Origin of the sequence: Metabacillus sp. 22489 (genome assembly GCF_052044855.1) — a bacterium.
Lineage (GTDB): Bacteria > Bacillota > Bacilli > Bacillales > Bacillaceae > Metabacillus > Metabacillus niabensis.
This window is the reverse complement of sequence record NZ_JBQENT010000021.1, coordinates 1-57,671: the sequence shown is the minus strand read 5'-3', so window position 1 is coordinate 57,671 and position 57,671 is coordinate 1. Positions and strand designations below refer to the sequence as shown.

Sequence of the window (57,671 nt, the reverse complement as noted above, 5' to 3'; positions counted from 1 at the left end):
ACAAGAAGTGATGAAAAGTGGAGCGAAAATTATAGTTATTGATCCGATCTATAATGCGACAGCAAAAATAGCTCATAAGTATATTTCAATAAAGCCTGGTATGGACGGCTTATTAGCAATCGGCATTATGAAATATTTAATTAGTGAAAATATGCAAGACCTTTCCTTTATCGAAAATCATACGGTAGGCTTTGCTGATTTAATCGATTTACTTAACCAATTTTCTTTTGATGAAATCGTGACGAATACTGAAATCTCTTATGAAGACCTAAAGCAATTAGCTGAGGTCTACTATGATGGACCAACATCTACTTATATCGGCCTTGGTATGCAAAGATATGCGAATGGTGGAAATACGATTCGTCTAATTGATGCACTAGTTGCCGTGAGTGGAAATATTGGAATTCCCGGAGGTGGTGCTAACTTTGGGAATTTACAAGTAGGTCAAAAATTTGCGCATAGTGAATTAGCATCATTAGAACAAAACGCTGTTATAAGAGAGTTTACAATGATGGAACAAGGAGAAAAAATAATAAAGGCCAAAAATCCCGAAATTAAAATGATTTTTGTCACTTGCGGAAATCCACTTACTCAAGTCCCGAATACTAATAAAGTGAGACAAGCCTTTTCATCTGTAAATACTTTAGTTGTTGTTGATCATTTTTTAACAGATACAGCCAAAGTAGCAGATTATGTATTACCTACCACAACTGTCTTTGAAGAAGAGGATATTTATTATGCCTCTATGTACCATCACTATGTGAACTATGGAGCAAAATTGGTTGAACCACCAGGTGAGGCGAAATCAGATCTTTGGATTTGGACGCAGCTGGCAGAGCGCCTAGGCTTTGGGGAGGTATTTGATTATTCAATTGATGAGTTTTTAGAAATGGGATTATCGTTGTTAAAGGAGCATGGAATTACGTTAGAACGTCTGAAAAAGGAAAAAAGACTTCCACTTCCTGTCTACGATGTGCCTTGGAACTCAGGAGATTTTCTAACTCCAAGTGGTAAATTTGAATTTACATCCTCGTACGCGGAAGAAAAAGGGATGAATGGTAAGCCACAATATATTCTTCCAAAAGAATCAAAGCTTAGTAATCCTGCATTAGCAAGTAAGTACCCATATCAGCTTTTATCTATCCATCCTTTACGTTCAAATCATTCCCAGCATTATCATTTAATCGAAGGTTTACAGTCTGTAAAAATTGAACTTTCTGAGGATATTGCTAGTGAGAAGCGGATCGATGAAGGTGATGAGGTTATGATTTTCAATGATAGGGGAAAGCTCACAGGAACTGCAAAAATTATGAAAAAAGCACATCCTAAGACAATTAATGTGGATGAAGGCCAGTGGCAACAATTTGGTGGCTCAGTAAATCAACTTACCCCTGATGAAAATTCAGATAATGGTTTAGGCAGTGTTTTATATGATTGCTTAGTCAATATCGTAAAGGTAAACTAGAATGATGAGCTGCTTGTCTTTTATAGTATTTCTCTCTATAATTGTTGGAGATTAGATAGAAATCGTAAAAAAGCTTTTGCAATTATAATTCATTTATTTGTTGCAGTAGAATTAAATTGTTTTATTCCGTTAGTATAAGAATAATGATTTTTTATAGCAATTTGTGAGACATAAATCATCGGGACATCACGATTATTTATGTCCTAAAGACTTGTTGAATGTAACGGTCAATTTTAAACCCCTTCATATGTGAAGCGAGGTAAAGCCTGGTAATCGGGATAAATATAGAGGAGTGGGAATATGGCATTAACTGCAGGGATTGTAGGTCTTCCTAACGTTGGAAAATCAACATTATTTAACGCAATAACACAAGCTGGTGCAGAATCAGCAAACTATCCATTTTGTACAATTGATCCTAATGTAGGGATTGTTGAGGTACCGGATGAGAGACTTCAAAAGTTAACAGAGCTTGTTAAACCGAAAAAAACAGTACCAACTGCGTTTGAATTTACTGATATCGCTGGAATTGTAAAAGGTGCAAGCAAAGGGGAAGGTTTAGGAAACAAATTCCTTTCACATATTCGCCAAGTAGATGCAATTTGTCATGTTGTTCGTTGCTTTGCTGATGAGAATATTACACACGTATCAGGTCAGGTTGATCCAATTTCTGATATTGAAACGATTAATCTTGAGCTTATTTTAGCTGACTTAGAGACGGTCGATAAACGAATTGATCGTGTAGCAAAATTGGCAAAGCAAAAGGATAAAACTGCAGTTTTTGAGCATGAAGTTCTTGTAAAACTTAAAGAGGCATTTGAAAACGAAAAGCCTGCACGCTCACTTGAATTTACTGAAGAACAGCTTAAATATGTTAAACAATTGCATTTATTAACGATCAAACCAATTTTATATGTTGCAAATGTAAGTGAGGAAGAAGTAGCAGATCCTTCTGGTAATGAATATGTTCAACAGGTTCGGGAATTTGCAGCTGGTGAAAATGCAGAGGTTATCGTTGTATGTGCCAAAATAGAATCGGAAATTGCTGAGCTTGAAGGAGAAGAAAAGGAGATGTTCCTAGAAGAGCTAGGAATTGAAGAATCTGGTCTTGATCAACTAATTAAAGCATCATACCATCTTCTTGGTTTAGCAACTTACTTTACAGCAGGTGAGCAAGAAGTACGCGCTTGGACATTTAAAAAAGGAATGAAAGCACCTCAATGTGCGGGAATTATTCATACCGATTTTGAAAGAGGCTTTATCCGTGCTGAAACTGTATCCTATGAGGATTTATTAGCTGCAAAGACTATGGGAGCAGCACGTGAAGCAGGAAAAGTACGCCTCGAAGGTAAGGACTATGTAGTTCAAGATGGAGATGTTATTCACTTCCGTTTTAACGTTTAAGGATGTACCAAAAAGGATTGAAGAAAAAACTCTTCAATCCTTTTTATATCTAAGCTTCTCGGGTCTAATCAAGGTGCTTGCGCTTTTCGATGTTATTTGCTATAATTCCTAATTGTGAGTAATTTATTTTAATTGCTCCTTGCCCATTAGTGGGCCGTTTAGTCCAAAAGGAGGTGTAAGATGATGAGAAAGTACGAAATTATGTACATCATCCGTCCAAATATTGAAGATGAAGTTAAGAAGGCTTTAGTTGAGCGTTTCAACAGTGTTTTATCTGATAATGGTGCGGAATTAACTGAGGTTAAAGAGTGGGGAAAACGTCGTTTAGCTTATGAAATCAATGATTTCCGCGATGGTTACTACATGTTACTTCAAGTTAACGCTGAAGCTGCTGCGGTTCAAGAATTTGATCGTTTAGCAAAAATCAGTGAAGACATTATTCGCCACATCGTTGTTAAAAAAGAAGATTAATCATAATAAATGTTATAGATGATATATAAAAAAGGATGGTTCTGATGTTGAATCGAGTTGTACTAGTCGGAAGGCTAACAAAAGATCCAGATCTGCGTTACACACCAAGTGGAGTTGCTGTTGCTACATTTACATTAGCTGTAAACCGCACGTTTACAAACCAACAAGGTGAAAGAGAAGCTGACTTCCTTAACTGTGTAATTTGGCGTAAACAAGCTGAAAATGTTGCTAACTTTCTTAAAAAGGGAAGTTTAGCAGGTGTTGATGGTCGACTACAATCACGTAGTTATGAAGACCAAACAGGAAAACGTGTATATGTAACTGAGGTTGTTGCTGAAAGTGTTCAATTCCTTGAACCAAAAAGCGCGAGCGGTGGCAACAATAATAACTTTAACAACAATAACAACAACTTTGGTGGTGGCTACCCAGGTAACTCTGGTAATCAAAACCCATTCGGTTCAGATCAAAATCAACGTAATCAAGGTGGTCGTACAAGCTTTGATGACGATCCATTCGCAAATGATGGAAAACCTATTGATATATCTGATGATGACTTACCGTTTTAATAATAAAAAATTAACGTGAAGGGAGGAAATAGACAATGGCAGGCGGACGCAAAGGTGGACGTGCAAAACGTCGTAAGGTGTGTTTCTTCACATCAAATGGTATCACTCACATCGATTACAAAGATGTTGATTTATTAAAAAAATTCGTATCTGAGCGTGGTAAAATCTTACCTCGTCGTGTAACAGGTACTAGCGCAAAATACCAACGTAAATTGACTGTAGCAATTAAACGTGCTCGTCAAATGGCTTTATTACCATACGTTTCTGGTGAATAAGATTATATAAAGGCACAGTTAAAGGAAACATCCTTTCTGTGCTTTTTTATTTAAACTACATGCTATTCTCTTTTCTCCGACTACATCGCTTCAGAAAGTATTCAATTCAATTCAAATCACTCCAAAGGAAAGCGCATAAATGTACTTCAAGCCCATTTTCTAGAATTTTAGATTATAGCTTTGGTAAGATTATAAAGGGAGTTTTTTGGTTATAATGATTGAATTGAATCGTTATATTTGTTAATTGGAATGAAAGTATACATATTTGATCCGATCATTAATAAGATTGACAAGAAAGAGGTGATATTTTGAGAAGAGCTAATGTGATAACGGAGGGAGCTATTTTATTAGCACTTTTTTTAATCTTAATGCTCCTAGCACTATACATACCTTTTTTAGGGGCCATATTACTATTTGTTCTCCCATTACCTTTTATGATGTTTACAATGAGGCATGGACTCTCGCTCTCAATTTTTATATTAATAGCAGGTAGCTTACTTTCTATCTTTTTCGGTGCCGTTACAAATATATTAATTGCCTTTATGTTTGGACTAAGCGGTTTAGTTATGGGGTTATTTTATAGAAGGAAGCAAGTGATAGGTGCTATAATTGGGGGGAGTATTGCCTATACAGTTGGCTTTATTATTGTCTATGTAGGGAGCATTTATTTGTTAGAAATAGATATAGTAAAGGATTTCTTCCAACTGTTAAAGGACTCGATGGAGCAATCAAAGGCAATGGTTTCAGAAATTAATCCAAATCTAGATGTTGAAAAGCAATTCAAGGCATTTGAAGAAGCATTGACATTATTCATCACTCTTCTTCCTAGCTGTTTTGTCATGGGAGGTATTATTTTAGCGTTTATTACCCATCACATTTCGATGCCGATTTTAAAACGATTAAAATTTGAAATGCCAATTTTTTATTTTAAAGATATAAAATTTCCTACTAGTGTTATCTGGTACTTTTTATTGGTTTCTATTTTAATGATGATTCCAGGTAATCAAGAGGGCTTTTATTATACTGCAATCGTTAACTTGTATTACATTTTAATGTTTTTACTGATCATTCAAGGATACTCGTTTCTATTTTACTATGCCAACAAGAAAGGGCTTTCTAAAGGAATACCAGTGATCATATTAATTGTATCGTTTCTAATACCAATATTCCTTTATCTTGTGAGGATCTTAGGTATAATTGATTTATGCTTCCCTCTCCGTGACAAAATAACGAAAAAGTGAAATGAGGATTCACCGCTTGAGAGGAGTTGATGAGAACGAATGCCGATGTTTTATGAAAAGTCACAGATTCGCTATTCTCTTATTGCAATTATAGGCATTTTAATATTAACTGTTCTATTTCTTTTTGTCCTAAATTGGATTATAGGCATAATTGTAACAGTTTGTTTATGTATTGCACTTTTCTTTCTCAGAAAGTCAGTACTTGAATATCGTAAGGAAATGGATAGCTATATAAGTACTCTTTCTTATCGTCTAAAAAAAGTCGGTGAAGAGGCATTAATGGAAATGCCAATTGGAATTATGCTAATTGATGATGATTTCAAAATTGAATGGGCTAATCCATATATAACGTCTATTATGAACGAAGATACTTTAATTGGGAGGGATCTATTAGAGATTCATGACTCATTGCTCCCTTTATTTAAACAAGATGCTGAAACTGAAGCGGTCATCACATTAGACGATCAAAAGTTTAAGGTTATCATCAAGCGAGAAGAGCGGTTATTATATTTTGTTGATGTGACAGAACAAATTCAAATTGAAAAGCAATATGAGGATGAGCGAACGGCTTTAGCCTATATCTTTTTAGATAATTATGATGAAATTACTCAAGCGATGGACGATCAGACAAAAAGTGCGATAAATAGCAAAGTAACGGCCCTTCTTAATAAATGGGCAAAGGACTTTGGCGTATTTATTAAACGGGTATCATCAGAACGTTTTTTAGCGGTATTAAATGAACAAATTTTAACGAAACTTGAAAAATCAAAGTTTTCTATTCTAGATGAGGTTAGGGAAAAGACAACAATTGAAAATGTTTCATTAACCTTAAGTATCGGGATTGGTACAGGAGTATCATCTTTGCAGGAGCTTGGAGATTTAGCACAATCTGGGTTAGATTTGGCTCTTGGACGAGGTGGAGATCAAGTTGCCATTAAGCAAATAAATGGAAAAGTCCAATTTTATGGTGGCAAAACAAACCCGATGGAAAAAAGAACAAGAGTCCGAGCACGTGTCATCTCTCATGCACTTAAAGAAATTGTCACAGAAAGCGATAAAGTGATGATTATGGGGCATAAATTTCCCGATATGGATGCAATCGGCTCATCAATTGGAATATTAAAGGTAGCTCAAGCGAATGGGAAAGAGGGATTTATTGTTTTAGACGAAGAGGCCATTGATTCAGGAGTCATTCAGCTGTTGGAAGAAGTGAAACAACATTCTGAACTATGGTCTTGGTTTATAACACCCGATGAGGCTCTTGAGATAATGACAGATGAAACATTACTAATCATCCTCGATACGCATAAACCATCGTTAGTAATTGATGAAAGGCTATTATCGATAAGCGAGCATGTCATTGTTATTGACCACCATAGACGTGGAGAAGAGTTTATTAAGGACCCTATACTTGTTTATATGGAGCCGTACGCTTCCTCTACAGCTGAATTAGTTACCGAGCTGTTAGAATATCAACCAAAGCCGTTAAAGATGAATATGATTGAAGCTACAGCGTTATTAGCGGGGATTGTAGTTGATACGAAAAGCTTTACCTTACGTACTGGATCAAGAACATTTGACGCAGCCTCATACTTAAGGGGAAAAGGGGCAGACACGGTTCTTGTCCATAAGTTTATGAAAGAGGATATTGAAAATTATGTTAGAAGAGCATCTCTTATTCAAAATACAATGATCTATAAAAATGGCATTGCAATAGCAATCGCAAAGGATGATTCATATTTTGAACAAGTGACTCTTGCACAAACAGCTGATACACTTCTCACAATGAATAATGTGGTTGCATCCTTTGTCATTGCAAGAAGAAGTGAATCAAGCATTAGCATAAGTGCCCGATCATTAGGTGAAATTAATGTGCAGCTTATCATGGAGGCACTAAATGGCGGGGGACATCTAACAAACGCGGCAACACAATTGCAGGATATTACAATTGACGATGCAAGCGATATGTTAAAGAATGCTATTGATGAATATCTTGAAGGAGGAACCAAATCATGAAAGTTATATTTCTAAAAGATGTAAAAGGAAAAGGAAAAAAGGGAGAAGTAAAAAATGTTGCAGACGGATATGCACAGAACTTTCTTATTAAGCAAGGACTTGCAGTAGAGGCGACGAATGCAAATGTTAGCTCTTTAAATGCTCAAAAGAAAAAACAAGAAAAAGAAGCAATCGAAGAGCTAGAGCAAATGAAAAAACTTAAAACAGTTCTTGAAGAATTAACTGTTGAATTAAAAGCAAAATCCGGTGAAGGTGGACGTTTATTTGGTTCAATTACAAGTAAGCAAATTGCTGATGAATTGAAAAAAAGCCACAATATTAAGCTTGATAAGCGTAAAATTGAATTGCCTGATGCGATTCGCTCACTAGGATATACAAATGTACCTGTTAAACTACATCCAGAGGTTTCTGCGACAGTAAAGGTACATGTGACAGAACAGTAATAATATGGAAGCGGTTGTGGTTTTGTGGAAAGAGTAAATTTAGTCTTGAAGCTTGACCACTTTTTTTTTATTCTTAATACTTGAAGAGTTTTATATAATCATAGTTATAGGATAGTAATCTATTAGCAATAAATACACTAAAGGACGGTGATCATCATAAACGAGGTACTTGGTGATCGTATTCCACCACAAAATATTGAAGCAGAACAAGCTGTATTAGGTGCTATATTTTTACAGCCTTCCTCTTTAACGTTAGCTTCTGAGCTTTTAATTCCAGAAGATTTTTACCGAGCAGCACACCAAAGAATATATAATGCAATGCTAGAGTTATCAGACAAAGGTGAGCCTGTTGATTTAGTAACTGTCACAGCTGAATTAGCAGATGCGAATCTTTTGGAAGAGGTTGGCGGTGTTTCTTATTTAACAGACCTTGCTAACTCTGTTCCGACTGCGGCTAACATTGAATATTATGGGAAAATTGTTGAAGAGAAATCTATATTGCGTCGGTTAATACGTACAGCAACGACAATTGCACAAGATGGTTATACGCGTGAGGACGAGGTTGAGGTCCTTTTAAATGAAGCAGAGAAAACGATTATGGAGGTTGCACAACGTAAAAATGCGGGTGCCTTCCAAAATATTAAAGATGTTCTCGTACAAACATATGATAATATCGAGTTGCTACATGACCGTAAAGGAGATATTACTGGGATACCAACCGGATTTACTGAATTAGATAAGATGACAGCTGGTTTCCAACGAAATGATTTAATCATTGTAGCAGCCAGACCATCTGTTGGTAAAACAGCATTTGCCTTAAATATTGCACAAAATGTTGCAACAAAGACTGATGAAAATGTAGCAATCTTTAGTCTTGAGATGGGAGCAGACCAACTTGTAATGAGGATGTTATGTGCAGAGGGAAATATTGATGCACAAAGACTCAGAACAGGATCGTTGACCCCTGAGGATTGGGGAAAGCTTACAATGGCGATGGGAAGTCTCTCAAACTCTGGTATTTATATAGATGACACACCAGGTATCCGCGTTAGTGAAATTCGTGCTAAATGCAGACGATTGAAACAAGAGAGCGGACTTGGGATGGTTTTAATTGACTATTTACAATTAATTCAAGGTAGTGGCCGTACGGATAACCGTCAACAAGAGGTATCGGAAATTTCCCGTACGTTAAAAGAACTTGCACGTGAATTAAAGGTTCCTGTTATTGCGCTATCACAGCTATCTCGTGGTGTTGAGCAACGTCAAGATAAGCGTCCAATGATGTCTGATATTCGTGAATCTGGAAGTATTGAGCAGGATGCGGATATCGTTGCCTTTTTATACCGTGATGACTATTATGACAAGGAATCAGAGAATAAAAATATTATTGAAATTATCATAGCAAAACAACGTAATGGTCCAGTTGGTACTGTTTCTTTAGCCTTTGTTAAAGAATACAATAAGTTCGTAAACCTGGAACGGCGTTTTGATGATGCTGGAGTCCCAGCAGGCGCGTAAAGGAGACCGAAAAATGGTCTTCTTTTTTTTGAGAATTGAATAGGCAAGCAAGCTAAATAGAGCCTTGCTTTTAATATACGTTCTGTATATCAATGACAGACTAGTATATCGAATCTTGGTCATACTAATGACGAAGAAGAAGAGAAAAAAGAATAATTGCTGCTATAAGAGAAATCTCAAATTACGAACAAATTCAACAGCTTAATTTAAAATGTTCGTATTTTCATTGACTTTCGCAAAGCTCATTGATAAAATAAACATGTTTGAATAGTGCGAAATTACGGAGGTGCACGGAATGTCTTCAGTAGTAGTAGTAGGTACACAATGGGGAGATGAAGGGAAAGGGAAAATTACCGACTTCCTTTCAGAAAATGCAGAAGTAATAGCTCGTTATCAAGGTGGAAATAATGCAGGTCATACAATTAAATTTGGTGGAGAAACGTATAAGCTTCACTTAATTCCATCTGGTATTTTTTATAAAGATAAAATTAGTGTCATCGGTAATGGTATGGTTGTTGATCCGAAAGCTCTTGTAGCTGAATTAGCTTATTTACATGAGCGTGGCATTACAACAGATAATTTACGAATTAGCAATCGCGCACATGTTATTTTACCTTATCACCTAAAGTTAGATGAGGTAGAGGAAGAACGAAAAGGTGCAAATAAAATCGGGACGACGAAAAAGGGAATTGGTCCAGCATATATGGACAAAGCAGCACGTGTCGGAATCAGAATTTCCGATTTACTTGAGCGGGATGTATTTGAGGAGAAATTAACTCGAGCATTAGAAGAGAAAAACCGTCTTTTAGAAAAGTTTTATGAAGTAGAAGGATTTACTGTAGAAGAAATTTTAGATGAATATTATGAATATGGACAACAATTTAAGCAATATGTAGTTGATACATCAGTTGTGCTTAATGATGCGTTAGATGAAGGACGTCGCGTATTATTCGAAGGAGCACAGGGCGTTATGCTAGATATTGACCAAGGTACATATCCATTTGTTACATCTTCTAATCCTGTAGCAGGAGGAGTAACAATTGGTTCTGGAGTTGGACCGACAAAAATCAACCATGTTGTAGGTGTATCAAAGGCATATACAACACGTGTTGGCGATGGCCCATTCCCAACAGAATTAACGGATGAAATTGGTGACCAAATCCGTGAAGTAGGTCGTGAATATGGAACAACTACAGGCCGTCCACGTCGTGTCGGTTGGTTTGATAGTGTCGTTGTTCGCCATGCTAGAAGAGTAAGTGGCTTAACAGACCTTTCATTAAACTCAGTAGATGTCTTAACTGGTATCGAAACATTAAAGATTTGTGTAGCATATAAGCATAAGGGTGAAATTATTAATGAATATCCTGCAAGCTTAAAAGTACTTTCAGAGTGTGAGCCAGTTTATGAAGAGCTACCAGGCTGGACAGAGGATATTACAAATGTTAAAAGCTTAAATGAACTTCCAGAAAACGCTAGACACTATGTTGAACGTATTTCACAATTAACAGGAATTCCATTATCAATCTTCTCTGTAGGACCAGACAGAACGCAAACAAATGTCATCCGCAGTGTATATAGCTAATTAACAGAGTGAGCTAAAGAGGTTGTCACAAGATTTTTCCTAATATCTAGGGCAGCCTCTTTTTCTATTAAAAAAAATATAAAAAAGATATTGTTATTTTATGAATACCTATGTTATTATAGAAAACGTCCTGTTAAAACAATAGAAAAGTAGTTACTACTCATTTTTTAAACTGAGCTATTAGCTCAGTTCGGAGACAAGTGGTAAATTAAATAATACTACTCATTTTTTAAAAATGAGCCATTAGCTCAGTTGGTAGAGCATCTGACTTTTAATCAGAGGGTCGAAGGTTCGAGTCCTTCATGGCTCACCATTTTCATTAACATGTTACAATGGCCCGTTGGTCAAGCGGTTAAGACACCGCCCTTTCACGGCGGTAACACGGGTTCGAATCCCGTACGGGTCACTTTAAAATAAATTAGTAGGTCTGGTCCGGTAGTTCAGTTGGTTAGAATGCCTGCCTGTCACGCAGGAGGTCGCGGGTTCGAGTCCCGTCCGGACCGCCATAAATACATACTATAATTCATTTTAAAGTGCATATAAACGACTAAATCAAAGGTCTGGCTCAGTAGCTCAGTTGGTAGGGCACGCCCGAATAGGCTACGAAGCGTTACATGAGCGCACACATCGAGCAGCATCTTGAATCGTCCTTCTGAGATGTGGGCGATGGACTAGTTGTCAAAGAGTGAGTACATTCAAAGTAAGTAATAAATAATTAGTACGTGAGAAGTAAAACGAACTTTAGAAATAAACTACATTTTATAATATGGCTCGGTAGCTCAGTTGGTAGAGCACGCCCGAATAGGCTACGAAGCGTTACATCAGCGCACACATCGAGCAGCATCTTGAATCGTCCTTCTGAGATGTGGGCGATGGACTAGTTGTCAAAGAGAGAGTACATTCAAAGTAATAAATAATTAGTATGTGAGAAGTAAAACGAACTTTAGAAATAAACTACATTTTATAAATATGGCTCGGTAGCTCAGTTGGTAGAGCAATGGACTGAAAATCCATGTGTCGGCGGTTCGATTCCGTCCCGAGCCACTCTAAAAGCATGATCGATTAGGTCGTGCTTTTTATTTTTTGCCGCGTTTTTTGATAGCAGCCCCTTAAACTTCAGACAATCCTTTCAAAGATTACGAGGTTAACAATTAATAACAAATAAATCTAAAATATGTTAGATATAATACAATCCCATTACAAATAGGCAGATTATCGGGTAACGGTTTCGGTTCTATGGTAAATTAGTAGAGTTAAAGAAAATAAGATTATTTGTCGATTTATGAACTAACTCTCAAATGTAAGAAACTTAAATAAGTGTCTTGTATGAAAGAGTAGGAGGAAATACAATTGTTTATACAATCTCGAGGTGATAAAGGAGATGTATTACCCAGGAAGAAGTATTTAAAACCAATTATAGTAGGAGCTGCATTAGCAGTAGCTTTTACAATTGGAGCGGGTAATGTATCTGCAGAATCTTCTTTATCAACCGTTTATCACATCTATGTAAATGAAGAGTATATCGGTACTGTTAATAATAAAGAACAAATAGAAAAGCTTAAGAATGAGAAATTACAGGAAAGTAAAAGGGAGTATTCTAACCTGAATTTAACCCTTGAGAATATAGAAGTTATTCCTGAACAAATGTTTCGACCGGTTTTTAATAACGAAAGCACATTAGAAAAGCTTGATAAAGAGTTAGATGTAGTTGTTGAATCGACAGAATTAATCATTAATAATCAAGTCATAGCAAACTTTAATAGCCGCTCAGATGCAGAAGCTGTGTTAAATGCCTATAAGCGATCATTTGTATCCAATAGTGTATTAGAGGAACTTAAAATAAGAGAGCAAGCAAATATACAACCTAGTTCACTACAGGAAGGAAAGTCTCGAACATTAAATGTTACGTTTTCAGAAGATGTATCACTCGATGTAAAAAAGGTTTCACCTGATAAAATCCTAACTGTTGAACAAGGCATTAATTTATTAAAAACAGGAATCCCGAAAACAAAGATATATAAAGTACAGGAAGATGACGTATTAGGTAGTATCGCAAGTGATCATCAAATAACGTTAGAGCAATTGTTAACGTTAAATCCTGGATTAAATAAAGATTCAGTAATCAAGCCGGGAGATACTCTTAATGTCACAGTGTTAACACCAATTGTTCATGTGACGGAGAAAATTGAAGCTTTGCAGAAGGAAACAATATCTTTTGAAACAGAAGTGGTAGAAGACGCTACAATGCCGAAGGGTGAACAGAAAATCACTCAGGTTGGCCAAAATGGTGAGAAGCTAGTAAACTACTTAATCTATAAAGAAAATGGTACTGAAGTTAAACGAGAGATCACAAGCGAACAATCTGTTAAAGAGCCTGTAAAAGAAATTATCGTTAAGGGTACAAAGGTTATACCATCAAGAGGTACAGGAACGCTAAAATGGCCTGCAAATGGAGGTTATGTTTCTAGCGGATTAGGACAGAGATGGGGAAAGCTCCATAAAGGTATTGATATTGCAAGACCTAGCGATTTGACAATTAAGGCTGCAGACAACGGTAAGGTCGTATCGGCGGGGTATAGCGGTGGTTATGGAAATAAGGTTGTCATTGACCATAATAATGGATTGCAAACAGTCTATGCACATTTAGATTCAATTGCAGTATCTGCTGGTCAGGTTGTTTCCCAAGGTCAAAAATTAGGTGTCATGGGGAATACAGGGAATTCAACTGGAACTCATCTTCACTTTGAAGTTTATGAAAATGGTGCATTGAAAAACCCGATGGACTATTTAAATTAAGATTAGAGGTCTGACATTTTGTAGGAGTCAGACCTCTTTGCTATTATGAAATACTTTGCAGAGTAGATTTATACTAAAAGCATCCAATTTTAACAATCACTTTTTTGATAGATAACCGTTAATATTTGTAAAAGAGATGAATATCAATTGTGAAAATGGTACATTAAACATATAGAACAGTCGGAGATAAAGGGGCGAAAACAATGGATAAGAAAATTTTAGTTGTTGATGATGAAAAGCCAATCGCAGATATTTTAGAGTTTAATCTAAAGAAAGAAGGATATAACGTTTATTGCGCATATGATGGAAATCAAGCATTGGAAATGGTTGAGGAGATTAAGCCTGATCTTCTTTTATTAGATATTATGCTACCGAACCGTGATGGAATGGAGGTATGTCGTGAAATAAGGAAAAAATACGATATGCCAATCATTATGTTAACTGCAAAGGATTCAGAAATTGATAAGGTGTTAGGTCTTGAATTAGGTGCAGATGATTATGTTACAAAGCCATTTAGCACACGAGAGTTGCTTGCACGAGTAAAAGCTAATTTAAGAAGACAGCAAGCGAATGATAGTAATGAAACGAAAGCTTCAACTAATGAAATCAGTATTGGTTCACTTGTGATTCACCCTGATGCATATGTTGTATCAAAACGGGGTGAAACGATTGAATTAACTCATCGCGAATTTGAACTATTGCATTACTTAGCACAACATATCGGACAAGTTATGACAAGGGAACATCTTTTACAGACAGTGTGGGGATATGATTATTTCGGTGATGTTCGTACGGTTGATGTTACAGTGAGACGTCTACGAGAGAAAATAGAGGATAACCCTAGTCACCCAACATGGATTGTAACAAGACGTGGGGTTGGTTATTACTTACGTAACTCTGAGGAGTAGAGATATGAAGAAGGTTGGTTTTTTCCACTCGATTCATTTTAAGTTTGTATTAGTTTACGTCTTACTTATTATGATCGCCATGCAAATAATAGGAGTTTATTTTATTAGGGAATTGGAAAGCTCGTTAAAAACTAATTTTATTGATTCGATGTCAAAGCGAGTTAGCTTACTAGTTTATAATATTGGGCAGGAAATGAGCACTAAAGAATATGAAGATGAGGGAGTCTCGGGTACTGAAATTGACTCGATTATAAATGACTTTGCTGAGACAGGTGAGGTAAATGAAGTCCGAGTTATCGATGAGACACAAACTGTGATCGCAACTTCAAAGGCTGATAAAGATATTGTTGATAAGAAGACGAAAGAGGCGTTAGTACAGAGAGCACTTGTTTTCGGAAATCCGTTAATAGGCGATAAGCTTAGACTGGATAATGATAATCAGCGAGTCATTGAAATGGCATTTCCAATCAATTCGGAGAGCACGAATAGTGAATCTAATGGTGGTGCCGTATATATTGTTGCATCTATGGAAGAAGTTTATTCTCAGATGAAGATTATTAATAAAATCTTTGCGACTGGAACTGGCCTTTCCTTGTTTATTACTGCTGCATTAGGAATATTTTTAGCTAGAACGATAACTAGACCGATGACTGATATGAGAAAACAGGCAATTGAGTTAGCGAATGGTAATTATTCCCGCAAAGTTAAGGTGTATGGAGAAGATGAAATTGGACAGCTTGCGTATACGTTTAATTATTTAACTGAGAAGCTGGAGGATGCACAGGCTACAACCGAGGGTGAAAGGAAAAAACTTGCATCTGTTATTGCACATATGACAGATGGGGTTATTGCGACAAATCGCACAGGGAAGGTTATTTTAATCAATAATCCTGCACTTGAAATGTTAAATGTTTCACGTGGAACGATCAAAGATATCCATATTACGGAATTATTAGGTTTAGAGGATCATAATGGTTTTGAAAGCATGCTTGATGAGCAAGAATCACTTATTATAGAAACAGATACTAAGGAGCGCTCTTACATTCTCCGAGCGAGCTTTTCCGCCATACAGAAGGAATCGGGAGCAATTGATGGGGTAATTGTTGTTTTATATGACATAACCGAGCAGGAAAAAATTGAGCAGGAGAGAAGGGAATTTGTTGCGAATGTTTCCCATGAGTTACGTACACCTCTGACAACAATGCGAAGTTATTTAGAGGCGTTAGCTGATGGAGCATGGAAAGATGAGGAAATTGCTCCACAATTTTTAAGTGTAACTCAAACTGAAACAGAACGAATGATTCGTCTCGTTAATGATCTTTTACAGCTATCTAAGCTTGATCGGACAGACTATCGTTTAAATAAAGATTTGGTAAATTTCAGTGACTTTTTCAATAAAATAATTGATCGATTTGAAATGACAAAGGCACAGCATGTAGACTTTGTAAGGAAAATTCCTAATGAGGCTTTGTTTGTTGATATTGATACAGATAAGATTACTCAAGTTCTCGATAATATTATTTCGAATGCATTAAAGTATTCTCCAGAAGGAGGACAAATTACGTTCTCAATAGATGTACTACCAACAGAGCTACAAATCTATATTAGAGATCAAGGTGTTGGAATACCAAAAGGTAGTGAAAATAAGATTTTTGACCGGTTTTATCGGGTGGATAAAGCAAGATCTCGTAAATTAGGTGGTACAGGTTTAGGATTAGCGATTGCGAAGGAAATGGTCTATGCTCACGGAGGAGATATTTGGGCGAAAAGTAAGGAAGGGCATGGAACAACAGTTTACTTTACTTTACCGTATAACCCGGAACAAGAGGATGAGTGGGAATGAAAAAGGAATCAGTAAAAAGTGCCATCTTGACCGCGTTAATTATCATCAGTTTGCTACTAACCTGGAATATGTGGACATATCAACCTACATTATTTGATGCTAAGAAGGAAACTGATGTATATGAAGTTATGCCGATAACCAATACAATAAAAAAATATTATGAAGTTATAAAACCACAACAATTATTTATTCATGATGGTGAAAATCACTTTAGCACAATGGATGCTAGCCATTCAAATGATTTGTGGATGAAAATGCAGAGTTGGGAGTATAGTGATTTAGAAAGTGGAGTTGAAACCTTTTCTAGTGGTGAAAATTTGAAGGAAATTCAAAAGAATAGTATCGAGTTAAGATTTTTAAATGAAATACCAATGAAGACATTCCAGACGATGTTAGAATGGGATGCAGATACCGAGAATGTTCAGTTTGACAGAATTTATTTAAAAGCCGGTGAAACCGGTGGTATTCAAAGTGTCTATTTTGTTTCATATGATAAAATGAGGTATGTTGAATCATCTGTAAACAACAATAGTGAGGCTACTCAGAAAGTGAAGCAACTTTTTAATGATAGAAATAATTTAGAAAAATATTATTCCTTCAATATAAGTGAAGGAAAGGAAATCTTTTTACCTGTTAATGAACCCAAAATGGTGAAGCATCAATATAAAGTAGAAGAGATAGCAGGTTCAAGGTTTAGAGACGCTTTGTTCAGCAATAGTTCTGTTATCAAACAGGACTCGATTACTAGTAAAAATAGTTATACGGACGCTATTAGTTTGTTGGATATATATCCAGAACAGCATAGAGTTTATTATGTAAATCCAGCTGTTGATGATTCAGTTCCTCTTGAAGCCAGCACATTAGTTGATCAAAGTATTAAATTTTTAAATCAACATGGCGGTTGGACAGATGAATATATGTTATTTGATATAGATGATAAGGAAAATAAAATATCGTATATTATGCAGATTCATTCAATCCCTGTAATACCTTTTGATGAGTATCCTCAAACGATGATCATTCAAAAATGGGGTCAAAATGAAGCTGCTTCATATGAAAGACCTTCATACCGGATCGATTTTGAAATTAATAGTAATAATGAAATTATGTTAATGTCAGGAAAAAAAGTAGAAGAGCTCTTAAAAGCTAATAATGATATAGACAAAGAAGATATAAGTAATATCTATATTGCCTATCAACTAGAAAATGTAGAAAACCAAGGTATTGTAAACGTTACTCCAGTATGGTGTATTGAAATGAACAATGGTAAATTAAAGACATTTAAAGACGAAATCGTACAATCTGGAGGAAATGCAAATGGAATGGAGTAAAACGAAAACCATTTTTATTTTAGCTTTTCTCATATTAGATCTTTATTTAGCCTACTCCTTTTATGAAATGCGGAGCGACTCTATTGTAGAGCCAATGGTTGAAACAACGACAGAAGAGGATTTGCAACTAGCCGGAATTACTTATTCAAAGCTTCCAGAATCTCAGGAAAAGGGGTTTTATATTACGGCTAAAAGTAAGGAGTTTACAGCCGAAGAAATAGCTAAGCTTAAGGATCAAAGCCAAAGAAGCACAATAGGTGAAAGCTCCATTACAACACTATATATGGATTTAGACAAACCATTTCCATTACCTGATGTTAATGCTGAGGTCAAGGCGGATCAATTTGTGAAAAATAATGTATTGTACGGTGAGTTATATCATTACTGGTATTCAGATGAAAAATCAAATACAATGATTTATATTCAGGAATATAAGGACAACAAAATATTTCAAGAGCTAGATGAACATATTGCAATGGTCATATTAAATTTGAATGAAAAAAATGAGATCGTTTCGTATAATCAATCTATGCTAGAGGATATAAAAGAAGTACAAGAGAAGGAAGTTACTGTATCACCACTAGAAGCTATTGGTGTCCTTTATACAAAAAATCTATTGCAGATGAATAGCAAAATTGTTGAAGTAGATTATGGATATTACACAAATATTCCTTTATCAAATCAGCAAATTTTAGCTCCAACTTGGCATCTTATTGTAGAAACGGACCAAGGTGAGAGAAAAGACTATTATGTGAACGCGTTAGCGGGAGAAGTATTACAATCAGCAGAAAAATCGATTAGGAGTGAATAATATGGGCTTGCAATTTAGTGTACTTGCAAGCGGGAGTACGGGGAATGCTATTTTTGTAGAAACAGAAAATCAATCCTTTTTAGTTGATGCAGGATTGAGTGGTAAGCAAATGCAACAATTATTTGAGCAAATTGGAAAAGATATTAGTAAACTATCAGGAATTCTAGTTACACATGAGCATAGTGATCATATTAAAGGATTAGGAGTACTTGCTAGGAAATATAAGCTACCAATTTACGCAAATGAAAAAACATGGAATGCGATGGATGGGTTAATTGGAAAAATTGAAACAGGGCAAAAATTCATTTTTCAGACAGGCTCAGTTAAAACATTTGGATCATTGGATATTGAATCATTTGGAGTTTCACATGATGCAGCAGAACCGATGTTTTTTGTCTTTCATCATCAAGGGAAAAAACTAGCATTAATTACTGATACAGGTTATGTTAGCGATAGGATGAAGGGCACCATTCATAATGCAGATGCGTTTGTTTTTGAAAGCAATCATGACGTTTCAATGCTCCAAATGGGTCACTATCCTTGGAGCATAAAGCGACGCATATTAAGCGATGTAGGTCACGTCTCAAATGAGGATGCAGCAATTGCCATGTCTGATTGTATTGGCGATGCGACAAAACGAATCTATTTAGCTCACTTAAGTAAGGATAATAATATGAAGGATTTAGCTCGAATGTCCGTCCAACAAACCTTAGCAAGTAAGGGCTTTATAACTGGTGAGCAATTTGAGCTATACGATACAGATCCAACAACCCCGACACCACTTGTAGCAATTTAACAACGAGAAAAATATACTGTAGGGAAAACTCATGAAATGCTAGGTAATGAGTGTCATTTCATGAGGAACCTTAAGTACTCCATTTATCATTTCATCCCTAATACATATTAGATTTTCTATGGAATTTTATCATTTTCATTACATATAATCCATTTATTCACCTATCATAGAGGCATTGTTTTGGATAATTTTTTGCGATCAAGTGAATAATGGTGATTAGGACTATTCATAACTAGAGCAAAAGGAAGTGACTGTTATGGGCTATTATGATCAGGATTATGAAGAGTATCAACCTAAAAAACAAAAGGGAAATCGCGGGGGATGGTTTTTAGCAGGATTAGTTGGTGCAATACTTGGAGGATTGCTCGTCATTGTTGCCATTCCCACTTTATCAAATTTAGATTTTCTTCCCTATAAAATGGATATAACAGGTGAAGACGAACAGGAAGATACGGGTGAAACGACAACAGGTCCTGTTAAAAATGTCTCAGTTGAGGTAAATTCCGCAATTACTGGTATTGTTGACGAGGTATCAGATGCAGTTGTAGGTGTCGTAAATCTACAAGAAGCGGGCTTCTGGAACGAGACAGGTGAGGCTGGAACCGGATCAGGTGTCATTTATAAAAAGGAAGGTAAAAATGCCTTTATTGTAACGAACCACCATGTTATTGCAGGCGCCTCAGAAATTGAAATTAGCTTAAGTGATGGAACTAGAATTCCTGCTGAATTATTAGGTAGTGATGAGTTAACAGACTTAGCAGTATTACGTGTTAGCAGTGAACAGATAACGAAGGTTGCTGAGTTTGGTAATTCAGATAAAGTAAAACCAGGTGAGCCTGTCATCGCAATAGGAAATCCATTAGGGTTACAATTTTCAGGATCTGTAACACAAGGTATTATTTCAGGAACAGAGAGAGCAATACCAATTGATGAAAACGGTGATGGCCAAGTAGATTGGAATGCAGAGGTTTTACAAACAGATGCTGCAATAAACCCTGGTAACAGTGGCGGGGCGTTGATTAATATGGATGGCCAAGTAATTGGGATCAATTCAATGAAAATCGCTGAAGCTGCTGTTGAAGGGATTGGCTTATCTATTCCGTCTAATCACGCAATACCGATTATTAGTGATTTAGAGAAGTACAGTGAAGTAAGACGTCCGTATATGGGAATTGGGATGAGATCATTAAATGAAGTTTCTAGTTACCATGTGGAACAAACATTAAAGCTTCCGAAAGAGGTAGAGGCAGGAATCGTCGTTATGAGTGTTGATCCAATTTCCCCAGCAGGTCAAGCTGGATTGCAGGAGCTTGATGTGATTACAGAATTTGCTGGTAAAGAAATTAAAGATATTATTGAGTTAAGAAAAGTATTATATGAGCAAAAAATTGGTGATACAGTCAAATTTACCTTTTATCGGGAAGGTAAGAAGATGACAGGAGAAATGAAATTAGGAGAGCAACATTCGATTGGAGGCTAAAGGTTAGCCTCTTTTTTTTTTGCGTTTAGTAAATTACGAAATTTAATAAATGTAGAAAAGCGCTCGTCATCGGCCTCAAGCTTTCTTTGTGGATAAATGAAAAGAAATATATGGTTTGTGGATAAACAGAAAAAATGGTAAAACTAAATAATGAACATCCACATGTGGATAAGGAGGAGTTAAGCATGTATAGCTGTGAAGAACATATAGAATTAGCAATTGATATGTATGTAGACGAAAAAGAGTTAGCACCGGAGATTGAAAAATTAGATAATTCAAGAAAGTTATCCACAAGTTGTGATTTGTGTACAAACCCAGCAGTATATATAGTAGGGAACTAATATTCGGTGGATGGTGTGGATAAAACGAAGCTAAATGTGGATAACTTTTGATGGTGGAAATGGGGAACAAATATGAATATTTCAATCATAACGATAGGCAAGCTAAAAGAAAAATATTTAAAGCTTGGTATCGATGAATATTTAAAAAGACTTTCAACATACGCAAAGGTAGACGTTATTGAATTACCAGATGAAAAAGCACCAGAAAATCTTAGCGAAATTGAAATGGAGCAGGTAAAGGATAAAGAGGGAGAAAGAATATTAGCAAAGATAAACGACGACACACACGTTATAGCCCTTGCAATCGAAGGAAAGATGAAATCCTCCGAACAGCTTGCCAAAGACCTTGACCAGCTCGCTACATACGGAAAAAGTAAAATAGCCTTCATCATTGGCGGTTCACTAGGCCTTAGCAAACAAGTCATGAACCGCGCCAACGATACACTATCCTTCTCAAAAATGACCTTCCCACACCAACTAATGCGGCTTATATTATTAGAGCAGGTGTATCGGGCTTATCGGATTAATCGGGGTGAACCGTATCATAAATAAGTGAGGTATATGAAAAAAACCACTAAGAACGTTAATTCATAACGTTTTTTTAGTGGTTTTTCTTATATTAGTTACCAAGCTTGTACTATAAAACAAAACTAACGATGATACCTGAAAGTATGCTTACAAGTGTGGCGCCATATAACAGTTTCAATCCAAAACGCGCGACGGCATTTCCTTGCTTTTCATTCAGACTTTTAACAGCCCCAACAATAATGCCAATAGATGAGAAGTTGGCGAAGGAAACTAGGAATACAGAAAGAATTCCCATTGTTCGTTCACTAAAGTGATAATTGCCTCCGGATAAATCCAACATCGCCACAAATTCATTGGTCAATAGTTTAGTCGCCATAATTGATCCGGCACTAACTGCTTCCGAGAAAGGTATTCCCATAATGAAAGCAATTGGAGCGAATAGATAACCTAAAATCGTTTGGAAAGAAACATTAAATAATAACTCAAACACATGATTGAATCCCGCCATTAATGCAATGAACCCAATTAACATCGCCCCGACGATAATTGCCACCTTAAAACCATCAAGGATATACTCACCGAGCATTTCAAAAAACGATTGCTTTTCTGCCTGTATTTCTAATATATCTTCACTTGGGTCGACTTTGTACGGATTAATAATTGTAGCTATGATAAAACCGCCAAATAAATTTAAAACTAAAGCTGTGACAATATATTTTGGTTCCAGCATTGTCATATATGCACCAACTATGGACATTGATACAGTTGACATTGCCGAAGCACATAAAGTATACAAACGCTGGTTCGAAAGCAGGCCGAGTTGTTTTTTTAATGTGATAAAAACCTCTGACTGTCCGACCATCAATGAGGCAACTGCATTATATGATTCAAGTTTCCCCATCCCGTTCACTTTACTTAATAACAACCCAATTCCCTTCATAAGGAATGGTAGGATTTTCAGATGCTGTAGAATACCAATTAATGCAGAAATAAATACAATTGGAAGCAATACCGTTAAAAAGAATGGAGCCTCTCCCTCGTTCGCTATGCCGCCAAACACGAAAGTAATTCCTTCGCTTGCATATTCGAGAAGCTTGTTAAAAACAGCAGCAATTCCCTTGATGATGATTAAGCCAAATTCTGTATTTAACAGTAACAAGGATAAAAGAATTTGAATGATAATCATCGTAATAATTGGTATGAATTTTATTTCTTTACGATTGGAACTTGCCAACCAAGCTAAAAACAATACAACGAGAATACCTAAAATAGAAATAACGTATTGCACATGGAACCTCCTGATAAATTCAATAATTTGAGACTGCTTACATAAATTATCTCAGAATAATACCCTTTTTTACTTTTGATTGCAATAGATATTTTGTCCATATTTAATAAAAAAGAACCGGACATAGTTTATTTAAGGGAAAATATCGATTGTGAGTAAACTTCATCTTATCTTTAAAGCGTATAAGTTTCGTCTCTGTCCAAAAAAAAAGCAGCTTGAACTGCTCAACAAGAATTAGCTTTGCTGAAATCGGTAGCAAGCTTTGCATATTATCAACTTGTTGCATAGTTAATAATTGGAAGATAGGCAGGTGTTCATAGTAATCGATCACTTCAAATAACTAGTAATGGTGCTAAGTGGCGAGTGGTTCAATCTTCCCCTTGTTTGAATTATTCCATACTAACTTAACTTTTTCAAACAACAAAATTTTTTTGTCGTGTAAGAGTCCTTTTGATAAACAGGAAATTTAGCGGACTCAAGGTTTCTTGCAGATTGTTTTTATCGAGGCAATAGGTTTGCGACAATAGTTTAACAGATGTTCTTGCAAGGATATATCGGAAAGGGAAAAATATTTACGATATGGTGCATCAAATATAGTCAACAAGTTGGTCTATTTTTCTGCGGTTGTTTTCCAATGCGATCAACTGATATATCACTAAAGTATTGCACATTGTCTTTTAAGTATAATCATATACTGATTAGCTTTGCCCCTCCTTTTTGGTATGCCTAGGTACAAAAAAGGTTTCACAACTTTGAAAAAATGTTTACGATATGGAGGGCTGTATATGGACACACAAAAAACATACCCGTAGCTTAAGTTATTAATAAACTGTCGTATGAAATAAAGGAGTATAACATGAGAAAACGCGGCATCACCGTTAAATTATTCGCTGTAACAGCTTTATTCTTTTTGGTGTTTTACGCCATGATAATGATATTTCAGCTATTATTCTTTGATCGTTTTTATCAGCATCATAAAACAAAGGAAGCAGCAAAGCACATACATCAATTAGCAGAGGGTTATGAGAACAATTCCTGGAGCGAAGAGGAATTGACAAGACAGACACTTTCTTACATGAGGAAGACCAAAAGCCCGTTGACGATTGTAGACGCAGAGGGTTTTCAGTTGGTAAAGGATCCGTTTAACATCATGCTGGAAACAGGAGATGGCAAGGTTGTAGAAGTACCACTTTCCTTACTTGTCACAAATTACGGAAAACAGTTGCGAGCATTGAATATTACAAAGGGAGATACATTGATTGTGCAAGGAGAAACAGATGCTACGGTTCCTTCGGTCATTTATCCATCAGTTATTACGAAGAATGAGTTTAGTGTCGGTGAAGATCCAGTCGAGAATGATGTGACAATCGAAGGGAAAGTAAAAAGCATTTCGCTACCTAAGGCTGGGATGATAAATAGAGGACTAGGGATCCTCTATGATGCGCTGCTAGAATGGTTCCCGCTTAAGGAGGCGCAGATAAAGCAGCTTTCCAAAGGGGAAAGTCTGCAGCTGGACTGGGTGGAATCATGGAGTGGAAAACATAATTTAGTACTAATTGAGCCGTTTAAGAAAGACGGGGAAATGCAATATATGTTCTCTGTCACATCTCTTCAGGAAATCAGAGATACGAATGAAGCACTTCAAATATTTTATGTATATATCGGAATCGCAGGCTTCATTCTCATCCTTTTGCTGTCGTTATTCTTCTCCCGCCTTGTTAGCAGACCTCTGATTAAGCTGAATGAAATGGCAAAAAAAATGGTGCACCTAGACTTCTCATCGGCGAAGCCAATTAAGCAGAAGGATGAGCTAGGGAGCCTTTCAAACAATATGCTTGTTATGGCGCAAAATCTAGATGTTGCCTTAAATGAATTGAAACAAGCGAATGGGAAGCTAAAGCAGGATATGGAAAAACGTGTGCAGATGGAAAAGGAGCAGCGCGAGTTTTTCGAGCATGCATCACATGAATTGAAGACACCGCTTAGCATAGTCAAAAGCTTCGCTGAGGGGCTTCAGGATGGGGTCAGTCCGGATAAGCATGACCACTATATAGAAGTGATCATTGAGGAGTCAGAAAAGATGGAAGTCCTGATAAAAGATATGCTTGATTTGGCTAAGCTGGAGAACGGTGCAATTAAATTAAGAAAAACATCTTTTCTCCTTAGTGAAATGATAGAGGATTTGGCAGATAAACTATTCTGTATAGCAAAAGAGAAAAATGTCGTCATTGAAATCATGCCGAAGAATGAACAGCATATTTTGGCGGATTATGAGTGGATGGAACGAGTAATGAAAAATCTTCTAGTTAATGCGATCAGGCACAGTAAGCCCGATTCTGTCATTGCGATTCGAATCGAATTGGATCAGGAAAACGGAGGCAGTGTGTTCAAAATTGAAAACAAAGGCGCACAAATACCAGAAGAGCAGATAGAAAAGATCTGGAAACGTTTCTATCGGACCGAATCTTCTCGGAGCAGAATGACAGGTGGTACAGGATTAGGATTGGCCATTGTCCAGCAAATTCTTGATCTTCATGCATTTCATTACGGAGCGGAAAACATACCTGATGGTGTGCGTTTCTATGTTCGTTTCAATTAATGGGACTAATTGCTTATTAGGACACATGAAAGACATATAACTTTGTTAATATATTGAAAGATTGGAAGGAAGATTCACGATGGGGAAGAAAGTATTGCTTGTCGAGGATGAAGTGAGAATCCGAGAAGTTGTAGCCGATTATTTCAAAAAGGACGGCTGGGAAGTGTATGAAACGGATAATGGCCGCAGTGCAATCGACTGGTTTGATGCCATTTATCCAGATTTAGTCATTCTCGATATCATGATGCCGCAAATGGATGGATTTGCTGTCACAAAGCAGGTTCGAATGAGGTCTGGTGTACCAATTATCCTGTTGACAGCAAAATCCAGTGACGATGATAAAATTCAAGGGTTTGAACTTGGAGCCGATGATTATGTTACCAAGCCATTCAGCCCAAGAGTGTTAGTAGCACGTGCTAATTCTTTAATGAAACGGGCAACCGAACAATACATGCCGACCGGTCATATGATCAGCTTCGGGAAAGCAATTGTTAATACGAAGTCCCATCAGCTTCAGCTTGAGGGTCAACAAGTCGATTTGACGCCAAAAGAATATGAATTATTGGTGTTTCTGCTTCATCATAAAAATAATGTCCTTTCACGCGAAACAATTTTGAATCACGTATGGGGGTTGGACTTCGATGGTGATAATCGAGTTGTTGATACACATATAAAAAAGCTGAGAGCTAAATTAAGCTGTGAATCACATCATATCCGGACTGTTATTGGAACCGGCTATAAATTTGAATAAAAGGGAGAGAGAAGATGAATAAGCTCAAACAGCTTTATACGAACAATTATGTCCGTTTTGCTTTACATACTTGTTTTTATCTAGCAATCCTTATTACCTTGTTCTTGATGTACGGCTTCCATACCGCGAATACTGGCAACTATATTTATAATGATTTTTAAATGGAGAAGATAATAGAATGAAACTTTTAACTCGTATTGCACAGCATGCAGCAAGAAACCCGGAACAGACAGCATTTCGTACAGAGGATCAGGTGCTAAATTACAGATTGCTTTGGGACAGATCAAGCAGGCTAGCAAGCTTAATTCATGCCACACAGCTTGAGCGGCAGACGCCAATCGTTGTGTATGGTCATATGGGAACCGATATGCCGGTATCGTTCCTCGCGTGTGTAAAGGCTGGCCACCCTTATATACCGTTAGATACATCGATTCCAATGGAACGAGTGCGTCTTATTGTAGAAAAATCTGGTGCAAGATTGGTAATTAATACAACAGATAGCATGCTGGATTTTAATAATGTCACTGTTTTACACGTACCGACACTGCAGCTGGAAAAAGAAGAGCTTATTGGTAATGAATATTGGGTCAAGCCTGATGAAGTCTTTTATATCATTTATACATCCGGCAGTACTGGAAATCCAAAAGGCGTTCAAATAACCGCAGCAAATCTGCAATCTTTTACCGATTGGATGACAGGTGACTTTCCACTAGATCAAGGAAAGGTGTTTTTGAATCAGGCACCCTTTTCATTTGATTTGTCTGTGATGGACTTTTATCCAGCACTGCAGAGCGGGGGTACAATTCATACATTGGAGAGAGAAGTAATCAATAAGCCGAAGCTTTTGTTTGAGAACTTGAGTCGTTCTGCATTGCAAATATGGACATCGACGCCATCATTCGTGCAAATGTGTTTCCCAAATCCCGACTTTAATCAAAAAATGCTTCCTGAGCTAGAGGTATTCCTTTTCTGTGGTGAAGTACTACCATTAGCCGTGGCCAAAGAGCTGAAAGAACGTTTCCCAAGGGCAAGGATTTTCAATACTTATGGGCCTACAGAAGCAACAGTTGCTGTGACGTCGATTGAAATTACGGAAGAATTGCTTGCTAAAGAGAAGGCGCTACCGGTTGGCTATCCAAAATCCGATATGCGTATTTTCGTTATGGACGAATTGGGTAACCCGTTGCCTGAAGGTGAAAAAGGAGAGCTTATCCTTGCGGGGCCAAGTGTGTCAAAAGGCTACCTAGGTGAACCGTTACTGACAGAAAATGCATTCGGCATTATAAACGGAATGAACGCCTATCGTACCGGAGACGCCGGCTTTATTCAGGACGGGTTGGTGTACTGCCAAGGTAGGCTGGATTATCAAATCAAGCTGCATGGTTATCGGATGGAGCTGGAAGAGATTGAATTCCACCTTAATCAGTCTGATTATATTAAGTCTGCTATTGTTATCCCATATGCACCAAACGAGGAAATTGAATATTTAATTGCGGCAGTGGTACCAGCGGAGCATAGCTTTGATAAGGAGTACAAGCTGACAGCTGCTATTCGAAAAGACCTTGCTTTGCGCTTACCGGCATATATGATTCCGCGTAAGTTCACGTATTATACTGCTATTCCAATGACGATGAATGGGAAAGCAGACCGTAAGAAAATGAAGGAAGAGGTATTCGCATGACCCCGTATAGCTCTTTCCTTTTCTTTATTATTCTAGGTATCTTGCTGCTGCCGACGATGATTCTTGGCACAATGGGCAAGCGCCTACGGTATTACAATGTGTTCGTCTCCATTGTTGTATTGGCTATTATATTTTCAGAAGGGAACGCAGGGTTCTTCTCGTTAGTAGCCTTCACCATCCTTCAGGTTGTACTGGTCAAAGGCTATATTACTTATCGACAGACAAAGAATAGCAGCCTCGTATTCTATGTAATAAGTTTTCTATCGATCCTACCTTTGATTTTATCGAAGGTTTTACCGATATTGGCAGTGGATAACTGGGCAAGCTTTCTAGGAATATCCTATCTGACATTTCGAGCTGTCCAAATCATTATTGAAACAAGAGATGGATTGATTAAGGAGCAGCTCTCAATTTTTCAGCTTGTCAATTTTATGCTATTTTACCCGACAATTTCATCAGGTCCAATTGATCGCTTCCGGCGATTTCAGAAGGATGAAGAAAAGTGTTGGACACCTGAGGAGTACAAGGAACTACTTTATAAAGGGATTAATAAAATCTTCATTGGTTTTTTGTATAAATTTATAATTGGCTATAGCATCAATACATACTTCATTATGAATCTAGATTATATAGCAGATGGCAAGTTTAGCTATCATCTGTTATACATGTACAGCTATAGCTTGTATCTATTCTTCGACTTTGCCGGCTATACGGCGTTTGCAGTCGGAGTCAGTTATATAATGGGAATCCGATCACCGGAGAACTTTAATAAGCCATTCATCAGCCGAAACATCAAGGATTTCTGGAATCGATGGCATATGTCACTGTCGTTCTGGTTCCGTGATTATGTGTTTATGCGCTTCGTCTTTCTGATGAAGAAGAAAAAATGGATACAGAACAAAATGCTCGTTTCGAATCTAGGTTATGCCCTGCTGTTCCTGCTGATGGGAATATGGCATGGAGTAGCGATTCAGTACATCATTTATGGAGAATATCATGCCTTGATGATGGTAGGATTTAATTTCTTCGAGACCTGGAATAAAAAACATAAACGCTGGCCAACAGGGAGAGTAATGACATTTGTGTCTATCGTCATCACTTTCCATGTCGTTTGTTTCGGCTTTTACCTGTTTTCTGGCAAACCATTTCAATAATAAAAGGGGAATATAAATATGAATTTTAAAGAGAAAGTACTACAAATTATTGCAGAAGTTTGTGAAGATGATGTTGTGAAAGAAGAGCATGATTTGGATATATTCGACGCAGGACTGATTGATTCATTTGCGACAGTAGAATTACTTGTTCAATTCGATGAGCAGCTTGATATCAATGTACCGATTACAGAGTTCGACCGTGATACATGGAATACACCAAATGCTATTGTTGATCGTCTGAATGAGCTGAAATAATGAAGAAGAAGTATCTGTTTGGACCGATCATTCTTGCATTGGTCTTGTTTGCCGGGGTCGTATTCGTACCCGTATCATGGCTGGTTAAGTTAGTTCCAGCGGATCGTTTGGCGGAATCGGCTACAAGCCTGGAGCCAAATATGTTCCAAGGAACTTATTTACAAAGTGAAATGCTTAAACGTTCAACATATGTTCCAATCTATGGTTCTTCTGAATTGTCGCGCTGGGATCCATTCCATCCATCGAATTATTTCGAAACGAATGACGCTACCTTTACACCTTATTTAATAGGAAAAGGCGGAATGACCTCTATTATTCATGATGTAAATTTTGCAACACACGCCGCTCAATTGAAGAATAAGCAAATGGTCATCATCGTATCGCCGCAATGGTTTGTAAAGCATGGTACAGACGAGCAGCATTTTGCACCAAACTATTCCTCCCTGCAAGCGTACCAGCTTCCTTTCAATAAGGAAGTTAACGAGCAGCTGAAACGAAAATTAATGCAGCGTTTGATGATGTATAACGCGGTCAAGAACGACCCGATACTTTATCAGCTTTACGATGCTTACCTGAATGACAAAAAGGTTATGTTTAATACTTTATCAGTTCCTGCAAAGGCATATATATCTATCCTTGAGAAAAAGGATCTGTATTTCACACTTCTGAAAGATAAACCAACTAATCGTCATCAGTCAGGCGAAGTGAAGGATAAGTCATGGGAAGAACTGAAGGCACAAGCTGATTCTCATGGCGAGAAACGGACACAGCATTCCAAATTTTATATTGATGACAAAGTGTATAATCATAAGAAGCACTATATCAAGAGTATGGAAGGAAAGAACAAAGGACATTCCTATGCAGAATCACCTGAGTACGGTGATTTCCAGCTGATGCTTGATATTCTTAAGGAAGCTGAGGCTAAACCACTTTTTGTTATTATCCCAGTGAACGGGGCGTATTATGACTACACAGGCTTCACGGAAAAAGGACGGCAAGACTACTACACTCGTATAAAGAAGCAAATTAATGATAGCGGCTTTACCTACGCCGATTATTCCGACCATGAATACGATCCTTACTTTATGCGTGACACGATTCATATCGGCTGGAAAGGCTGGGTTTATTTAGATGAGGATATGCAGAAGTTCCTTGAAAAACACTAGGTAGGCAATTTTAATCCCAGTAAAGTAGCTAGTTTTATAAAGAAACTACTTAACAATATAAAATGGTGACTATAACATGCTACCCATTTGGTTGTTTTCTACATTATCCAACGTTAAGGTGAATCTTACATAAGTAAATGAGATTCCTTCATTTGTACATTCTAAACTAACAATATTCTAATCTAAAAAAGGCATTGTTCTTCAGAACAATGCCTTTTTTGAAGTTAAATAAACATATCCAGGATGAGGACTCCAACAAGTCAACTAAAGAAATATTCGTTACCATGATCGACCAAGTTTTAATGTTCTTTCCGATAGAAGGCACTAAAAATTGCATAGGTAATTTTTTATGTGATAGTACATTATTACTGTTAACGTAAAAACAGGGGATTATCAGAGAGGTAAAGGAAGCTGGATTAGGATTAAAAGAAGAGCTTACAATTGTATAACCCTCTCTCTTTTTATGTCAATTAAGTATATTTAAGATTAATTGCATTATTTTGATGAGTTACGTTAAATAGTCTCATTAGTCATTAATGGTTGCTGATAATTGGAAAAAAGTGAGGTTTATCAAAATTAGATAAATCTCATCTTCTTTGTTTTATATTTTAAAGATAGAGAAATGTGGGCTTGTCCGTTTAAAAAAATTAATCACCTTTATATGCTTAGACAAAAGAGCTAAACAGAAATTAAAACTTCTTGTTTAAGCTCTAGCTTTCGATATACAAGGGCAATTAACATTGCTGGCAAGGTACAAATAATCATTCCAATAAAGGCATATCTTGGTTCAATTTCGTATAAATAGCCTCCGAAGATAGTAAACACTGCCGTGCTCCAGCTTAGCGCAAGCGCTGAATACATGCCTTGTGCTTTCGGAATCTGTGCGTGTGGGATGTTATTGATTAAGTACTTCATAAAAGCAAAATGCCCCATAGCAAACGAAAATGCATGTAAGGTTTGCGCAACACAGAAAACAATAACATTAGGAAAGGCGAACACTAATATCCAACGAATTGAAGAACCAATTGCTGCTAGTGTCAGCAAAGTGCCTACAGAAAATTTGTTAAAGCTTTTATCTGCAATTGAGAAGAATATGATTTCTGCAATTACAGCAATGTTAATAATAAAACCGATTAGGTATATTGGTGCTTGAATATCTTGAAGAAAAATATAGCCATAATTGTAATAAGTAGCATGTGCTGCTTGCAGTAAAATGACAATTATGAGCACTAAACTAAAGTGTTTGATACGGAATAAGCGTAACATGCTTACTTGTTGTGTTTGCTTTACTTGTGGCTTTTTAGATAAAACATCAGGTGCATTCATAAAGCTTAAAAATACAAAACCAGTCATTCCAAGCAATAGTGCCCAAAAAATAACCTCATCTCCAAGCATTCCTGTAAAAATGGTTAAAATCATGCCAATTGAGACAAATCCTATTGATCCCCATTGACGACTTCTTCCATAATGTCTTAATTGTTTACTTTGCACAAGGATACTTGCAGCACTATCTAATGCAGGCATTAAAGCTGGATAAAATATGTGTAAAAGCATAGTTACTATCAATAAACCAGCAAAGGAGTTTACCGGAATATAACAAAGAATTGTAACGAGTGTACCGAGTCCGGCCACATTTAATAAGATTTTACTGCTCAATCGCCCTGATAAATAGGGAAAGGCAAATAATGTGGATAGTCCTCTTGCAATTAAACCGAAGCTCATGATTAAGCTAGCTTGTGATACTGTAATTCCTTTTGTATAAATCATCCACCCAGACCAATAAGGTAGAAAAATACCCCATGTCATAAAAAAACTAAAGAAACGTGTACTCATCCAACGTTGTGTATTCATTATTATCCTCCTCATTGATTGCATGATATCATGGAATGAAATATAAATAATATGAGAAATCTCATATTTTGAGGTGTAATATGGAAGTTTACAAAGGTGAAAAAAAGCGGTTGTTTTTAGAAAAAAATCCAATAGCACATCTATTTTCCATTCAAGTTGAGGAGTTTATAGAAGTGCACGAATATGTGCGAGATGAATGGATTATTAAAGAGGGCTTGAGACCGGCTTATCTTTATTATGTAATTGAGGGGAAAGCTAAAATATATGTAACACATCAAAATGGAAAAGTATCGTTAATAAATTTTATTAATGCCAATGATTATATTGGGGAAATGGAATTATTAAATGAAGTGTACTATACAAAGGGGATTCAAGCATCAACGAAGACGGTTTGTTTTGCGCTTCCGTTTCATCGCTATCGTACACAATTACTGGAAGATACAAAATTTCTACGTGAATTGACCAAATTTTTAAGTGTGAAGGCTACACTTATGGCAGCTAAGTATTCACAAATTCTCGCTTTCCCACTTGAAAATCGGCTAGCAGATTTTATTTTACAAACTGCTGATGAAGGGATCTATAGGGAAAAGCACGTAACGGTTTGTGATTATTTAGGTGTATCCTATCGACACTTATTGTATGTACTTACACAATTTTGTGATAAAAATTATTTGCACAAGGAAGGTCGACATTATCGAATTAAACAATACCATTCCTTGTATGAACTTGCAGAAGTGTTGAGGAATAAATAATCATTTAGAAGCTTTCAAGGTAATTTACTAAAAGTTTAAGTGAACGCCAGTAAGTAGGTGTAATTCTACTTTTTTAAAATTGGCGCTGATTAATCCTAGTTGTTTATTTCGCAACAGGGGTTCGCTTTTAATTGGCTGTCCGGGAGCTTCTTTGAGCGTTAGTGCCTGATGAGGGCTCCCTTTGACATACTTCTTTCGTAGGGGTCTCACATAAACAAATCTCAACAATAGGCTCTAAAATATCCCTAAATTTAAAAATAGCACATGATGTTTTAAGAGTTGCAATAAACATAAAATTATTTCAATAAAATAAATTTCAAGATAAATTAATGGGATTTGTTCAATATCCACGAATGCCAAAAAATGTTATATACTGATTTGTAACTACCTTTTTAACACAAAATGAATGATTGACATCAAGAAGGTTTTTTGGAATAATGAATTTAATTGCATAATGGTACCTTTAAATCAGTCCAGAGAGGCTGACAAGGACAGCGGATTTTTTATGATATACGACGGATAGGTGTATTTACCTATATATCGTATTTTGTAATGGAAAAAGAGGCTAATTGTCAGGAGACTGGTGATTAGCCTCTTTTTTTGTGCTGTGGTATCAGGAAACATTAGATTTGGAGGAAATAATCATGGATAAAGTAGATTTAGAGTTTTCGTGGCAGGCAGTACCAAAATCGAACCGTAATAATTTCTGGAAAACATTATCAGTCATGTTGGGATTTACGTTTTTCTCTGCGAGTATGTTAGCTGGAGGAGAGCTAGGACTTGGCTTAACATTTACGCAGTTTATTTTAATTGTATTAGCAGGTAACTTAGCACTTGGGATTTATACAGGGGCCCTTGCGTACATCGCAGCAAAAACGGGGCTATCAACACATTTATTAGCAAAATATGCATTTGGTGATAAAGGATCATATTTACCTTCATTTTTATTAGGCTTTACTCAAGTTGGATGGTTTGGTGTAGGGGTAGCAATGTTTGCTGTTCCTGTAGCAAAGGCGATGGATTGGAATGTATATGCGTTAATTTTTATCTTTGGAATAGCAATGACAGCATCTGCAATATACGGAATGAAATCATTAGTCGTTTTAAGCTTTATTGCGGTACCAGCAATTGCAATTTTAGGAGGTTATTCTGCATTTGAAGCTACGCAGACGCTCGGTGGGTTTGGTGCATTATTTGATTATGAACCTAAAGAAACGTTAACAATTGCTGCGGCTTTATCAATTTGTATCGGCTCCTTTATTAGTGGTGGTACTTTAACACCTGACTTTGCACGATTTGCAAATACTTCACGTTCTGCCGTCGTGGCAACGGTGATTGCGTTCTTTCTAGGGAACTCATTAATGTTCCTATTTGGGGCACTTGGATCGATGTCTTATGGTTTAGGGGATATTTCAGAAGTAATGTTTTTACAAGGATTAATGATCCCAGCGATTATCGTTTTAGGATTAAATATTTGGACAACAAATGACAATGCCCTTTATGCATCAGGCTTAGGGTTTGCGAATATCACAAAGATTTCAAAAAAGGTGTTTGTTGTAGTAAACGGCCTAATCGGTACAGTGCTTGCGATGTGGATGTACAATAATTTTGTAGGATTTTTAAATGTCCTTGGTGCTGCTATACCTTCAATTGGTGCTATTATTATAGCTGACTATTTCTTTGTAAGACGTGGAAAATATGGTAAGTTTGAAGAGATGAAGTTTAAAACAGTGAACTGGATATCAATCGTAGCATGGGCGATCGGTGTAGTCATAGCTCAGGTTGCACCAGGTATTACTCCGTTAAATGCACTAATTGGAACAGCTGTAGTATATATCGTATTTATGTACATTGCTTCTAACAAAAAATGAATCAAAGAAAAGGTGATCACTGATGATAATTCAAAATGCAACATTAAGAGGTAAAGAAGGACTTTGGCATATTGTTGTTAAAGATGGTCAATTTGCGGCGATTACCCAAAATCTCGGTGAAATCGATCCGAATGAAGAGGTAATGGATGTAAAGGGATCTCTTGTTTTACCACCTTTTATTGAGCCACATATTCATTTAGATACAACATTAACTGCTGGTGAGCCGGAATGGAATCAGAGTGGAACATTGTTTGAAGGGATTCAACGCTGGTCCCAGCGTAAGGAATCTTTAACACATGAAGATGTAAAGGTGCGGGCAAAAACAGCTTTAAAATGGCAAATTTCGCAAGGGATTCAACAGGTTCGTACACATGTAGATGTGACAGATCCAAATTTAACAGCTTTAAAAGCAATGCTCGAAGTGAAAGAGGAAATGGCTCAATTTGTCGATATTCAGCTTGTCGCGTTTCCACAAGAGGGGATTTTATCATACCCTAACGGTGTAGAATTGCTTGAAGAATCACTAAAAATGGGTGCTGATGTTGTCGGAGGGATTCCTCATTTTGAGTTTACTAGGGAATATGGTGTAGAGTCTTTAAAAATCGCTTTTGATCTCGCTGAAAAATACGATCGCTTAGTAGATATCCATTGTGATGAAATCGATGATGAACAGTCTCGATTTGTAGAAGTTGTTGCAAAAGAGGCATATGAACGTGGAATGGGTGCTCGAACAACAGCGAGTCATACAACAGCAATGGGCTCTTATAATGATGCTTACACATACAAATTATTTAGATTATTGAAGCTATCTTCTATTAACTTTGTTTCAAATCCACTTGTGAATATTCACCTTCAGGGAAGATTTGATACATATCCAAAGCGAAGAGGCTTGACACGGGTAAAAGAATTACAGGAAGCAGGGTTAAATATTTGCTTTGGACATGATGATATATTTGATCCATGGTATCCACTTGGAACGGGAAATATGCTTCAAGTGTTACATATGGGAATCCATGCTTCACAATTAATGGGTTATGAGCAAATTGTAAATTCAATCGATTTGATTACGAAAAATAGTGCAAAAACATTACACATTGAAGATGGATACGGAATCGAAGTTGGGAAGCCAGCTAACTTTATCGTCTTATCTGCAGAAAATGAATATGAGGCAATTCGCAAGCAAGCGACAGTCAGATATTCTGTACGAAAGGGTAAGGTTATTGCTGAAACAAAGCCAAGTGAAACATCGATAACATTAGGCGAATCTAAAGAGAAGATTGATTTTAATAGATAATAGATATTTGGGCACAACTTTAAATAGGGCTGTGCCTTTTCCCATAAAGGGATTAATTTTAAGACAAGGCTCTTTTCTAAAAGAATGTATTTAGTACTACCTATATAAGGGTTGATTGGAGCTGGTTGCGAGACTCCTGCGGGATGCGTGGGAGAGGTTAATCTTGAGCAGGTGTTACACTGAGGAGGCTCACCACCCACCCCGCGGAAAGCGAGTACTGCAAAAGGAAATCAACCAAGACGATTACTCTGTTAAAAGAAACAAAGTCTGCGAAAACAGCCTAAGACAAAAACAAAAGTAGTGATTCTAAAAATCATCAAGGGGGTCAAAGGAAAATGAAAAGAGTTTATTTAGCTAGTCCGTTTTTTAATGAAAAAGAGATTGAATATGTGGAACAGGTTGAGAAGATTTTAGAGGAGAAGGGTTTGAATGTTTTTTCACCGATGAGAAACCAACTGGACGAAAAGCTTGAGACTGGTTCTCGTCAATGGTCAATCGAAACATTTATGAATGATTTAAAATACATTAAGTGGGCTGAAATTGTTGTAGGTATCTATCATGGTAACTATTCAGATAGTGGAACAGCCTGGGAACTTGGTTACGCATATGCTTCTGACAAGCCAGTTATTTTAGTTCATGTTGGTGAAAACAGTAATCTTATGGTGCACGAAGGTTCACATGCAAATCTTACTTTGGATGAACTTAAAGATTATGACTTCAACAAATTAGCTAGTTCTTTCTATACAGGTGAAATGTTCTAAGGATTAAACACCAACAAACCTTATTTAAGTTTGCTAAGGTAAAATAGCTTCTCATTAAATTATATTAGTATAATACCGTTCTTTGAAAAGGGCTTGCCATTTGGCAGGCCTTTTCGTTTTTAACTAGGAATATAATGAGCAATTTTGATTGTTGATTTAGCACTTTATGACACCTGTCATGAGGTTTTCCTTACAGGTGTGAATGTCGATCCATTCTTTTCTTAGATACGATAAGAATACAAATAAATTTAATTAGAAAAGGATGAAATGAATGGACATCAAAGGGAGAATTCGCTTACTCGATATTTTGCGAGGAATAGCAATACTTGGGACGTTAGGAACGAATATTTGGATTTTTGCACACTTAGGGGATTTATCGTATATTACGACATCAAATTATTCTGGATGGTGGAAACCAGATGATTTTCTGCGAATGATCGTGCTATTTTTGGTGAATGGAAAGCTTTTAGGTATGTTAACCATTATGTTTGGGGTAGGGATGGAGCTGAAATATCAGCAAGCATTGAGAAGAAAAAGAGCTTGGCCTGGAGTGTATTTATGGACAGCAGCTTTTTTACTTATAGAGGGATTCCTCCATTATACATTTGTAATGGAATATGACATTTTAATGAGTTATGGAATCACTGCCATTATTGTAGCATTTATCATAAAAGGTGGAGATCGCTTTATCGATAGAACGATGAAGGTAATCGGAAGTGTCTTTGCAGCTTTTATTTTGTTTATGTTAGTAGTTGGCTTGCTTGGATCAAATATGTCGTTAGGTAATTTTAGTGAGGTTGTTGCCCTTTATCAAAGTGGCAGCTGGCTTGAACAGGTACAATATCGATTCTTAAACTTCTTTGCCCTAAGAAGTGAAGCATTTTTTATTATTCCAATGAATATCTTTTTGTTTTTACTTGGCGTTAGGATGATGCGTTCTGGAGTTTTTTCTCCTGATGAGAAGGGAAGGAAGCATCGCGACAAGCTTTTTAAAATTGGGATATATCTTGGTGTACCTTTAAATATGCTCATTTTTACACCTGGGGGAGCCTTTGATTTACCAGTTCGATATTTGTTTGCACCATTACTTTCGCTAGGTTATATTTCAATTATTGGTAAATTATTGGAGTATTATAAATGGGAGTGGCTCTGGCGCTGTCTTGAAAAGGTTGGGAAAATGTCTTTAAGCTGTTATGTCATGCAAAATATTATTTGCTCAATCGTCTTTTATGGTTGGGGGCTTGCCTTTGGTGGAAAGGTTAATTCCTTCATGGTTATAGCCATTTGGTTACTTATTTCACTTTTACAAATTATCATTTCATCTTTTTGGCTTCAAACTTTCAAAGCGGGCCAATGGAATTTATTCGACAACGTACATTAAAGGTGTTCATTTCTAATTAAGGAATGGGAGGAAGTAATGAAGTATAAGATTTATCCTAGAGAACAAATTAGACAATATTTGCTTTTCGATGTGATATCAGTCGTGTTTTTATGCTATATCGTACTACGTTCAGATACGATTTTTGGGTTTTGGGGCAATCTTCTTCTAATTATGCTTTTTCTCTTTTCATTTTATATTGGACTATGGTATCGGGATGGACGTTTATTAGCAGCATCTTTACTTGGCTTTTCTGTCATTACGATATTTGGTATTTATGTCGAGCTCAATATATTATTCTATGGTTTAATTTTTGCAGATCTGATTGGAAGGGCAAAGTCAAAGGTGCATATTGGGATAGGAATCGTAGCCATTGCCCTGATGTTTTTCATTGTTCAATGGAAAACGGATGGAAGTCTTTTTAAGCAGGAATTTTCGATATTACTCCCTATCATGGTTGTGCAACTAATTTTACCGATTTTGATTTACATTAAAGAAAGAGCAAAAAGTTTAAAGGGAGAATTGGAAATCGCCAATCTGCAAATTGAGAAGCTTATTCAACAGGAGGAAAGGCAGAGAATCGCAAGGGATCTCCATGACACGCTTGGGCAAACATTAACAATGATTAAATTAAAAAGTGAATTGACTGCAAGATTAATAGACAAAGATTCCATTGAAGCAAAACAGGAATTAAAGGATATATTAACAATGACTAGAAGAGCTTTACATCAGGTAAGAGAGGTAGTTTCAGATATGAAATTTATCCCTTTGGAAAGTGAAATAGAGAATTCAAGAAAACTAATGCAGTCTGTTGGCATTGAACTCATAGTAAAGAAAGGTGATATCCCGCTTTTACCTAGTGTAACCCAGACAATGCTTGCTCTTTCGATTCGAGAAGCGCTGACAAATGTCATTAAACATAGTAAGGCTGCTCACTGTATACTGGAATTGGATGTAATCGATCATACTCTTCTAATTCAAATTAAAGATAACGGGATAGGTTTAGCAAAGGTACAGAGTGGGAATGGCATTCAGTCGATGAAAGAGCGACTTCGAGTTGTTCAGGGAACAGCAGTGGTGACCAATTCGCCAAGAGGTGGAACGAATGTAATGTTGAAACTTCCAATCTATCAAACAGGAAAGGAGAATCCAACTTCATGATACGGGTCGTTATTGCAGAAGATCAAAAAATGCTTCGGGGAGCATTAACAGCTCTATTAAAATTTGAAACAGATATTGAAGTGTTAGCAGAAGTATCTGATGGACAGAAGGCTTGGGAAGTGATTCAGAGGAAACAGCCTGATGTATGTATACTAGATATTGAAATGCCTATTATCAACGGTCTTGAATTAGCAGGTAAAATAAAGAAGGATCGTATATTACACCATTGCAAAATCATCATTGTTACGACCTTTGCACGTCCAGGATACTTACAAAAGGCAATGGATTTGCAGGTAGATGGCTATCTATTAAAGGACGAACCGATTGATTACCTTATTGAGTCTATTCGTAAAGTCATGAATGGAGAGCGGGTGATAAGTATCGACCTTGCAGCATCCCTCTTTATGAAGGAAGAAAATCCATTAAGTGAACGAGAAATAGAAGTATTGCGACTTACGAAGGATGGATTGACAACAAGCGAAATTAGTAACACTCTTTTTTTAACAAAGGGAACAGTACGTAATTATCTTTCCTCTGCGATTCAGAAACTTGAAGCAGAATCGAGGCAACAGGCTGTAAATACCGCTGTCGAAAAAGGTTGGTTATAATATCTACTTACTCTTAATCAGCTAACACCCATATAAACAACCTACTATTTCAAAAATAAGGTTTATTATATGGGCGTTATTTAATTTACCCTTCCCGCAAAATTGGCAAGGTACAACAGCGAAAGGATCCACCTGATTTAATAATTTCAGTAATATCAACTTCTATAACCTCAAAGCCGCGGTCACGAAGCTGCTTGTTTACCTTTTTATTAACGGGCAGTCCTAATACTCGGTTGTTACCGATACTCAATACATTTGTTCCTAATTGAAATTGTTCTTCTTCCGTAACTTCAATTAAATCATAGCGGGAAGCGAATAGGTCAATTTCCTTTTGATTTAAAGCATGCGGGTAAATAAGAGCGACATCTGGTGAAACGACGTTAAATATACAGTCCAAATGCAAGTATTTTTCTTTAAATGGAATCGTAATGACTTGAAACTCATTTAAAAGACGCTGTAATTGATCGGCAGCCTTCTGATTTGTTCGATTACTGAGACCGACGTAAATTGTATCTTGATCGATTACAACATCTCCACCTTCGATTTGCTCTTCAACTAAATTATAATAGGAGATTTCTTCATCCTCTAACCATTGCTTTAAAACGTTTTCCTCACCAGCACGAACATCTGTGGCCATGTTAGCAACAAAGATTGTTTGTCCTAGTGTAAATCCAATATCACGTGTAAAGACCTGTTCTGGATATTTTTTATGATATGGTAATAAGATGACATCGATATCATTTTTTTTAAGGGTTTTGACAAATTCATCATGCTGCTCAAGTGCACGTTCAATATGGATCCCTTCATGCTTAAAATGCTCCTGTGTATCATTAATAACTTCGCGGATTGTCATATATTGCGGCTGACAAAGAATGACTCGTTTCAATGTATCATATTCACTCATACAAAAAGACTTTTTGTTGTTTGACTTTACGCGTTCTTCCATTTTTTAGCCATCCTATCTATACTTTTACTAACTATTTTTTCCTAAACAAGTGTAATTATTACAAGTTAACATTAAGAAAATCCCTTCGAAGTTATTTTTGAGATAAAGATAAATAAGCGGAAAATGATTAGATCATTGATGTTAGGTGTAAAGGACATATCGGTAAAAAAAAAAGAATTGGCTCTCTAAACATTTCCTATGTATAAATATTTATTCTTCAATTTTCCACGCCCGTACTACTTTTCATTCCTTGTTACGTATTCAAAAAATTTGTTAATGAAAGGGAGTGGCAAGCTCCCAAATCTTTGGAAATGAGGCATACTATATTCTTGTTCAGGGCCAGACCATAAGAGCAAGAATGAGGACGAAATGGAGGTTAATTACTTGTTAAAATGAGTCCAACAACCAGTAGGGGGATTAAAAATGAATAAGATTCAGGAATTTAATGAGATGCACTTTTCAAAGGATCTATTATTTTTAGGAAATGCATGGGACTTGCTTTCTGCTTTAACACTTGAAAGGTTAGGATTTAAAGCAATCGGAACGACAAGCTGGGGAATCGCAAATTCACTAGGATGTGCAGATGGAGAACTGATTGATTTTAAGAGGCATTTAGGAATCATTAAAACGATCGTAGCGAATGTAAAAATTCCTGTTTCTGCTGATATTGAGGCAGGGTATGGGAAAGATATTCCAACAATTGTTGAGCATGTGTTAAGGACAGCAGATGTTGGGGTAGCTGGCATCAATATTGAGGATTCATTCAAAAAACAAAAAGGATTAAGAGATATATCTTGTCATTGTGACCTTCTAAGTAATATAAGAACAGCGTTAGATAGTAATGGGTATAGAAATTTTTATATTAACGCAAGAACGGATACTTACCTTCAAAGGCAAAATCCCTTATCAGAAACAATTGAACGAGCAAAGGTATACGTTGAGAGTGGTGCCAGTGGGATATTTGTTCCAGGTTTAATTGACGATGATGAGATTAAGGAAATGACCGTTCATATTAGTGCTCCACTAAATGTATTATCTTTACCTGGACTAACGAATTGTAATAAGCTTAAAGAATTAGGTGTAAAACGATTTAGTTTTGGAAATGCCTTATCTGATAAAGTGATTTCCTATTTAGAAAAGAAGGTTGGCAAATTATTAGAGGAACAGGATACGTCAGTATTATATGAGAACTAACATAAATGCTGAAAGGATAGTGGTGGATATGGTGGCTAATATCAATCTTTCCTTTGAAGAGATGTGGGAGAAAATCATCGCTTGTGATCGTAAATATGATGGTCTATTTTTTACAGCAGTGAAAACAACAAAAATATACTGCCGTCCTTCGTGCAGATCAAGGAAGCCTAAAAAGGTAAATGTAGAATTTTACCATGATATAAATGAGGTTGAAGCGGCAGGCTACCGTCCTTGCAAAAGATGCCAACCGGAAGTTGAACAATCTCCGCATATTGCAGTTGTTAGAAATAGTATTACATTCCTAGTTAATCATTATAAACAAAATTTGTTATTAAAGGATATAGCAGATCAAGTCGGCTTAAGTCCGTTTTATTTGGAGCGCTTATTTAAACAAGAGACCTCTGAGACTCCACGTACTTATTTAGAAAAAATACGTATCGATAAAGCAGCACACCTTCTTAAGTATACAGCTATGACAAACTTAGAAATCTGTTATGAGGTAGGCTTCCAAAGCCCATCCAATTTCTATAAAGTATTCCGCAGCTTAAAAAACTGCTCACCTAGCGAATATCGGAAGGAACTCCGAAATGAATTGGATTGATTATGAATTATATTTGGATATTTATCCTCCAAAGGAATTTAAATTCGAGGAATGTTTAATTTTTTTAGGAAGGTCCGAGCAGGAAGTGCTGCATCAGATTAAAGCTAAAGCTATATATAAGCTAATAAAGGTTAAAGAATCTTTCATTTTATGTAAAATAGAGTATATCAATCATTGTTTAAAGGTTGAATTTCCATATGGAGATCCATCCATTGTTGAGCGCAAAAAGGTAGGAGAATTTATTTGGGAATGGTTTGATTTGGATCAGGACTTGGGGCAATTTTATCAAATGGCTCGTAATGATAAAATTTTAACGAAACCTGTGGAAAAATATGCAGGTTTACGAATTATGTGCATCCCAGATTTATTTGAAGCACTAGTATGGGCTATCATCGGGCAGCAAATAAATTTATCATTTGCTTACACATTAAAGCAACGATTCGTTGAACAATTTGGAGAGTTTTTAACCTTTGAAGGAGAAACATTTTGGGTATTTCCTTCAGCCGAAAAAATTGCCTCCTTGAATGTCGAGGATTTAAGGAAACTTCAAATTACTAAAAGGAAGGCCGAATATATTATCGGTGTTGCTAAGGAAATGAAAAGTGGAAGATTAACAAAGGAATTATTGCTAGAAAAAAACGATTATGAGCAGGTGCAAAAATCATTAATGTTCATTAGGGGGATCGGTGCATGGACGGCTGATTATGTAATGATGAAGTGCTTGCACTATACCTCATCCTTCCCAATTGCAGATGTTGGTCTTCATAATGCTTTAAAAAATCTCTTGAATCTTAAGGAGAAACCGACGATTGCTGAAATAGAAGAATATGCAAAAAATTGGGAGGGCTGGCAGGCATATGCTACTTTTTATCTTTGGAGGTCATTGTATGACAAAACGATATAAATTAGACTACGAATCACCGATTGGTGTAATTGAAATAATTGGTACGGATAAAGCTATCCTTTCAATCTTGTTTTCTGAAGAAATTAAAAAAGAAACTGTATTGCAAGCTGAAACTCCTTCTGTTTTAACAGAATGCTATAACCAACTTGACGAATATTTTAAGGGGCAGCGCAAGGAATTTACATTTCCGTATTATTTTGAAGGGACTGACTTTCAAAAAACAGTATGGAACGCTTTAACAAAAATACCCTATGCTAAAACGGGATCCTATAAGGATATTGCTGTTTCTATCGGAAATGAAAAGGCGATTAGAGCAGTAGGGAGTGCGAACGGGAAAAATAAGCTAAGCATTGTAATCCCTTGCCACAGAATAATCGGTTCAAATGGAAAATTAACTGGTTATGCTGGTGGTCTTTGGAGAAAAGAATGGCTGCTTCAACATGAGAAAGCTCATCACATTTAAGAGCCTCTTTTAAATACGTTAGGAGGAGTAAAATGGATAGCATTAAAAAGGTCTTATGCATGTCTCTTCATCAATTGTAGTAACATTTAGCATTAGCTGAACCTTTAACAGCAGCAATATTGGGAGTTTTATTATTAAATGAAAGCTTAGACATTGTTTCATGGAGTGGGATTTTCCTTTTACTGCTTGGAATTGAATATTTATATGGTCTTCCGGTAATCAAAATCGTGCGAAGAGACTAAGTACTTAGCTGAAATAAAAGATTGATAAGGAAAGCATACGATCCCAAAAATTCTAAAAAAAAATGGAAAAAGCCCAGCAGTAATAACTACTGGGTTGAACGTTACAAAATATATAGTAAAGCGTTAGAGAAAAAATAAATGACATTATTATGCATTACTTTTAAATTCCTGAATACCAAATAAATCATTAAAATCAGACCATTTCATTTTTCGTTTCAAATATTCCCGAAAGGAAAAGACGTGTTTATCCTGGGGTTTATTGTAAAGTAACGAAATATAGCTTTGTAAATGGACCTGAACGATAAAATAATAATGATGATCAGTCTTTAATACAGGGATTTCAATTACTTTTATCCGCTGCTTTACTATATTTTTGAACTCTAGGCTCTTAGACAACAAAATACCATCCTCTTTTATACCCGTTTGTACATATTATAACGTATTGGAAGCATTTGCATAGGGAGTTTTTGAAATAATTTGAAAATAAAATTAATTATAAAAAACTGGAATCAAAAAGGATTCCAGTTTTTTAACCGTTCTTTGTAATGTTGATTTCACTTCAGTTAGACAGTTAATTCAATGCCTCATTTATGCTAGTCTTGTTTTGAAATCCTGATAACCGAATTCACGGACGACTTTACAATCACCATTTTTATTTTGTATCGCAATAGCTGGCAATGCCATTCCATTGAATGTATTTGTTTTTACCATCGTGTAAATTGCCATATCGCCGAAGACTAATCTGTCACCACATTTTAATGGTTCGTCAAAGGAATAATCTCCAATTACATCACCTGTTAGACAGGTTTGTCCGCCAAGTCGATAGGTAAATGGCTTTTCTCCTGGCTCGCCTGACCCTAATAGAGGTGGTCGATATGGCATTTCCAATACATCAGGCATATGACAAGTAGCTGATGTGTCAAGAATTGCAATATCGATCCCGTTTGTATGAGTATCAAGTACTGATGTAATTAGGTATCCTGCATTAAGAGCAATAGCTTCTCCTGGCTCAAGATATACCTCCAACCCATACTTATCCTGCATTCTTTTAATACATGATTCTAGAGTTGGAATATCGTAATCTTCTCTTGTAATATGGTGGCCACCGCCAAAATTAATCCATTCCATTTGTGGCAACCATTGCCCAAACCTTTCTTCCACTGCATTTAGAGTGGTCTCTAAATCGTCTGAGTTTTGCTGGCAAAGGGTATGGAAGTGTAGCCCTGAGACACCTTCAAGCAAATCAGGACGGAAATCCTCCTGTTTAACACCGAATCTCGAACCTGGTGAACACGGATCATAGATTTCATGACCAACCTGTGTGGAGCATTCAGGGTTAATACGTAAGCCAACCTTTCTTCCTGCTTGAAGAGCCTTATCTTTGAACTTTTCCAACTGTGAAAAGGAATTAAAGATAATATGATCGCAAATAGATATAATTTCGTCGATTTCATCCTCACGGTAGGCAGGGGCAAAGACATGATTTTCCTTGCCCATTTCCTCGTGACCTAGGCGAGCCTCAAATAAACCGCTCGCTGTTGTGCCACTTAAGTATTTTCCAATTAGGGGATACATCGTTGTCATGGAAAATGCCTTTTGTGCCAACACAATCTTTGCTCCTGTACGTTGCATAACACCATTCAGGATTTTTAGATTTTTTTCAATGAGTTTTTCATCGACTACATAACAAGGAGTTGGTAATTCTTCAAAAAGCATTTTAGCGAACTAACTCCGATTCTGTAGTTTTTGTAGATTCCTCATCAACAAGAACTGGATTAAAATCTTCTACCCATGGAAGTCCCCATTTGTTCAACTCTTCCATAAATGGATCTGGATCAAATTCTTCAATATTGAATACGCCTGGTTTGTTCCACTTTCCAGTTAAAATCATCGCTGCACCGATCATAGCTGGAACACCTGTTGTATAAGACACTGCTTGGGAGCCAACTTCTGCATAGCATTCTTGGTGATCACAAACATTGTATAAGTAGTAAGTTTTCTCTTCGCCGTCTTTTTTCCCTTTAAAGATACAACCAATGTTTGTTTTTCCAACAGTACGTGGTCCTAGTGTTGCAGGATCAGGTAAAACAGCCTTTAAGAACTGAAGCGGAATAATTTGCTTGCCTTCAAACTCAATCGGTTCAATAGAAGTCATTCCTACATTTTCAAGTGCTCTTAGGTGAGTAAGGTAGCTTTCACCGAATGTCATGAAGAAGCGGATACGCTTAAGTCCTGGAATGTTAACAGCTAGAGATTCAAGCTCCTCATGGTAAAGCAAATACATATCCTTTTCGCCAACTTCAGGGAAGTTATAAACACGTTTGATTTCCATTGGTTCAGTTTCAATCCATTCACCATTTTCCCAGTATCTTCCGTTTGCTGAAACTTCACGGATATTGATTTCAGGGTTGAAATTAGTTGCAAATGGATAACCATGATCGCCACCATTACAGTCGAGAATATCAATATACTCAATCTCATCAAAGTGATGTTTTAACGCATATGCAGAGAAAACACCTGTTACACCTGGGTCAAATCCACTACCTAAAAGAGCTGTAATCCCAGCCTTTTCAAAACGCTCGCGGTATTCCCATTGCCATTTGTATTCGAATTTTGCTGTATTTTCTGGCTCATAGTTTGCTGTATCCATATAGTGTGTTTTTGTAGCAAGACAAGCATCCATGATCGTTAAATCTTGGTAAGGTAAAGCTAAGTTCATTACGATATCTGGTTTTACTTCTTCAATTAATGCAATGAGCTCATCAACATTATTTGCATCAACCTGTGCAGTCGTAATTTTTGTTTTGCCACCATCTAGTTTTGCCTTTAATTCATCACATTTAGATTTTGTACGGCTAGCGATACAAATTTCTTCAAATACCTCACTGTTTTGTACACATTTATGAATGGCAACTGATGCCACTCCACCACAACCAATAACTAGAGCTTTTCCCATTTTTCGTCTATCTCCTCACTTAATAGATTTTTTTAACGGAATTTCATAACAACCCGATTAACGGTGTATCTGCCACTTGCGATGTTTGTAGAAAAAGGAAGATTTATATAACTACTCAAAACAAAAAAGCAAGTGTAAAAACGCATCATCGCGCATCACACTTGCTTAAGATATAATCGTTAATATTAAAGAAAAAGAGGTAACTCCATAACAAAAATAATGTGTAAAAATACGAAGAAAGCTCTTTAATATTCAGAATATATCAATTATGGATCAGAGTCTATATAGCAAATAATTACTTTTTCCACTCTTATTGACCGTTTCACAAGTTGATGTGCAAATGCACTGGTTGTAAAGTAACCAACTTATAAAATTTGAGCTTTTAACTCAATCAATAAGGCAACTAAAGTTGCCGATCGGCATTTGACCCGGCTGTCCGTATGGCCTTAACATCCTTTATAAGGGAAGTGGTCAAAAATTATCTGCTTGGAAAGACCCAAATATTTTGAAATGAAGCTTTCCATTTACGCATCTTTTATAATAACACATGCTATATTATTGCAAAAGAAAAAAATAAAATTATTTCTTAAAAATCGACAAATTAAGACATTTCCATATTTTACATTGCAAAATGATGCCTAAAACGACTTCGTAAAACCCTTTTATATTTGTAGATTAAGATGCACTAAATAAGAATGAAACATAATAAAAATTATCTCCAATTTTAATGAAAGACCAAAATTTTCATTTTTTTCGGATGCTTCATTAAAGAAGTAATTCGTGTATGTTTCTAGGCTCTATGGACAGATTTCTCACTTTTTTACAAGCTTTAAATAGTTTATAATTATTTGATAAAGTAGATACTTTAATCTTTAAATAGTTTATAATTATCTGATAATAGAAAAATTTTAATTTTATATAGTTTGCGTATTTAAAATGGTTAATTTAGACAGAAAAGGTGTTTGACTAAATCGTGTCTTGGTTTGTTGTGACGCATATAAACAGCGCTTACATCCTTTCTGCAAATTTTAGGGGGATAAGGAGTAAAATGAGCAATAAAGAAACTACCACAGACGTTATCTTAATTGGTGCCGGAATCATGAGTGCGACTTTAGGGACACTTCTAAAAGAACTAGTTCCTGATTGGAAAATTACTGTTTTTGAAAAGCTTTCAAAAGCAGGTGAGGAAAGCTCTAACGAATGGAATAATGCAGGTACGGGGCATGCGGCATTGTGTGAACTAAACTACACAGTCGAAAAACCAGATGGATCTGTTGATATTAGTAAAGCGATCAGCATAAATGAACAGTTTCAGGTTTCAATGCAGTTTTGGTCTTATCTTGTAAACAGCAAGCTGATACATAATCCACAGGATTTTATTATGCCTTTGCCACATATGAGTTTAGTACAAGGGGAACAAAATGTATCGTTTTTAAAAAAGCGTTTTAAAGCGTTATCAAACAATCCATTATTTAAAGGGATGGAATTTTCCGATGAGCCAGAAAAATTAATGGAATGGATTCCGCTCATTATGAAAGACCGCAAATTAGATGAACCAATCGCGGCTACGAAAATTGACTCTGGTACTGATGTTAATTTTGGTGCTTTAACACGTATGTTATTTGAACACTTAAAGGGTCAAAATGTCGATATCCATTACAAACATAATGTTAGTAATATTTATCGTACGAGTGACGGCTTATGGGAATTAAAAGTGAAGAATCTTGAAAGTGGTAATGTTGAACACCATACTGCCAAATTTGTCTTTATTGGAGGCGGTGGAGGAAGCCTACATTTATTGCAAAAATCCGGTATTCCTGAAGGGAAGCATATTGGTGGTTTCCCGGTAAGTGGAATTTTTATGGTTTGTAATAATCCGGAAGTTGTTGCTCAGCATCATGCAAAGGTATATGGAAAAGCTAAGGTTGGTGCGCCACCTATGTCTGTTCCGCACTTGGACACGCGATATATTAACAACAGAAAAACGCTGCTTTTTGGACCATTTGCAGGCTTCTCACCAAAGTTTTTAAAAAATGGCTCAATGTTCGATTTAATAACTTCAGTGAAACCGGATAATCTTTTAACAATGCTTGCGGCAGGCGTAAAAGAGATGTCATTGACGAAATATTTAATCCAGCAAGTTATGCTATCAAAAGAACAGCGAATGGATGAGTTACGTGAGTTCATCCCAAATGCTAAAGATGAGGATTGGGATTTAGTAGTAGCTGGTCAACGTGTGCAAGTGATAAAAGATACTGAAGCTGGAGGAAAAGGAACGCTTCAATTTGGTACAGAAGTAATTACTGCTAAGGATGGTTCGATTGCAGCATTACTAGGTGCCTCTCCAGGTGCTTCAACAGCTGTTCACGTTATGCTTGAGGTAATTCAAAATTGCTTCCCAGAACATATGGATGAGTGGGGGCCGAAACTAAAAGAAATGATTCCTTCTTATGGGTTGTCATTAATGGAAAACCCTGAGCTTCTCCATGAAGTTCATACTTCTACAGCGCAAGCGCTTGGTCTATGCCAAAAAAGGCCGGTTTTTAGTTAAGGCTCTTTTCTGAAAGTGAGACTTCTGTGTGTTACATGGGTAGGTGAGGCACCTCAAATGTTTACACTAAGGCGGTATACCACCCACCCCGCGAAAAGGGAGTACTGTATGAGGAAATCAAGAAAAACGACAACTAAGTAAAAAGCAACAAAGTTTACGAAAACAGCCTTAGTCTGGAAATAATGAGTACCTTCGATCGATTCTTGGATTGAAGGTCTTTTTTCTGTATAAGGAAAAAAGAAATAATAAGCCTTTTGCAACATTTATAAATGGAGAGATGTTGGTCTAGATGAGGCTTTAGTTGAGTTATGCTTCGTAAATGAGTATAGAAACAGTTGTAAAGTAAAAGAAGCGAAAACTGTAGAAGGCATTAGGCGTTGTTATCTATAAAACCATTAGACATAATCAATAGGAAATACTGCAGTTGTACAAAAATAATGCGGATGTTTCATGTGAAACATTCGCAAATTTTAGAACATGATATACGAAAAAGAGTAAGTGCCTTTCGATCTACCTATTTGAATAAAAAGACATTTAGTTTTTCGGTTTTGTCAATTGTCGCAAGTAGGACTTTTTCCACCTCAGTTTGATATAATCTTTTTAAATTGGCAACGAGCCATTCTTTATCCTTTTGAATGTTTGTTAATTCCTGGGCAATAATTTTCCCTTCTTTAATAATTGTTCGCGGCATATCAAAAGATTTCACCTCTATATTTAATGTTTCTGGAGTAATTGGTTCATATTTTGGATCTAAGAAAATGGATAATTTTCCTTCTGCCTCCCAATAAGCTAAAGCAACCTTTTTAATATCTTCAATTTTATCCTTTCTTAATTCCTCCAATAAAACATCAATAGATATTCTCGCATGGAGTAAACCTTTATAAATAACTTCCCCATTTTTGATAACAGGAATTGGTTCATGATTTACAAAATTCCGAAACCATGGAAATTTTAGCATAGAGAAAACCCCTATAATATATAAAATGACTAAAACAACCGTAGTAATGATTGATCCTTTTAGACCAAGTTCCTCGTCAGATAAAGGGTGAGCTATAATATTTCCGATAACTAAAGCAATGACAAAATCAAGGAGTCTTAATTGAGAAATAGCTCGCTGTCCAATTATTTTAGCCACAATAACTAAAAAGAAAAATGATACGACGGCTCTCAGAACCCACTCAATTGTAGTAAGAGATCCCTGACTTTGGAAAAAGTCCATCAATAAACACTTCCTTTATTCGAAATAGCATATTTTTCAAAGTACTAGTGGTTGATGCTCTTAGTATAAGATAGGAATGTTTTCCTCTATGGAGGAAAGGTACATTAAGAAGGCACAAACTAGGAGATGCTCTAGTATGTCGTCTAACGAATCATTTCCCTTTTTTTATCAGTTTTATTTAATAATGAGACATTTCTACATTATATCCTTTCTCAGTTAAAGCTTTATGGAGAAGGGAGATATGGTCATGATTTTTTGTTTCTACAGATATCTCAAGCTGTGCATATCCAGGAAGAATATTTTTCCCTATTCGGCTTAAATTAACCGATTGAATATTTGCATCATGGGCAGAAATGGAATTTAAGACCTTTTGGAGCTGCCCTGGTTTATCAGTTATAGTAATCGTAAATTCAACAAATCTACCTGACTCAACCATACCACGTTCAATAATTCTAGATATAAAATTCACATCAACGTTTCCGCCACTTAAAATAGCAACTACTTTTTTCTCCTTTAGTTTTACTTTATTATATAGCAATGAAGCAAGGGAGCATGCACCAGATCCTTCAACAAGTAGCTTATTCCTCTCTAATAGCATAAGCATCGTTCTTGCTATCTCCATCTCATCTACACAATAGATATCATCGACATACTTTTGGACAATTTCAAATGTTCTTTGTCCTGGCTTCTTAACAGCAATCCCGTCGGCTATCGTAGGTGATGACTCAACAGTAATAGGCTTATTTACATGAATGGATTGTTGCATGCTTGGGCAAGAGAGCGCTTGGACGCCGTATACGGAAATATGGGGGTTTTTCTCTTTTACTGCCATTGCAACTCCTGCAATAAGGCCCCCCCCGCCTACTGGGCAAATAATTGCCTCAACATCAGGAAGCTGTTCAATAATTTCTAACCCAACCGTACCTTGCCCAGCGATAATCGCTTCATCATCAAAAGCATGAATAAATGTAGCATCCATTTTCTGTTTAACTTCTAATGCATAAGATAGGGCATCATCAAAGGTGCCACCCTCCAATATAACATCTGCCCCGTACTGCTTAGTTGCTTGAATCTTACTAAGTGGTGCACCTTTAGGCATGACAATTGTGCATGGCACATCAAGCATTTGGCTAGAATATGCCACTCCTTGGGCATGGTTACCTGCTGAGGCAGCCACAACGCCCTTCTTTAACTCATCCTTTGCAAGGGAGCTAAGCTTATTATAGGAGCCTCTTACTTTAAACGACCCAGTTTTCTGGAGATTTTCAAGCTTTAAAAAGACTTCATTTTTCGCTAGATTACTAAAGGTTTTTGAATAATCTAGTGGAGTTGTATGAACAATCCCTTTCATTTTCTCCCTTGCGATAACAATGTCATTAAGATTCATAAGGTTCGCCTCCATTTTCGTGCCAGCCAGAATTCCTTTTCTTAGGATGTGCTTGTGACAGCATACTATGTCTTATTTTAGAAAATGACTATAATTTAAGAGAAAGAGTGGAATGAATTTATGTTATTTACTCAATTTTTAGTAAAAAATACCTATGATGTGTTAGGATATACAAAGATGAAGTATTAAGATATTTGAAATAACAAAGGAGTATGTATGAACGAATTTTATACTCATATAAATAAAAGGCTTTATTATATTACTGTGATCATTGTTATTTTCTTATTAATAACTGGTATATTAGTAAAAAATCCATTTTTAAGAGAAGTAAATGCAGGGTACATTATCCAGATTGTTCTTGCCTTTATTCTTACTATCTGTTTATTGTTATATCCAAAATATGTGACACATTATTTGAGAGTAATCATTACTATAACAGGTGCGGCATATTTCTATGTTTTATTCTTTTTATATCCGGAGACGTGGTCAACCTTTATTTTTCTTTGCTTGATTCCGGCATCAGCGATTATGTTTTTTGATTCAAAGCTTTTTTATTTTTCGATTGCTTTAAATAGTATTACGATCATCCTTCTATTTGGATATATTGCGTTTGTGGACAAGGGAAATCTCTATCCTTACATTAAACAGGATATAATCGGGAATGTAATAAATTTTATCGGTAGTCAAGGAATCCTATCGTTTATCTTCTATTTATCCCATGGGCGCATTAAAAAGCAGCAGCTTTACTATGAACAAATCCAACAATCTGAACGTTTAAAAACAACTGGACAGCTTGCAGCTGCAGTCGCACATGAAATTCGAAATCCTTTGACCGTTGTGAAGGGATTTCTCCAGTTATATAAAGATGATCCTGAAGTTAATAATGATAAAAAGGGACATTTTACATTAATGATCGATGAATTAAACACAGCTGAGCAGGTTATTTCTCAATTTCTAGCAGTTGCAAAGCCTACGAAGGAGTTAGAAACAGAAACAGTCAATGTAAAAAGTGTTCTTCAAAGTGTTACAGACTTACTACTTTCCTATGGGCTGTTACATGATAAAAAAATTGAATTAGAAATGATAGAGGATTGTTATATAGCTGCAAATAATATTGAAATGAAACAGCTGCTTATAAATATTATAAAAAATGCAATTGAAGCTTCCAAAGAAGGGGATTCAGTATATATAGTAGCGGGAAGAAAAAAAGATGCTGTTGAGATCAAAGTGATTGATTATGGAACAGGGATGACAGAGGAAGAAGTAAATTCCCTTGGGACGCCTTTTTATTCATTAAAAAGCAAAGGAACAGGATTAGGGATGATGATATGCTTCAACATTGCGGCCAAATATAAAGGCACAATTCGTTTCCAAAGTGCTAAAGGGAAAGGGACAACGGTGACAATTAGCTTTCCAGCAATTAAATAAGAAAAAGAAAGTAAAAAGGAGAGTGACTCAAAAGGGTCTGCCCCTTTTGAGCCCCCTCATCATTTACACCTTTCTCATAAGGAGATAAATAAAATAAGGTGCTCCTAATATAGACACGACAATTCCGACTGGTAATTCCATCGGTGCCATAATAACTCGACCTAACGTATCAGCTGACAAGAGAAGTAAACCACCTAATACTGCTGATAAGGGGAGAACCTTAGCGTGGGTTGCTCCTACTAATCTTCTTGCAATATGTGGGGCAATTAAACCTAAGAACGTAATACCGCCACCTACTGAAACACATGCCCCAGCAAGTGCTACAGAGATGACTAATAGCAATCGCCGTTCTTTTTCCAGTTGGACACCTACCCCAATCGCAATTAAATCTCCAAGCCGCATGACATCTAAAACCCTTGATTTATAAATAGTAAAAGGAATTAGAAGGATGATCCATGGTAATAAAGCTAAAACAAATGTCCAATTCGTTCCCCAAATTGTCCCAGATAACCAGACAATGGTCTTCATAAAATCAACAGGCTCCATTTTCATTTGAAAAATGATTAGACCTGCACCAAATGCAGCATTTACGCCAATTCCAACTAATAAAAGTCTTACCGACGTAACTTGTCCGTTTTTCCAGGAAATAAAATAGATTAAAAACGCTGCTAGAAATGCCCCAACCAAAGCGGTGAGCGGCATGATAAATACCGATGTCCAGCCGTTAATAAAGCTCGTCCCTTGAAAGAAAAACATATATAAAACAACTGCAAAACCTGCTCCAGAATTAATCCCTAGTATACCTGGATCAGCTAAAGGATTCTGTGAAATTCCTTGAAGGATTGCTCCCGAAACGGCAATACCCATCCCTACTAGAATGGCCATAATGATTCTTGGTAAGCGAAACTGAAATATTGTTAATTCATTTTGCGGTGTACCATTTCCAATGAGAGTGGAGAGAACATCATGTATCGGAATTTTGATTTGTCCTGCATTAATACTAAGAATAATGACTAATACAGTTAGAATAAGTGATGTTATCATTAATCCCCGAAACATATTCTTTTTCGGGGTGAAGTTTTTTTCTATCATAAACCTCTTCCTTCCTTACGAGCTAGATAGAGGAAAAAGGGAACTCCGATAATAGCAGTAATAGCTCCAACTGGCGTTTCATATGGTGCATTAACCATTCGTCCAACAATATCAGCTACAATTAAAAGAATTCCTCCTAAAACGGCCGAGAAAGGAATAATCCAGCGATAATCAGTTCCGACTATAAATCGCGTTATATGTGGAATAACCAGCCCGATAAATCCGATCATTCCTGCAATCGAAACGGCGGCACCAGTTAACAATAATACGACAATTGTACCAAATAGCTTCACTATACTAGTATTTTGCCCAAGTCCTTTAGCAACATCTTCACCTAAACTTAAGATAGAAATAGAGCGCGAAAGGAATAAAGAAAGTACAAGTCCACCAATAATAAATGGTAAGGCAAATTGAATATGCTGAGGCTGCACACTTGAAATACCCCCTGCATACCAGTAGCTAATGTCTTTTGAAATATTGAATTTTATTCCTGTTGCAGTAGATAACGAGCTAAGTAAAGAAGTAATTGCTGACCCTGCAAGAGCAAGTTTAACAGGAGTAATTCCTCCTTTAGAGAGTGAGGAGATACCAAATACTAGAGCAGCACCTAAGCCTGCACCAATAAAAGAGAAGGACATTAAGCCTAAATGTGTAATCCCTGGAATCAACGCAAGTGAAATAGCAATTAAAAAGGAAGCTCCTGCCGTCACACCCATAATAGAAGGGGATGCTAGAGGATTTCTAGTCATTCCTTGCATAATTGCTCCAGAAACTGCTAGGGCAGCACCAACAAAAACGGCAGCAATAGCGCGAGGTAAACGTAGTTCATGAATAATTACATGTGCGGAATTATGTAAATCATAATGAAAGATAGCATTTAAAACATCATGATAGGTTAAGTCAGCTGCACCGAAATGGATAGACACAATAATTGAGAAAAATAAGAGAACGATTCCAAATATTAGAATAACTACACTGACAAACCGATTTTTATATGTATAGGGTAATTCATTAGTAACGGGTTTCTTTATTGCCATTGTTAACAACTTCCCTCTAAAATAATAGTTGACAATGAGAGATTAAAAAAACTAAAATGAGTATGACATTGAGAATCATTATCAAAAAATAGCTAAGTACTATTTTATCATAACTTTAGGGGGAATAAAATTGCTTAATAAGAAAAATATGCTGAAGATCGTTGGAATAGGCATATTAACAATAGCATTAGCCGCATGTGGTCAACAGGATTCATCTCAAGGGGATTCATCAACAAAAAAGGCGGATAATGGAACAGAAGAAGCGGCTACAAGAACATTAACGGATGCGATGGGTAATGAGGTCACAATTCCTGCTAACCCAAAACGTATTATTGCTAGTTATTTAGAGGATAATCTTGTAGCTTTAGGTGTGAAGCCAGTCGCTCAGTGGAGTGTAAATGATGGACAAAGCATACAAGGTTATTTACAAGATGGCTTAAAGGAAATTCCAACAATTCCTCATGACCTCCCGTTTGAAGCTGTTCAAGAAATGCAGCCAGATTTAATCATTATGGATTCCGCAAGTATGGTAGAAGGCGGGAAATATGAGCAATATAATCAAATTGCGCCAACATATGTTATTGGAACAGAAGAAAATAATGATTGGCGTCTTGAATTAACAAAGGTTGGAGAAATTCTAGGTAAAGAGGAAGAAGCTAAGAAGGTATTAGAGGATTATGATAAGAAAGCTGCTGAGGCAAAGGCAACGATTGAAGAAAAGGTTGGAAATCCTTCAGTTGCTGCTGTTTGGTTAGTTGGCGGGAAATTCTTTATGGTTAGTGAAACTTTATCAAGTGGTGCTGTTATGTATGGAGATTTAGGGTTGAAAGTACCTTCTGTTGTTAAAGAAATCTCAGCAAAAGCAACAGGAAACTGGAGCGAAATATCACTCGAGAAATTAGCTCAATTAGATGCAGATCATTTATTTTTAATCAATAGTGATAAGGCAACAGGCTCAGCACCTTTAAGTGATGCGTTATGGAAGAGCATCCCTGCTGTAAAAGCAGGTAACGTTTATGAATTTTCTCCTGACGATAGCTGGTTATATACTGGTGCAATTGCAAATGGCCAAATTATCGATGACATCCTAGAAAGTTTAGTTAAATAATTTTAAGAGAGAAGGCTATCATTTTTTTGATAGCTTTTTTTAAAAGATAAGAAAGTATAAAAATTTGGGTCTACCACAGTCATTTAAGCTGTGGTATTTTCATTTTATGGAGACCAATATATTGAGAAGAATATTTTTTGATAAACACCAACATTGGGAAG

The 57,671-nt window shown here is 36.4% G+C and carries 49 protein-coding genes, 4 tRNA genes and 1 pseudogene (1 of these 54 running past the window's edge); 44 read left to right on the top strand and 10 right to left on the bottom strand.

The genetic code is table 11. The features are described from left to right. From ACTJJ9_RS13740 to rlmH, 23 genes are all read left to right on the top strand, one after another. Positions 1–1,465: the 3' portion of a molybdopterin-dependent oxidoreductase gene (locus tag ACTJJ9_RS13740; protein WP_145583909.1), read on the top strand. 542 nt of this gene lie to the left of the window's left edge; the window shows 1,465 of its 2,007 coding nt (coding positions 543–2,007); the start codon falls outside the window, past its left edge; the stop codon is at positions 1,463–1,465. Positions 1,466–1,765: 300 nt separating this feature from the next. Continuing rightward, the gene (gene ychF, locus ACTJJ9_RS13735) at positions 1,766–2,866 is read left to right on the top strand and encodes a redox-regulated ATPase YchF (protein WP_095302050.1); all 1,101 of its coding nucleotides are present in this window, start codon (positions 1,766–1,768) and stop codon (positions 2,864–2,866) included. A 183-nt stretch (positions 2,867–3,049) separates the two neighbouring features. Beyond that, complete coding sequence (gene rpsF, locus ACTJJ9_RS13730; protein ID WP_440768689.1) at positions 3,050–3,337, top strand: 30S ribosomal protein S6; 288 nt, start codon at positions 3,050–3,052, stop codon at positions 3,335–3,337. Positions 3,338–3,381: 44 nt separating this feature from the next. Beyond that, complete coding sequence (gene ssb, locus ACTJJ9_RS13725) at positions 3,382–3,903, top strand: single-stranded DNA-binding protein (protein ID WP_095302051.1); 522 nt, start codon at positions 3,382–3,384, stop codon at positions 3,901–3,903. A gap of 35 nt (positions 3,904–3,938) precedes the next feature. Further along, a complete protein-coding gene (gene rpsR, locus ACTJJ9_RS13720) occupies positions 3,939–4,178 on the top strand; it encodes a 30S ribosomal protein S18 (RefSeq protein WP_046588211.1) in 240 nt (79 codons plus the stop codon). A gap of 308 nt (positions 4,179–4,486) precedes the next feature. Further along, positions 4,487–5,419, top strand: coding sequence for a YybS family protein (locus ACTJJ9_RS13715; RefSeq protein WP_145583912.1), 933 nt, complete (start codon positions 4,487–4,489; stop codon positions 5,417–5,419). 39 nt (positions 5,420–5,458) lie between these two features. Then, on the top strand, positions 5,459–7,435 hold the full coding sequence (locus ACTJJ9_RS13710) for a DHH family phosphoesterase (RefSeq protein WP_145583914.1): 1,977 nt from the start codon (positions 5,459–5,461) through the stop codon (positions 7,433–7,435). Continuing rightward, positions 7,432–7,878: a 50S ribosomal protein L9 gene (gene rplI / locus ACTJJ9_RS13705; RefSeq protein WP_095302054.1), complete on the top strand. Its 447-nt coding sequence runs from the start codon at positions 7,432–7,434 to the stop codon at positions 7,876–7,878. Before ACTJJ9_RS13710 ends, rplI begins: the two co-directional genes overlap by 4 nt. Positions 7,879–8,034: 156 nt before the next feature. After that, entirely contained in the window at positions 8,035–9,396 is a 1,362-nt protein-coding gene (gene dnaB / locus ACTJJ9_RS13700; RefSeq protein WP_095302057.1) for a replicative DNA helicase, read from the top strand. A gap of 295 nt (positions 9,397–9,691) precedes the next feature. After that, positions 9,692–10,978 (top strand): adenylosuccinate synthase, encoded by a 1,287-nt coding sequence (locus tag ACTJJ9_RS13695; RefSeq protein WP_095302055.1) that lies wholly within the window; start codon positions 9,692–9,694, stop codon positions 10,976–10,978. 237 nt (positions 10,979–11,215) lie between these two features. Next, positions 11,216–11,291: transfer RNA gene (locus ACTJJ9_RS13690), tRNA-Lys, on the top strand. A gap of 21 nt (positions 11,292–11,312) precedes the next feature. Next, positions 11,313–11,384, top strand: a tRNA-Glu gene (locus tag ACTJJ9_RS13685). A gap of 23 nt (positions 11,385–11,407) precedes the next feature. Continuing rightward, a tRNA-Asp gene (locus ACTJJ9_RS13680) sits at positions 11,408–11,484 on the top strand. Positions 11,485–11,949: 465 nt separating this feature from the next. Next, positions 11,950–12,022: transfer RNA gene (locus ACTJJ9_RS13675), tRNA-Phe, on the top strand. Between the two features lie 306 nt (positions 12,023–12,328). Next, complete coding sequence (locus ACTJJ9_RS13670; RefSeq protein ID WP_145582740.1) at positions 12,329–13,774, top strand: peptidoglycan DD-metalloendopeptidase family protein; 1,446 nt, start codon at positions 12,329–12,331, stop codon at positions 13,772–13,774. Between the two features lie 203 nt (positions 13,775–13,977). After that, on the top strand, positions 13,978–14,682 hold the full coding sequence (yycF, locus tag ACTJJ9_RS13665) for a response regulator YycF (protein ID WP_095302059.1): 705 nt from the start codon (positions 13,978–13,980) through the stop codon (positions 14,680–14,682). Positions 14,683–14,686: 4 nt separating this feature from the next. Continuing rightward, positions 14,687–16,525, top strand: coding sequence for a cell wall metabolism sensor histidine kinase WalK (gene walK / locus ACTJJ9_RS13660; protein WP_095302060.1), 1,839 nt, complete (start codon positions 14,687–14,689; stop codon positions 16,523–16,525). Then, positions 16,522–17,856, top strand: a complete 1,335-nt coding sequence (locus ACTJJ9_RS13655) for a YycH family regulatory protein (protein WP_095302061.1) — start codon at positions 16,522–16,524, stop codon at positions 17,854–17,856. The genes walK and ACTJJ9_RS13655 overlap by 4 nt, the downstream gene beginning before the upstream one ends. Then, positions 17,843–18,667 (top strand): two-component system regulatory protein YycI, encoded by an 825-nt coding sequence (locus ACTJJ9_RS13650; RefSeq protein ID WP_174879130.1) that lies wholly within the window; start codon positions 17,843–17,845, stop codon positions 18,665–18,667. The genes ACTJJ9_RS13655 and ACTJJ9_RS13650 overlap by 14 nt, the downstream gene beginning before the upstream one ends. A gap of 1 nt (position 18,668) precedes the next feature. Beyond that, complete coding sequence (locus tag ACTJJ9_RS13645; protein WP_145582738.1) at positions 18,669–19,463, top strand: MBL fold metallo-hydrolase; 795 nt, start codon at positions 18,669–18,671, stop codon at positions 19,461–19,463. A gap of 256 nt (positions 19,464–19,719) precedes the next feature. Further along, positions 19,720–20,943, top strand: coding sequence for a S1C family serine protease (locus tag ACTJJ9_RS13640; protein ID WP_145582737.1), 1,224 nt, complete (start codon positions 19,720–19,722; stop codon positions 20,941–20,943). A gap of 185 nt (positions 20,944–21,128) precedes the next feature. Beyond that, positions 21,129–21,284, top strand: coding sequence for a CxxH/CxxC protein (locus ACTJJ9_RS13635; RefSeq protein ID WP_095302065.1), 156 nt, complete (start codon positions 21,129–21,131; stop codon positions 21,282–21,284). A 72-nt stretch (positions 21,285–21,356) separates the two neighbouring features. Next, positions 21,357–21,836 (top strand): 23S rRNA (pseudouridine(1915)-N(3))-methyltransferase RlmH, encoded by a 480-nt coding sequence (gene rlmH, locus ACTJJ9_RS13630; protein WP_095302066.1) that lies wholly within the window; start codon positions 21,357–21,359, stop codon positions 21,834–21,836. Between the two features lie 85 nt (positions 21,837–21,921). Here the strand turns inward: rlmH and ACTJJ9_RS13625 are convergent, their stop codons facing one another. Then, entirely contained in the window at positions 21,922–23,100 is a 1,179-nt protein-coding gene (locus tag ACTJJ9_RS13625) for a nucleoside transporter C-terminal domain-containing protein (RefSeq protein ID WP_145582736.1), read from the bottom strand. Between the two features lie 856 nt (positions 23,101–23,956). Here ACTJJ9_RS13625 and ACTJJ9_RS13620 point away from each other — a divergent pair. The 7 genes from ACTJJ9_RS13620 to dltD all read left to right on the top strand — a co-directional run bounded on the left by ACTJJ9_RS13620 (position 23,957) and on the right by dltD (position 30,706). Then, the gene (locus tag ACTJJ9_RS13620) at positions 23,957–25,699 is read left to right on the top strand and encodes an ATP-binding protein (RefSeq protein ID WP_440768688.1); all 1,743 of its coding nucleotides are present in this window, start codon (positions 23,957–23,959) and stop codon (positions 25,697–25,699) included. 79 nt (positions 25,700–25,778) lie between these two features. Further along, complete coding sequence (locus tag ACTJJ9_RS13615) at positions 25,779–26,450, top strand: response regulator transcription factor (RefSeq protein ID WP_095301643.1); 672 nt, start codon at positions 25,779–25,781, stop codon at positions 26,448–26,450. 14 nt (positions 26,451–26,464) lie between these two features. Beyond that, the gene (locus ACTJJ9_RS13610; protein ID WP_095301642.1) at positions 26,465–26,611 is read left to right on the top strand and encodes a teichoic acid D-Ala incorporation-associated protein DltX; all 147 of its coding nucleotides are present in this window, start codon (positions 26,465–26,467) and stop codon (positions 26,609–26,611) included. A gap of 17 nt (positions 26,612–26,628) precedes the next feature. Further along, entirely contained in the window at positions 26,629–28,131 is a 1,503-nt protein-coding gene (gene dltA, locus ACTJJ9_RS13605; protein ID WP_145582734.1) for a D-alanine--poly(phosphoribitol) ligase subunit DltA, read from the top strand. After that, a complete protein-coding gene (gene dltB / locus ACTJJ9_RS13600; protein WP_145582733.1) occupies positions 28,128–29,285 on the top strand; it encodes a D-alanyl-lipoteichoic acid biosynthesis protein DltB in 1,158 nt (385 codons plus the stop codon). The genes dltA and dltB overlap by 4 nt, the downstream gene beginning before the upstream one ends. Before the next feature lie 18 nt (positions 29,286–29,303). Next, complete coding sequence (dltC, locus tag ACTJJ9_RS13595; protein ID WP_095301639.1) at positions 29,304–29,540, top strand: D-alanine--poly(phosphoribitol) ligase subunit DltC; 237 nt, start codon at positions 29,304–29,306, stop codon at positions 29,538–29,540. Next, on the top strand, positions 29,540–30,706 hold the full coding sequence (dltD, locus tag ACTJJ9_RS13590) for a D-alanyl-lipoteichoic acid biosynthesis protein DltD (protein WP_145582732.1): 1,167 nt from the start codon (positions 29,540–29,542) through the stop codon (positions 30,704–30,706). The genes dltC and dltD overlap by 1 nt, the downstream gene beginning before the upstream one ends. 678 nt (positions 30,707–31,384) lie before the next feature. On the opposite strand, the gene ACTJJ9_RS13585 is transcribed toward dltD, so the two are convergent. Beyond that, a complete protein-coding gene (locus ACTJJ9_RS13585) occupies positions 31,385–32,557 on the bottom strand; it encodes an MFS transporter (protein ID WP_145582731.1) in 1,173 nt (390 codons plus the stop codon). A gap of 80 nt (positions 32,558–32,637) precedes the next feature. Here ACTJJ9_RS13585 and yeiL point away from each other — a divergent pair, with 80 nt between their 5' ends. The 7 genes and pseudogenes from yeiL (at position 32,638) to ACTJJ9_RS13550 (ending at position 40,382) form a co-directional block, all read left to right on the top strand. After that, positions 32,638–33,309: a transcriptional regulator YeiL gene (gene yeiL, locus ACTJJ9_RS13580; RefSeq protein WP_095301636.1), complete on the top strand. Its 672-nt coding sequence runs from the start codon at positions 32,638–32,640 to the stop codon at positions 33,307–33,309. Positions 33,310–33,953: 644 nt separating this feature from the next. Further along, a complete protein-coding gene (codB, locus tag ACTJJ9_RS13575; RefSeq protein ID WP_095301635.1) occupies positions 33,954–35,180 on the top strand; it encodes a cytosine permease in 1,227 nt (408 codons plus the stop codon). A 22-nt stretch (positions 35,181–35,202) separates the two neighbouring features. After that, on the top strand, positions 35,203–36,474 hold the full coding sequence (locus tag ACTJJ9_RS13570; RefSeq protein WP_095301634.1) for a cytosine deaminase: 1,272 nt from the start codon (positions 35,203–35,205) through the stop codon (positions 36,472–36,474). A gap of 335 nt (positions 36,475–36,809) precedes the next feature. Next, positions 36,810–37,235, top strand: coding sequence for a nucleoside 2-deoxyribosyltransferase (locus tag ACTJJ9_RS13565; protein WP_095301633.1), 426 nt, complete (start codon positions 36,810–36,812; stop codon positions 37,233–37,235). Between the two features lie 271 nt (positions 37,236–37,506). Further along, positions 37,507–38,636, top strand: a pseudogene (locus ACTJJ9_RS13560) (DUF418 domain-containing protein). 16 nt (positions 38,637–38,652) lie between these two features. Then, entirely contained in the window at positions 38,653–39,774 is a 1,122-nt protein-coding gene (locus tag ACTJJ9_RS13555; protein ID WP_145582729.1) for a sensor histidine kinase, read from the top strand. Next, positions 39,771–40,382, top strand: coding sequence for a response regulator transcription factor (locus ACTJJ9_RS13550; RefSeq protein ID WP_145582728.1), 612 nt, complete (start codon positions 39,771–39,773; stop codon positions 40,380–40,382). Before ACTJJ9_RS13555 ends, ACTJJ9_RS13550 begins: the two co-directional genes overlap by 4 nt. Before the next feature lie 85 nt (positions 40,383–40,467). Here ACTJJ9_RS13550 and ACTJJ9_RS13545 read toward each other — a convergent pair whose 3' ends face one another. Beyond that, the gene (locus ACTJJ9_RS13545) at positions 40,468–41,328 is read right to left on the bottom strand and encodes a dimethylarginine dimethylaminohydrolase family protein (RefSeq protein WP_145582727.1); all 861 of its coding nucleotides are present in this window, start codon (positions 41,326–41,328) and stop codon (positions 40,468–40,470) included. A 423-nt stretch (positions 41,329–41,751) separates the two neighbouring features. Here ACTJJ9_RS13545 and ACTJJ9_RS13540 point away from each other — a divergent pair, with 423 nt between their 5' ends. The 4 genes from ACTJJ9_RS13540 to ACTJJ9_RS13525 are packed head-to-tail and all read left to right on the top strand — an operon-like array spanning position 41,752 to position 44,490. Continuing rightward, positions 41,752–42,522 carry an isocitrate lyase/PEP mutase family protein gene (locus tag ACTJJ9_RS13540; protein WP_145582726.1) on the top strand — a complete coding sequence of 257 codons (771 nt, stop codon included), beginning with the start codon at positions 41,752–41,754 and terminating at the stop codon, positions 42,520–42,522. A gap of 28 nt (positions 42,523–42,550) precedes the next feature. Then, positions 42,551–43,123 (top strand): bifunctional transcriptional activator/DNA repair enzyme AdaA, encoded by a 573-nt coding sequence (locus ACTJJ9_RS13535; RefSeq protein ID WP_095301627.1) that lies wholly within the window; start codon positions 42,551–42,553, stop codon positions 43,121–43,123. Further along, positions 43,110–44,027 (top strand): DNA-3-methyladenine glycosylase family protein, encoded by a 918-nt coding sequence (locus ACTJJ9_RS13530; protein ID WP_440768687.1) that lies wholly within the window; start codon positions 43,110–43,112, stop codon positions 44,025–44,027. The genes ACTJJ9_RS13535 and ACTJJ9_RS13530 overlap by 14 nt, the downstream gene beginning before the upstream one ends. After that, a complete protein-coding gene (locus tag ACTJJ9_RS13525; RefSeq protein ID WP_095301625.1) occupies positions 44,011–44,490 on the top strand; it encodes a methylated-DNA--[protein]-cysteine S-methyltransferase in 480 nt (159 codons plus the stop codon). The genes ACTJJ9_RS13530 and ACTJJ9_RS13525 overlap by 17 nt, the downstream gene beginning before the upstream one ends. Before the next feature lie 389 nt (positions 44,491–44,879). Here the strand turns inward: ACTJJ9_RS13525 and ACTJJ9_RS13520 are convergent, their stop codons facing one another. The 3 genes from ACTJJ9_RS13520 to ACTJJ9_RS13510 form a co-directional block, all read right to left on the bottom strand. Beyond that, entirely contained in the window at positions 44,880–45,128 is a 249-nt protein-coding gene (locus ACTJJ9_RS13520) for a DUF2535 family protein (RefSeq protein WP_307190879.1), read from the bottom strand. Between the two features lie 192 nt (positions 45,129–45,320). After that, positions 45,321–46,448 (bottom strand): carboxynorspermidine decarboxylase, encoded by a 1,128-nt coding sequence (nspC, locus tag ACTJJ9_RS13515; RefSeq protein WP_145582724.1) that lies wholly within the window; start codon positions 46,446–46,448, stop codon positions 45,321–45,323. A 1-nt stretch (position 46,449) separates the two neighbouring features. Then, positions 46,450–47,688, bottom strand: coding sequence for a saccharopine dehydrogenase family protein (locus tag ACTJJ9_RS13510; protein ID WP_145582723.1), 1,239 nt, complete (start codon positions 47,686–47,688; stop codon positions 46,450–46,452). A 1,012-nt stretch (positions 47,689–48,700) separates the two neighbouring features. Here ACTJJ9_RS13510 and ACTJJ9_RS13505 point away from each other — a divergent pair. Then, complete coding sequence (locus tag ACTJJ9_RS13505) at positions 48,701–50,239, top strand: malate:quinone oxidoreductase (protein ID WP_255451937.1); 1,539 nt, start codon at positions 48,701–48,703, stop codon at positions 50,237–50,239. Positions 50,240–50,753: 514 nt separating this feature from the next. Here the strand turns inward: ACTJJ9_RS13505 and ACTJJ9_RS13500 are convergent. After that, positions 50,754–51,458 carry a DUF421 domain-containing protein gene (locus tag ACTJJ9_RS13500; RefSeq protein WP_095301620.1) on the bottom strand — a complete coding sequence of 235 codons (705 nt, stop codon included), beginning with the start codon at positions 51,456–51,458 and terminating at the stop codon, positions 50,754–50,756. 178 nt (positions 51,459–51,636) lie between these two features. Further along, on the bottom strand, positions 51,637–52,845 hold the full coding sequence (ilvA, locus tag ACTJJ9_RS13495; protein ID WP_233452114.1) for a threonine ammonia-lyase: 1,209 nt from the start codon (positions 52,843–52,845) through the stop codon (positions 51,637–51,639). Between the two features lie 216 nt (positions 52,846–53,061). On the opposite strand from ilvA, the gene ACTJJ9_RS13490 reads away from it, so the two are divergent. Beyond that, positions 53,062–54,273 (top strand): sensor histidine kinase, encoded by a 1,212-nt coding sequence (locus ACTJJ9_RS13490; RefSeq protein ID WP_145582720.1) that lies wholly within the window; start codon positions 53,062–53,064, stop codon positions 54,271–54,273. A gap of 63 nt (positions 54,274–54,336) precedes the next feature. On the opposite strand, the gene ACTJJ9_RS13485 is transcribed toward ACTJJ9_RS13490, so the two are convergent. Both ACTJJ9_RS13485 and ACTJJ9_RS13480 read right to left on the bottom strand, forming a co-directional pair. Continuing rightward, a complete protein-coding gene (locus tag ACTJJ9_RS13485) occupies positions 54,337–55,365 on the bottom strand; it encodes a FecCD family ABC transporter permease (RefSeq protein ID WP_095301617.1) in 1,029 nt (342 codons plus the stop codon). After that, positions 55,362–56,402 (bottom strand): FecCD family ABC transporter permease, encoded by a 1,041-nt coding sequence (locus ACTJJ9_RS13480; RefSeq protein ID WP_095301616.1) that lies wholly within the window; start codon positions 56,400–56,402, stop codon positions 55,362–55,364. The genes ACTJJ9_RS13485 and ACTJJ9_RS13480 overlap by 4 nt, the downstream gene beginning before the upstream one ends. Positions 56,403–56,550: 148 nt before the next feature. Here ACTJJ9_RS13480 and ACTJJ9_RS13475 point away from each other — a divergent pair, with 148 nt between their 5' ends. After that, complete coding sequence (locus ACTJJ9_RS13475; RefSeq protein ID WP_145582741.1) at positions 56,551–57,510, top strand: iron-hydroxamate ABC transporter substrate-binding protein; 960 nt, start codon at positions 56,551–56,553, stop codon at positions 57,508–57,510. Positions 57,511–57,671: the final 161 nt, after the last annotated feature.

Coding starts and splice junctions, on each gene's coding strand:
- ACTJJ9_RS13695 (WP_095302055.1), top strand. CDS start 9,692: ATGTCTTCAGTAGTAGTAGTAGGTACACAATGGGGAGATGAAGGGAAA.
- ACTJJ9_RS13635 (WP_095302065.1), top strand. CDS start 21,129: ATGTATAGCTGTGAAGAACATATAGAATTAGCAATTGATATGTATGTA.
- walK (WP_095302060.1), top strand. CDS start 14,687: ATGAAGAAGGTTGGTTTTTTCCACTCGATTCATTTTAAGTTTGTATTA.
- ychF (WP_095302050.1), top strand. CDS start 1,766: ATGGCATTAACTGCAGGGATTGTAGGTCTTCCTAACGTTGGAAAATCA.
- ACTJJ9_RS13480 (WP_095301616.1), bottom strand. CDS start 56,402: ATGGCAATAAAGAAACCCGTTACTAATGAATTACCCTATACATATAAA.
- ssb (WP_095302051.1), top strand. CDS start 3,382: ATGTTGAATCGAGTTGTACTAGTCGGAAGGCTAACAAAAGATCCAGAT.
- ACTJJ9_RS13530 (WP_440768687.1), top strand. CDS start 43,110: ATGAATTGGATTGATTATGAATTATATTTGGATATTTATCCTCCAAAG.
- ACTJJ9_RS13475 (WP_145582741.1), top strand. CDS start 56,551: ATGCTGAAGATCGTTGGAATAGGCATATTAACAATAGCATTAGCCGCA.
- ACTJJ9_RS13650 (WP_174879130.1), top strand. CDS start 17,843: ATGGAATGGAGTAAAACGAAAACCATTTTTATTTTAGCTTTTCTCATA.
- ACTJJ9_RS13640 (WP_145582737.1), top strand. CDS start 19,720: ATGGGCTATTATGATCAGGATTATGAAGAGTATCAACCTAAAAAACAA.
- rlmH (WP_095302066.1), top strand. CDS start 21,357: ATGAATATTTCAATCATAACGATAGGCAAGCTAAAAGAAAAATATTTA.
- dltD (WP_145582732.1), top strand. CDS start 29,540: ATGAAGAAGAAGTATCTGTTTGGACCGATCATTCTTGCATTGGTCTTG.
- ACTJJ9_RS13645 (WP_145582738.1), top strand. CDS start 18,669: ATGGGCTTGCAATTTAGTGTACTTGCAAGCGGGAGTACGGGGAATGCT.
- ACTJJ9_RS13710 (WP_145583914.1), top strand. CDS start 5,459: ATGCCGATGTTTTATGAAAAGTCACAGATTCGCTATTCTCTTATTGCA.
- ACTJJ9_RS13610 (WP_095301642.1), top strand. CDS start 26,465: ATGAATAAGCTCAAACAGCTTTATACGAACAATTATGTCCGTTTTGCT.
- ACTJJ9_RS13525 (WP_095301625.1), top strand. CDS start 44,011: ATGACAAAACGATATAAATTAGACTACGAATCACCGATTGGTGTAATT.
- yycF (WP_095302059.1), top strand. CDS start 13,978: ATGGATAAGAAAATTTTAGTTGTTGATGATGAAAAGCCAATCGCAGAT.
- ACTJJ9_RS13510 (WP_145582723.1), bottom strand. CDS start 47,688: ATGGGAAAAGCTCTAGTTATTGGTTGTGGTGGAGTGGCATCAGTTGCC.
- ACTJJ9_RS13490 (WP_145582720.1), top strand. CDS start 53,062: ATGAACGAATTTTATACTCATATAAATAAAAGGCTTTATTATATTACT.
- ACTJJ9_RS13565 (WP_095301633.1), top strand. CDS start 36,810: ATGAAAAGAGTTTATTTAGCTAGTCCGTTTTTTAATGAAAAAGAGATT.
- ACTJJ9_RS13485 (WP_095301617.1), bottom strand. CDS start 55,365: ATGATAGAAAAAAACTTCACCCCGAAAAAGAATATGTTTCGGGGATTA.
- ACTJJ9_RS13615 (WP_095301643.1), top strand. CDS start 25,779: ATGGGGAAGAAAGTATTGCTTGTCGAGGATGAAGTGAGAATCCGAGAA.
- rpsR (WP_046588211.1), top strand. CDS start 3,939: ATGGCAGGCGGACGCAAAGGTGGACGTGCAAAACGTCGTAAGGTGTGT.
- ACTJJ9_RS13540 (WP_145582726.1), top strand. CDS start 41,752: ATGAATAAGATTCAGGAATTTAATGAGATGCACTTTTCAAAGGATCTA.
- ACTJJ9_RS13585 (WP_145582731.1), bottom strand. CDS start 32,557: ATGAATACACAACGTTGGATGAGTACACGTTTCTTTAGTTTTTTTATG.
- ACTJJ9_RS13535 (WP_095301627.1), top strand. CDS start 42,551: ATGGTGGCTAATATCAATCTTTCCTTTGAAGAGATGTGGGAGAAAATC.
- dltA (WP_145582734.1), top strand. CDS start 26,629: ATGAAACTTTTAACTCGTATTGCACAGCATGCAGCAAGAAACCCGGAA.
- ilvA (WP_233452114.1), bottom strand. CDS start 52,845: ATGAATCTTAATGACATTGTTATCGCAAGGGAGAAAATGAAAGGGATT.
- nspC (WP_145582724.1), bottom strand. CDS start 46,448: ATGCTTTTTGAAGAATTACCAACTCCTTGTTATGTAGTCGATGAAAAA.
- codB (WP_095301635.1), top strand. CDS start 33,954: ATGGATAAAGTAGATTTAGAGTTTTCGTGGCAGGCAGTACCAAAATCG.
- yeiL (WP_095301636.1), top strand. CDS start 32,638: ATGGAAGTTTACAAAGGTGAAAAAAAGCGGTTGTTTTTAGAAAAAAAT.
- rpsF (WP_440768689.1), top strand. CDS start 3,050: ATGAGAAAGTACGAAATTATGTACATCATCCGTCCAAATATTGAAGAT.
- ACTJJ9_RS13550 (WP_145582728.1), top strand. CDS start 39,771: ATGATACGGGTCGTTATTGCAGAAGATCAAAAAATGCTTCGGGGAGCA.
- ACTJJ9_RS13620 (WP_440768688.1), top strand. CDS start 23,957: ATGAGAAAACGCGGCATCACCGTTAAATTATTCGCTGTAACAGCTTTA.
- dltC (WP_095301639.1), top strand. CDS start 29,304: ATGAATTTTAAAGAGAAAGTACTACAAATTATTGCAGAAGTTTGTGAA.
- dltB (WP_145582733.1), top strand. CDS start 28,128: ATGACCCCGTATAGCTCTTTCCTTTTCTTTATTATTCTAGGTATCTTG.
- ACTJJ9_RS13655 (WP_095302061.1), top strand. CDS start 16,522: ATGAAAAAGGAATCAGTAAAAAGTGCCATCTTGACCGCGTTAATTATC.
- ACTJJ9_RS13555 (WP_145582729.1), top strand. CDS start 38,653: ATGAAGTATAAGATTTATCCTAGAGAACAAATTAGACAATATTTGCTT.
- rplI (WP_095302054.1), top strand. CDS start 7,432: ATGAAAGTTATATTTCTAAAAGATGTAAAAGGAAAAGGAAAAAAGGGA.
- ACTJJ9_RS13570 (WP_095301634.1), top strand. CDS start 35,203: ATGATAATTCAAAATGCAACATTAAGAGGTAAAGAAGGACTTTGGCAT.
- ACTJJ9_RS13500 (WP_095301620.1), bottom strand. CDS start 51,458: ATGGACTTTTTCCAAAGTCAGGGATCTCTTACTACAATTGAGTGGGTT.
- ACTJJ9_RS13545 (WP_145582727.1), bottom strand. CDS start 41,328: ATGGAAGAACGCGTAAAGTCAAACAACAAAAAGTCTTTTTGTATGAGT.